This window comes from Microcoleus sp. FACHB-SPT15 (genome assembly GCF_014849525.1).
GTDB classification, from domain to species: Bacteria; Cyanobacteriota; Cyanobacteriia; order Cyanobacteriales; family Coleofasciculaceae; genus Symplocastrum; species Symplocastrum torsivum.
In genome coordinates this window covers 1-57,671 of the sequence record NZ_JACJNU010000014.1, presented here as the reverse complement: position 1 = coordinate 57,671, position 57,671 = coordinate 1, and the positions used below count along the sequence as shown (strand labels likewise).

Annotated in this window: 51 protein-coding genes; 29 read left to right on the top strand and 22 right to left on the bottom strand. The window is 45.6% G+C overall.

Going from position 1 to position 57,671, the window contains the following annotated elements; genetic code table 11:
* Positions 1-206 precede the first annotated feature (206 nt).
* Positions 207-1,943, bottom strand: a complete 1,737-nt coding sequence (locus tag H6F98_RS05415; RefSeq protein ID WP_192217651.1) for a hypothetical protein — start codon at positions 1,941-1,943, stop codon at positions 207-209.
* Positions 1,944-2,236: 293 nt separating this feature from the next.
* Between H6F98_RS05415 and H6F98_RS05410 the strand changes: the two genes are divergently transcribed.
* Together H6F98_RS05410 and H6F98_RS05405 are read left to right on the top strand one after the other, a co-directional pair.
* Positions 2,237-3,889 carry a glycosyltransferase family 39 protein gene (locus H6F98_RS05410; RefSeq protein WP_192217650.1) on the top strand — a complete coding sequence of 551 codons (1,653 nt, stop codon included), beginning with the start codon at positions 2,237-2,239 and terminating at the stop codon, positions 3,887-3,889.
* 159 nt (positions 3,890-4,048) lie between these two features.
* Positions 4,049-5,761, top strand: coding sequence for a glycosyltransferase family 39 protein (locus H6F98_RS05405; RefSeq protein ID WP_206759639.1), 1,713 nt, complete (start codon positions 4,049-4,051; stop codon positions 5,759-5,761).
* 199 nt (positions 5,762-5,960) lie between these two features.
* On the opposite strand, the gene H6F98_RS05400 is transcribed toward H6F98_RS05405, so the two are convergent.
* Positions 5,961-6,785, bottom strand: coding sequence for an SDR family oxidoreductase (locus H6F98_RS05400; RefSeq protein ID WP_192217648.1), 825 nt, complete (start codon positions 6,783-6,785; stop codon positions 5,961-5,963).
* A gap of 898 nt (positions 6,786-7,683) precedes the next feature.
* On the opposite strand from H6F98_RS05400, the gene H6F98_RS05395 reads away from it, so the two are divergent.
* Both H6F98_RS05395 and H6F98_RS05390 read left to right on the top strand, forming a co-directional pair.
* Positions 7,684-9,726, top strand: a complete 2,043-nt coding sequence (locus tag H6F98_RS05395; RefSeq protein WP_192217647.1) for a long-chain fatty acid--CoA ligase — start codon at positions 7,684-7,686, stop codon at positions 9,724-9,726.
* Positions 9,727-9,848: 122 nt separating this feature from the next.
* Entirely contained in the window at positions 9,849-10,298 is a 450-nt protein-coding gene (locus tag H6F98_RS05390; RefSeq protein WP_192217646.1) for a YlqD family protein, read from the top strand.
* Positions 10,299-10,437: 139 nt separating this feature from the next.
* On the opposite strand, the gene H6F98_RS05385 is transcribed toward H6F98_RS05390, so the two are convergent.
* On the bottom strand, positions 10,438-10,938 hold the full coding sequence (locus H6F98_RS05385) for a hypothetical protein (protein WP_206759638.1): 501 nt from the start codon (positions 10,936-10,938) through the stop codon (positions 10,438-10,440).
* A 653-nt stretch (positions 10,939-11,591) separates the two neighbouring features.
* Positions 11,592-12,221 carry a pentapeptide repeat-containing protein gene (locus H6F98_RS05380; RefSeq protein WP_192217644.1) on the bottom strand — a complete coding sequence of 210 codons (630 nt, stop codon included), beginning with the start codon at positions 12,219-12,221 and terminating at the stop codon, positions 11,592-11,594.
* A gap of 506 nt (positions 12,222-12,727) precedes the next feature.
* Between H6F98_RS05380 and H6F98_RS05375 the strand changes: the two genes are divergently transcribed.
* Positions 12,728-12,967, top strand: coding sequence for a hypothetical protein (locus H6F98_RS05375; RefSeq protein ID WP_192217666.1), 240 nt, complete (start codon positions 12,728-12,730; stop codon positions 12,965-12,967).
* A gap of 34 nt (positions 12,968-13,001) precedes the next feature.
* Here the strand turns inward: H6F98_RS05375 and H6F98_RS05370 are convergent, their stop codons facing one another.
* The 4 genes from H6F98_RS05370 to H6F98_RS05355 all read right to left on the bottom strand — a co-directional run bounded on the left by H6F98_RS05370 (position 13,002) and on the right by H6F98_RS05355 (position 16,918).
* On the bottom strand, positions 13,002-13,901 hold the full coding sequence (locus H6F98_RS05370) for an ATP-binding cassette domain-containing protein (RefSeq protein ID WP_192217643.1): 900 nt from the start codon (positions 13,899-13,901) through the stop codon (positions 13,002-13,004).
* Positions 13,902-14,290: 389 nt separating this feature from the next.
* The gene (locus tag H6F98_RS05365) at positions 14,291-15,238 is read right to left on the bottom strand and encodes a glycosyltransferase family 2 protein (RefSeq protein ID WP_192217642.1); all 948 of its coding nucleotides are present in this window, start codon (positions 15,236-15,238) and stop codon (positions 14,291-14,293) included.
* Between the two features lie 615 nt (positions 15,239-15,853).
* Positions 15,854-16,687 carry a 1,4-dihydroxy-2-naphthoyl-CoA synthase gene (gene menB, locus H6F98_RS05360; RefSeq protein WP_192217641.1) on the bottom strand — a complete coding sequence of 278 codons (834 nt, stop codon included), beginning with the start codon at positions 16,685-16,687 and terminating at the stop codon, positions 15,854-15,856.
* Positions 16,688-16,738: 51 nt separating this feature from the next.
* Complete coding sequence (locus H6F98_RS05355; RefSeq protein ID WP_192217640.1) at positions 16,739-16,918, bottom strand: hypothetical protein; 180 nt, start codon at positions 16,916-16,918, stop codon at positions 16,739-16,741.
* 83 nt (positions 16,919-17,001) lie between these two features.
* Here H6F98_RS05355 and H6F98_RS05350 point away from each other — a divergent pair, with 83 nt between their 5' ends.
* The 10 genes from H6F98_RS05350 (at position 17,002) to H6F98_RS05310 (ending at position 26,583) form a co-directional block, all read left to right on the top strand.
* Positions 17,002-17,943, top strand: a complete 942-nt coding sequence (locus H6F98_RS05350) for a glycosyltransferase (protein ID WP_192217639.1) — start codon at positions 17,002-17,004, stop codon at positions 17,941-17,943.
* Positions 17,944-17,970: 27 nt separating this feature from the next.
* Positions 17,971-19,305 carry an AAA family ATPase gene (locus tag H6F98_RS05345; RefSeq protein ID WP_192217638.1) on the top strand — a complete coding sequence of 445 codons (1,335 nt, stop codon included), beginning with the start codon at positions 17,971-17,973 and terminating at the stop codon, positions 19,303-19,305.
* A gap of 1 nt (position 19,306) precedes the next feature.
* Positions 19,307-19,855, top strand: a complete 549-nt coding sequence (locus H6F98_RS05340) for a hypothetical protein (protein WP_192217637.1) — start codon at positions 19,307-19,309, stop codon at positions 19,853-19,855.
* Positions 19,856-20,005: 150 nt separating this feature from the next.
* Complete coding sequence (gene rpsB / locus H6F98_RS05335) at positions 20,006-20,815, top strand: 30S ribosomal protein S2 (RefSeq protein ID WP_192217636.1); 810 nt, start codon at positions 20,006-20,008, stop codon at positions 20,813-20,815.
* Positions 20,816-20,857: 42 nt separating this feature from the next.
* The gene (tsf, locus tag H6F98_RS05330; RefSeq protein WP_192217635.1) at positions 20,858-21,517 is read left to right on the top strand and encodes a translation elongation factor Ts; all 660 of its coding nucleotides are present in this window, start codon (positions 20,858-20,860) and stop codon (positions 21,515-21,517) included.
* 126 nt (positions 21,518-21,643) lie between these two features.
* Entirely contained in the window at positions 21,644-22,288 is a 645-nt protein-coding gene (locus tag H6F98_RS05325) for a translation elongation factor Ts (protein ID WP_192217634.1), read from the top strand.
* Between the two features lie 6 nt (positions 22,289-22,294).
* Positions 22,295-23,185 (top strand): hypothetical protein, encoded by an 891-nt coding sequence (locus H6F98_RS05320; protein WP_192217633.1) that lies wholly within the window; start codon positions 22,295-22,297, stop codon positions 23,183-23,185.
* A 139-nt stretch (positions 23,186-23,324) separates the two neighbouring features.
* Positions 23,325-25,838 carry an ATP-dependent DNA helicase RecG gene (recG, locus tag H6F98_RS05315; protein ID WP_192217632.1) on the top strand — a complete coding sequence of 838 codons (2,514 nt, stop codon included), beginning with the start codon at positions 23,325-23,327 and terminating at the stop codon, positions 25,836-25,838.
* 83 nt (positions 25,839-25,921) lie between these two features.
* Entirely contained in the window at positions 25,922-26,056 is a 135-nt protein-coding gene (locus H6F98_RS33940; protein WP_277927515.1) for a hypothetical protein, read from the top strand.
* 116 nt (positions 26,057-26,172) lie between these two features.
* On the top strand, positions 26,173-26,583 hold the full coding sequence (locus tag H6F98_RS05310; RefSeq protein WP_192217631.1) for a nuclease A inhibitor family protein: 411 nt from the start codon (positions 26,173-26,175) through the stop codon (positions 26,581-26,583).
* 226 nt (positions 26,584-26,809) lie between these two features.
* Here H6F98_RS05310 and H6F98_RS05305 read toward each other — a convergent pair whose 3' ends face one another.
* Positions 26,810-28,381, bottom strand: a complete 1,572-nt coding sequence (locus H6F98_RS05305; protein WP_192217630.1) for an NAD(P)H-quinone oxidoreductase subunit N — start codon at positions 28,379-28,381, stop codon at positions 26,810-26,812.
* 392 nt (positions 28,382-28,773) lie between these two features.
* Complete coding sequence (locus H6F98_RS05300) at positions 28,774-28,926, bottom strand: hypothetical protein (RefSeq protein ID WP_192217629.1); 153 nt, start codon at positions 28,924-28,926, stop codon at positions 28,774-28,776.
* A gap of 569 nt (positions 28,927-29,495) precedes the next feature.
* Between H6F98_RS05300 and topA the strand changes: the two genes are divergently transcribed.
* From topA to thrB, 3 genes are all read left to right on the top strand, one after another.
* The gene (gene topA / locus H6F98_RS05290) at positions 29,496-32,192 is read left to right on the top strand and encodes a type I DNA topoisomerase (protein ID WP_192217628.1); all 2,697 of its coding nucleotides are present in this window, start codon (positions 29,496-29,498) and stop codon (positions 32,190-32,192) included.
* A 100-nt stretch (positions 32,193-32,292) separates the two neighbouring features.
* Positions 32,293-32,931 carry an AAA family ATPase gene (locus H6F98_RS05285; RefSeq protein ID WP_192217627.1) on the top strand — a complete coding sequence of 213 codons (639 nt, stop codon included), beginning with the start codon at positions 32,293-32,295 and terminating at the stop codon, positions 32,929-32,931.
* A 43-nt stretch (positions 32,932-32,974) separates the two neighbouring features.
* Positions 32,975-33,931, top strand: coding sequence for a homoserine kinase (thrB, locus tag H6F98_RS05280; protein ID WP_192217626.1), 957 nt, complete (start codon positions 32,975-32,977; stop codon positions 33,929-33,931).
* 40 nt (positions 33,932-33,971) lie between these two features.
* Here the strand turns inward: thrB and H6F98_RS05275 are convergent, their stop codons facing one another.
* Positions 33,972-34,430, bottom strand: coding sequence for a GatB/YqeY domain-containing protein (locus H6F98_RS05275; RefSeq protein WP_192217625.1), 459 nt, complete (start codon positions 34,428-34,430; stop codon positions 33,972-33,974).
* 285 nt (positions 34,431-34,715) lie between these two features.
* Here H6F98_RS05275 and H6F98_RS05270 point away from each other — a divergent pair, with 285 nt between their 5' ends.
* The 3 genes from H6F98_RS05270 to H6F98_RS05260 all read left to right on the top strand — a co-directional run bounded on the left by H6F98_RS05270 (position 34,716) and on the right by H6F98_RS05260 (position 37,951).
* On the top strand, positions 34,716-36,347 hold the full coding sequence (locus H6F98_RS05270; RefSeq protein WP_192217664.1) for an NAD(P)H-quinone oxidoreductase subunit 4: 1,632 nt from the start codon (positions 34,716-34,718) through the stop codon (positions 36,345-36,347).
* A gap of 181 nt (positions 36,348-36,528) precedes the next feature.
* Complete coding sequence (locus H6F98_RS05265) at positions 36,529-37,032, top strand: hypothetical protein (RefSeq protein WP_192217624.1); 504 nt, start codon at positions 36,529-36,531, stop codon at positions 37,030-37,032.
* Between the two features lie 181 nt (positions 37,033-37,213).
* Positions 37,214-37,951: a 2-phosphosulfolactate phosphatase family protein gene (locus tag H6F98_RS05260; protein ID WP_192217623.1), complete on the top strand. Its 738-nt coding sequence runs from the start codon at positions 37,214-37,216 to the stop codon at positions 37,949-37,951.
* 225 nt (positions 37,952-38,176) lie between these two features.
* On the opposite strand, the gene pheS is transcribed toward H6F98_RS05260, so the two are convergent.
* Positions 38,177-39,181, bottom strand: a complete 1,005-nt coding sequence (gene pheS / locus H6F98_RS05255) for a phenylalanine--tRNA ligase subunit alpha (RefSeq protein ID WP_192217622.1) — start codon at positions 39,179-39,181, stop codon at positions 38,177-38,179.
* Positions 39,182-39,597: 416 nt separating this feature from the next.
* Here pheS and surE point away from each other — a divergent pair, with 416 nt between their 5' ends.
* A complete protein-coding gene (surE, locus tag H6F98_RS05250; RefSeq protein WP_192217621.1) occupies positions 39,598-40,398 on the top strand; it encodes a 5'/3'-nucleotidase SurE in 801 nt (266 codons plus the stop codon).
* Positions 40,399-40,452: 54 nt separating this feature from the next.
* Here surE and H6F98_RS05245 read toward each other — a convergent pair whose 3' ends face one another.
* Positions 40,453-42,270, bottom strand: a complete 1,818-nt coding sequence (locus tag H6F98_RS05245; RefSeq protein ID WP_192217620.1) for an aspartate kinase — start codon at positions 42,268-42,270, stop codon at positions 40,453-40,455.
* 197 nt (positions 42,271-42,467) lie between these two features.
* On the bottom strand, positions 42,468-43,202 hold the full coding sequence (locus H6F98_RS05240) for an LmeA family phospholipid-binding protein (RefSeq protein WP_192217619.1): 735 nt from the start codon (positions 43,200-43,202) through the stop codon (positions 42,468-42,470).
* A 251-nt stretch (positions 43,203-43,453) separates the two neighbouring features.
* On the opposite strand from H6F98_RS05240, the gene H6F98_RS05235 reads away from it, so the two are divergent.
* A complete protein-coding gene (locus H6F98_RS05235; RefSeq protein WP_192217618.1) occupies positions 43,454-44,245 on the top strand; it encodes a pseudouridine synthase in 792 nt (263 codons plus the stop codon).
* Positions 44,242-45,012 carry a RodZ domain-containing protein gene (locus H6F98_RS05230; RefSeq protein ID WP_192217617.1) on the top strand — a complete coding sequence of 257 codons (771 nt, stop codon included), beginning with the start codon at positions 44,242-44,244 and terminating at the stop codon, positions 45,010-45,012. The genes H6F98_RS05235 and H6F98_RS05230 overlap by 4 nt, the downstream gene beginning before the upstream one ends.
* A 65-nt stretch (positions 45,013-45,077) precedes the next feature.
* On the opposite strand, the gene malQ is transcribed toward H6F98_RS05230, so the two are convergent.
* Positions 45,078-46,583, bottom strand: coding sequence for a 4-alpha-glucanotransferase (gene malQ, locus H6F98_RS05225; RefSeq protein ID WP_192217616.1), 1,506 nt, complete (start codon positions 46,581-46,583; stop codon positions 45,078-45,080).
* Positions 46,584-46,946: 363 nt separating this feature from the next.
* Here malQ and H6F98_RS05220 point away from each other — a divergent pair, with 363 nt between their 5' ends.
* Positions 46,947-47,378 (top strand): NUDIX hydrolase, encoded by a 432-nt coding sequence (locus H6F98_RS05220; RefSeq protein WP_192217615.1) that lies wholly within the window; start codon positions 46,947-46,949, stop codon positions 47,376-47,378.
* A gap of 3 nt (positions 47,379-47,381) precedes the next feature.
* On the opposite strand, the gene H6F98_RS05215 is transcribed toward H6F98_RS05220, so the two are convergent.
* Complete coding sequence (locus tag H6F98_RS05215) at positions 47,382-50,030, bottom strand: TIGR03960 family B12-binding radical SAM protein (protein ID WP_192217614.1); 2,649 nt, start codon at positions 50,028-50,030, stop codon at positions 47,382-47,384.
* A gap of 59 nt (positions 50,031-50,089) precedes the next feature.
* Here H6F98_RS05215 and H6F98_RS33935 point away from each other — a divergent pair, with 59 nt between their 5' ends.
* Complete coding sequence (locus H6F98_RS33935; protein WP_277927514.1) at positions 50,090-50,218, top strand: hypothetical protein; 129 nt, start codon at positions 50,090-50,092, stop codon at positions 50,216-50,218.
* Positions 50,219-50,357: 139 nt separating this feature from the next.
* Here H6F98_RS33935 and H6F98_RS05205 read toward each other — a convergent pair whose 3' ends face one another.
* Positions 50,358-50,759, bottom strand: a complete 402-nt coding sequence (locus H6F98_RS05205) for an STAS domain-containing protein (RefSeq protein ID WP_192217612.1) — start codon at positions 50,757-50,759, stop codon at positions 50,358-50,360.
* Between the two features lie 564 nt (positions 50,760-51,323).
* Between H6F98_RS05205 and H6F98_RS05200 the strand changes: the two genes are divergently transcribed.
* Positions 51,324-51,518 (top strand): hypothetical protein, encoded by a 195-nt coding sequence (locus tag H6F98_RS05200; RefSeq protein ID WP_192217611.1) that lies wholly within the window; start codon positions 51,324-51,326, stop codon positions 51,516-51,518.
* A 128-nt stretch (positions 51,519-51,646) separates the two neighbouring features.
* Here H6F98_RS05200 and H6F98_RS05195 read toward each other — a convergent pair whose 3' ends face one another.
* A complete protein-coding gene (locus H6F98_RS05195; protein WP_192217610.1) occupies positions 51,647-52,036 on the bottom strand; it encodes a hypothetical protein in 390 nt (129 codons plus the stop codon).
* A 128-nt stretch (positions 52,037-52,164) separates the two neighbouring features.
* On the opposite strand from H6F98_RS05195, the gene H6F98_RS05190 reads away from it, so the two are divergent.
* The gene (locus H6F98_RS05190) at positions 52,165-52,440 is read left to right on the top strand and encodes a hypothetical protein (RefSeq protein WP_192217609.1); all 276 of its coding nucleotides are present in this window, start codon (positions 52,165-52,167) and stop codon (positions 52,438-52,440) included.
* A 51-nt stretch (positions 52,441-52,491) separates the two neighbouring features.
* Here the strand turns inward: H6F98_RS05190 and H6F98_RS05185 are convergent, their stop codons facing one another.
* The 4 genes from H6F98_RS05185 to H6F98_RS05170 form a co-directional block, all read right to left on the bottom strand.
* Entirely contained in the window at positions 52,492-54,507 is a 2,016-nt protein-coding gene (locus H6F98_RS05185; protein WP_192217663.1) for a ribonuclease catalytic domain-containing protein, read from the bottom strand.
* 199 nt (positions 54,508-54,706) lie between these two features.
* The gene (rpsR, locus tag H6F98_RS05180) at positions 54,707-54,922 is read right to left on the bottom strand and encodes a 30S ribosomal protein S18 (RefSeq protein ID WP_192217608.1); all 216 of its coding nucleotides are present in this window, start codon (positions 54,920-54,922) and stop codon (positions 54,707-54,709) included.
* Between the two features lie 175 nt (positions 54,923-55,097).
* The gene (gene rpmG, locus H6F98_RS05175) at positions 55,098-55,292 is read right to left on the bottom strand and encodes a 50S ribosomal protein L33 (RefSeq protein WP_192217607.1); all 195 of its coding nucleotides are present in this window, start codon (positions 55,290-55,292) and stop codon (positions 55,098-55,100) included.
* 53 nt (positions 55,293-55,345) lie between these two features.
* Positions 55,346-55,873, bottom strand: coding sequence for an RDD family protein (locus H6F98_RS05170; protein ID WP_192217606.1), 528 nt, complete (start codon positions 55,871-55,873; stop codon positions 55,346-55,348).
* 234 nt (positions 55,874-56,107) lie between these two features.
* Here H6F98_RS05170 and glp point away from each other — a divergent pair, with 234 nt between their 5' ends.
* Complete coding sequence (glp, locus tag H6F98_RS05165; protein WP_192217605.1) at positions 56,108-57,388, top strand: gephyrin-like molybdotransferase Glp; 1,281 nt, start codon at positions 56,108-56,110, stop codon at positions 57,386-57,388.
* Positions 57,389-57,671 lie beyond the last annotated feature (283 nt).

Below are 57,671 nucleotides of genomic sequence, written 5' to 3'. Positions count from 1 at the left end.
CACTCGTCAGGACACTTCTACAAGCGTGTAATATTTAACCCAACTCAAGTCAAGTTATTGAAGCTTCCTACTCTAGCAGAGCTTGAGGGCGGGGATTCTTAAGAGGTTACCTCATAAACAAATCAATCAAAAAATCTCTCAAGTTACTCAAGTCTACATTCCGCCCGTTTAAGTGGCACAAGGGGTGATTCCTAGCAACAGATGGCTCATCGTTTTGATTGAAGACAAGCTGTTTCTAAAACAACGAGATTCTGTGTCTTTGTAACCAAGCAGTCATCTATGACGCGACTCACTACAGGGATAGTTCCCTGCTTGACTCTCGCCAGCGCTTCCCCTATCGCTGGCTCAAACGGCTGGAGCCATTCATTGTTGGCTAAATAGTCTGGTGTAAAAGCATTTTGATCCAAGAGCCAAAAATCTATACCGTACTTTTGAATAAACGTTTGGACTTCTGCCCAATCAGGACTATATTGAGCGCGGATGAGGTCGCTTACCCGTTGACGAAATTGACGATAATAGCCCAAATGGTAGGGAATTGCATATTCTCTCCCTACTAAGATTGACCGCTGAGTAAATGTTGGAATGTTATCCACTTCGCTAGCTAGCGAGGCAATCAGGCTATCTTTAGGCTGCTGCTGAAAGAATTCATACAATTCAGGTACCTCTCCGACTTCGTAGGCAGTCATGGGGAAGCTCTTGATGAAGCTAGGATACAGAATCAGGGTTGCGCCGATGAGGGCTGTTGTTGTGAGGGCGATGAACTGCCGTTGGGGAAGAGGGGATTGAGTTGGCGATGATGCCCAACCCAGAACGGCATCAACAATCAAACTCAAGGCGATCGCACTAGCTAAAATTACAATTAGCCGAAAGCTGTAACTGGTATAACGGCTAGGCAGGTGTAGTTTAAACAGTAGTGCATGAGCCGCAAAAAACATCCCGACAGATACCAACAGCAGTTGCGGTAAAACCAGCACACTGGACCTAACTTGTTGCCCTAAAGGAAACTGAGAAGGAAATTTCAACAGCACAGGTAACAATAACCCTGTACAAAGGGTTACAGGTGTAAATAGTGATTTGGGAAACATCCCACTCCGTTCGCCTGAGAACCAAAAATCTGCAAATGATTCCTGAAAAAATTCAGATCGTCCATCTGGAGCAAATTCAGGTAATTGTCTCGCTTGGGCGACTGAGATGACAGGCCCAAACTCAGAAGAAGTCAAGGCAAAGGGTAACATGACAAGAATAATTACTCCCAGTCCAGCAAAGCAGAACCGATAATCTCGTTTGTCTTGAGTAAGACGAAGCTGTCCATTTTCCCATTTCACCAGTTGCAGAATTAAGACACCCGCACTGAGGAAAATACACTGGGGATAAAATAAGCCGATAAGCGCGATCGCAACCAAACAACGCAGCAAGGAACGCCGCAATAAATAGTACAAAAACGCGAGAAATAGTAGATACACAAACGCTCTAGGCGTTGCGGAGGCTAAGTCATCTTCAACCCAGAGATTTTGATTTAACAATAACGCCGCAACAAATCCAGCAGCAGGTATTGGCAACATCTCCAAACAGACACCAAAACAGTATGCCGTTGTCACTAACCCAATTGCCAGCGGCAAAAACTTATTGAACGTTAAGGGATTAATCCCCAAAAATGCTGCTAAATGATAGAGCGTGGAGTAGCCGGCTGGAGCTACGGATTGGAAATAATCTGCAATTAAATCATTGGGAAATAACTCTGGATCAATAAACCGCTGCATCCAGAAAACGTGCTGCCGCGCATCATCCTGCACCACATACTCACTACTAAACGCCTCTCGCAGCGCTAACAGACTGTAAATTGCCGCAAATGTCAAGCTCAAGCTCAACCAAAACCTCACCTGAGCGGTGGACACTTTAGAGGTAGAACCTGTTAGAAATTTGCGTAAGCGTGCAGTCAACATAGCAGCCGTGGGTAGTACGTGATGATCGTAGCCCGATCAGACGAAGCGTCAGCTTTATCCCATACTTATAAAGCTAGGGATCGAAGAAGGATGCCTTGTCTTTTGAAAGCGATTGGCATCACTCTCAGCAATCTTGCTTCTTTTCCCCAATCAATTCAGGGTTTGGCAGCAATAGCTGATAGCTGAACGCTGATAGCTGACAGGTATTTGGTCTGCTGGTACTCTATAACAAAACGATCTTTCCTTCCTACGTGTTTAGGTTCAGGAATGGTTTTGTGGGAAGGTGTGGTGTGATGGACGGTAAATTAGCCCAATCTTGGAAGTTGCGACTGACGGGAGTGCAGTTTTTACTCATCGTCGTGCTGCTTCTGGGTATCGTTTTTCGGTTCGTTAATCTCGATCAAAAAGTTTACTGGGGTGATGAGGCTTACAGTTCCTCCAGAATTGCTGGCTATACAGCCGAGGAAATTGTTCAAGCACTTTACACGGGACGTGAACTGAGTGTCGAGGAGTTGCTGAACTATCAAAACGCCAATCCTGAACGCACCGTAGGTGACACTCTAAGAGTGATAGCGACAGAAGCGCCTCACCATCCGCCGTTGTACTACATCATGGCGAGAGTTTGGGAGGAGTGGTTCGGCATCTCGGTAGGGATAAAACGATGTCTGCCTGCGTTGATTAGCCTTCTTGCTTTCCCTTGCCTGTACTGGCTGTGTTGGGAATTATTTGGTTCGTCTTTGACTGGCTGGATCGCGATCGCATTAGTGGCTGTTTCGCCAATTCATGTACTGTATGCTCAGGAAGTCCGGGAGTATAGCTTATGGACAGTCAGTGTTTTGTTCGCCACGGCTTCCTTATTGTACGCTGTCCGAGTCAAAACCAAGGGGAGTTGGAGCCTCTATGCGCTGAGTATTGCGATCGCACTTTACTCCCATTTATTCTCCGGCATGGTAGTGCTTGGACACGGAATTTATGTCCTAAGCCTCGACGGTTGGCGGTGGAGTAAAAGATTAAGGGATTACCTATTAGCCGCAGCCGTAGGATTAGCACTTTTTATTCCCTGGATTCTCATCTTTATCAAGCAAGAAAGTCGGGTTAGTAAAGGCTGGGCATGGGTTGTTCAAGACATCTCCCAGCTAAACTTTTATCAACGGTGGCTAACAAATTTAGTTCGTGGTTTCTTTGATGTACAAATTGGAAGCCATGACCCTTTTGACTTGCCATTTGGCTATGATCAACCTACAACTTATGTAATTATTCCAATTGTGGTTTTGGTCACTTACGCGATGTACTTTCTCTTTCGCAAAGCACCAAGATCAGTTTGGCTACTCCTCTTAGTGCTGATGGCATCAACAACATTGCCTCTCGTGCTACCTGATTTAATTTCAGGCGGAAGACGCTCAACAATTGCCAGGTATCAACTCCCTAGCTATTTAGGAATTCAACTTACCGTTGCCTATCTTTTATCGACCAAATTAGGTTCTGTTTCTGCTCAGTGGCAGCAGACGGTTTGGCGATTCATCACCGTTGCTCTGATTTCTTGCGGAGTAGTTTCTTGTGCGTTAATTGCCCAATCAGACACTTGGTGGACTAAATACACGGACTACCACAATGCCCAGGTAGCGCGTATTATTAATCAGTCTCCTGCGCCCTTAGTCTGGAGTGATAGCGCCCCTAATCGAATTCTTGCGCTTAGCCATCTACTTAGTCCAAAAGTACGACTACAGTTAGTAGAGATTCCATCCGAAGTTCCAGAAATCTCCAAAGAAAAGCTTCCAGAAATTCCACAAAATTTCACTGATGTATTTTTCCTGGAAAGTACACCTCCTGATTCTCTACTACGTGGCGAATTGGAGAAGTATAAAAATTATAACTTTGAGCTTGTGTATAAAGAGAAAATTAGTTTTAAAGACCGCCAAACTTTGCTATGGAGGCTAAAAGCTTAGCTAACCTTGCGTTAAAAGTTCCATCACACAGAATCACTAATCATCTCGCTTCTGTCTTCAAAATCAACTGCGACAGCCAAGATACTTAAACTACCGTTTTCTGGAAGTTTTCAGTAGAGAGCGAGACTTTGTATGAAGGAGAATTAATTGCTCAAGTCTTTGAAGTTTTCGCTGTCTGGAATACGGTTTTTAGCTATCGTTGCGTTGTTTCTAGGTATCTTTTTTAGATTCATTAACCTAGACCAAAAAGTCTACTGGGGTGATGAAGCTTACAGTTCATTACGAATTGCAGGTTACACAACAGAGGAAGTTGTCGAAGCCACCTACACAGGGGAGGAAATTGGCATTGAGGAGTTACAAAAATATCAACGTCCTAATACCGAAAGAGGTTTAGTTGATACTCTAAAGGTTTTAGCCTCAGAAGACTCGATACATCCACCGTTGTACTACATCAAGGCAAGATTTTGGGAACAGTTATTTGGCTCATCGGTAGCGGTAAAAAGACGTTTACCCGCCTTGATTAGTCTTTTTGCCTTTCCTTGCCTGTATTGGCTATGCCTAGAACTATTTAATTCGTCGTTAACTGGCTGGATAGCAGTTGCTTTAGTTGCCGTTTCACCGATTCATCTCCTGTATGCCCAGGAAGTCCGGGAGTATAGCTTGTGGACAGTAAGTGTTTTGCTTACAAGCGCTTCTTTACTCTATGCCCTACGAGTCCAAACCAAACGGAGTTGGATAATTTATGCGCTTACTTTAGCCTTATCACTGTATTCTCATCTCTTTTCAGGAATGGTTGCGATCGCACAAGGAATTTATGTACTTATCAGGGAGCGCTTTCAATGGAGTCAACGTCTCAAATCTTACATCTTAGCGGCAACATCAGGGTTGTTACTGTTTTCGCCCTGGCTTTTCATCTTTCTCAATAACAAACGTCAAGCTTACGAACAGTGGGAATGGACTACTGAAAGCTTATCTCCCCTGAGCTTTTATCAAAGTTGGGTAGCTAATCTTATTCATGCCTTCCTTGATGTGCAAGTGGCAAGCCAAGACCCTTTCAGTCTGGTATTTAGTTATGATTCTCCCATCACTTACTTGATGCTACTGATTTTTTTATTGGTAGCTTACGCAATTTATTTTCTTTTTCGTCAAGCACCAAAATCAGTTTGGCTATTTGTTTTAATCCTAATGGCAGCAACGACTTTGCCTCTTGTGTTACTAGATTTAAAGTCAGGAGGACAACGCTCAACGATTGCTCGATATCACCTACCTAGCTATCTCGGAATTCAACTCGCTGTTGCCTATCTACTCTCCACAAAACTGAGTAATATAGCTCCTAGTAGATGGCAGTTTATGTTTTGGCGGTTAATTACGATTATCCTGATTTCCTGCGGAATAATCTCTTGTAGCTTAGTTGCTCAATCGGATACCTGGTGGACAAAGTACAGTGATTATTACAATGTACGAGTCGCTAAAATTATTAACCAGTCTCCTGCTCCTCTTTTGTGGAGCGACAGCAACTACAATCGGATTTTGTCAATGAGCTATGCACTTGACCCCAAAGTGCGCTTACAACTAGTAAATAGTCCGGAAGAAACTACAGAGTTTTCTCAATCAAAATCTTATCTTCAGCTACTTCAAACCCTCGCTAACCCTTTCTTCAAGAATAAAAAAAAGGTACAAGATCTGAGCCAAAAAAAGCTATTAGAAACTTCAAAAAACTTTAGTGATGTATTTTTGCTAGAAATCACTCCTCCTACTTCCTTATTGCGTTCGGAACTTCAGAAGTCTAAAAACTACAAATTTGAGCTTGTGTACGAAGAGAAAATAAGTTTTAAAGACCGCAAAACTCTCTTGTGGAGATTGGTCAAGTAGTCAAAATGTAATTTATAGTGTTGCGAACTTTCTCTCGTGAACATGGATTACCCCTAACTTGTGCAGGGGGTCTCTAGGTAGGCACTCCGTCCCCCAGAAGGGGGGTTTGGGGGGGAAGCCCCCCCCAATCCAGGTTTTTCCAGTAAACTACTAAATTTCCTAAAGTCAGTGCGATTGAGACTCCCCTTGGCAAAAGACTTTAACGCAACGTTACCCCAGCCTGTTTAAACCTTAGATAGCGTTTTTGCCTATCCTTTGACAAGGGTGCTGCCATCAGTAAAATCTTCTCCAATAGCCAAGGTGCAATGCGGTTGCACCACACAGCTAAATGACTTTGCCATCCCACCAGAATTTCCGGTGATTCTTTTTGCAAGCCAGTGACAAGTGCTTGAGCAACTTTCTGCGAAGTCGTTGGCATCACCCAGCGAAACCACTGCAAATCTCGAACCATGTCAGTATCAGTTAGGGATGGAAGCAATGCTATCACCCGGATATTGTGGGTAGCTAACTCACCCCGTAAAGCCTGGGTAAACCCCAAAATCGCGTATTTCGTAGCTGAATAAGTCGCCATCGTCGGTGCTGCCACCTTCCCCATTAAGCTAGAAACATTAACAATCGTCCCTTCCCGTTGTGTTGCCATGCGTCGGGCAACTAAACGAGTCATTGTGTACATTCCCATCAAATTAATCGCAATCTCTTCCTGTACATTCGGCAGTCGGGATTGCAAAAAAGGCGCTTGGTGGGCAACGCCAGCACAGTTGATGAGTAGATGAATCGGCCCGTGATTTCGCCATGCTTGCGCGATCGCAATATTCACCTCTACAGGTTGAGCTAAATCCAAAGCCAAGATTACGACTTCTACGCCCAGCGCTTCAACTTCTGTTGCTACTTCCGCTAACCGTTGGCGGTTCCGGGCAACCAACAACAAGCGTTTTACGTTTTGTTTTGCTAATTCCAGAGCGATCGCTCGCCCAATTCCACGGGAAGCCCCAGTAACTAGGGCTGTTTTTCCTTGAACGTTCATAAATTAAAACCTCTACAGTTATGGTCTCACTACGCCGTTAGCGAGTACTTGGCGATCAAATGAGTGCAGATGAAGCATCCCACTCGCACGCAGCGAGACAAACAATGACTCATGATTGGAGTACGAGTTGGACTCAATTTTTGACAGACATTTCCCAGAAGACTTGGTGTTTAAACCTCAGATTTGTAGATAAATCGGAGAAATGTCATTCAGTAAAAATTCAGTAAACGTTGAGTTTGACTGGCAACATGAAGCTCTGCAAGTCAGGAACACGAAGGGAGTAGCCATAAGCCGAGTCAAACGAGCAACAAAGGTATTTCTTAGAGCTTTTGCTCCGAAGCTTGGGATTTCGCCGTTGGAGAAATACCTAATTAGGCAATTCTGGAATCACTGAATCGGTAAAGATTCAGGGGCGATGTAGAGCATAGATGGTACGTCTCCTCAATACGAGCGTCTACCAGAATTAACTATCTATGCACACTTTAGCAATGCACTCAAGAAGCTGCAATATTTTTTTATAAATTCTGCTTAACATTTATTTAAAAAACAACAGTTATCTTTCATAAAAGAGGACAACACCCCTCTAAGGAAGGAAATTATAAAATATCTTCCTCTGCCCTCCAGCAAACAAATGACACACTTGAACGAAAGGTAGGATCAAATCATGCGAGGCGCTCCGGTGAAGTGACAGTGCGATCGCAAGCATTAGCGAAGTGCAAATCGAATCTGCTAATTTATTTACTGTCCCCCGGAAATAATTTATTAGAGTGCCTTGGAGCGTAAGCAACAAGCCTTTCTGAGGACGGAAAGAATTGTGTCCACTACATACTCTTATTCTGAGTTCGTATAAGAGTATGGTAAAAACACAAGCAGTCCGATCCACTTAGGGGATTGAGTCATGTCAGAAAATAGCCCTGCCGACCACCGTTCTTTTCAACGTACTCCGCAAGAGCGTGCTAACCAAAAACGCTTAGTTGACTGTTCTTCAGTGCAGTCTCTGCCAGAAATCTGGCCGATTGCTGCCCAGCAGTTTAAGACTATCGTTGCCCTAAAAGACCCTCATGCAGTTGGAGGACACAAAGGCGCACCTTCAACTTTCACTTATGCCCAGTTGTATCAACAAATTCAGCAATTTGCGGCGGGGTTGCAAGCCTTGGGTTTCCAAGGATCATTGGATGAAACAGGTATCCCTGCACGTATTGCCTTGTTTGCTGACAACAGCCCTCGCTGGCTAATTGCCGATCAGGGCATCATAACATCAGGTGCGGCTGATGTTGTGCGTGGCGCTCAGGCAGAACGTGAGGAATTACTGTTTATTTTGGCAGAGAGTGGCAGCACTGGCTTGGTTGTTGAAGACCTCAACACCTTGACAAAATTGGGCACTCATCTGGATTCTCTTCCGCTTCAGTTAGTGGTTCTCCTCTCTGATGAAGAACCAGCCGACAGTGCCACGTCACATGAAACTCTAAAAATACTTAACTTCTCTCAGTTAATGGCAGTAGGCGCATCCCACCAACTGACACCCGTCTCCCAAAACAAGGAGACATTAGCGACCTTGATGTATACCTCTGGAACCAGTGGCAAACCGAAAGGAGTCATGCTAACGCATGGCAATCTGCTGCACCAAGTCAGAACCTATAGTGATGTATTAACGCCACAACCAGGCGATCGCGTTCTTTCTATTCTCCCCACTTGGCATGTTTACGAGCGATCGGTAGAGTACTATATCCTTTCCCAAGGCTGTACCCAGATGTACACGAACCTGCGGAACGTAAAAAAAGACCTCAGAGACTTCAAGCCTAATCTAATGGTTGGTGTCCCCCGACTGTGGGAATCCATTTATGAGGGCATCCAGAAGCAGTTCCGCGAACAACCTGCGAACAAGCAAAAACTCGTGCAAAACTTCTTAGGTGTTAGTCAACGCTACATTGAAGCACGGCGTTTGTCGCAGGGAATGAGCTTAGATAATTTAAACCCTTCAGCTATCGAACGCTTAAGCGCCAGTGTTCAGGCGGCTGCCCTTTGGCCGGTTCACCAACTAGCCGATAAATTGGTCTATCAAAAAGTCCGCGAAGCAACTGGGGGACAAGTCAAGCAACTGATTAGTGGTGGGGGATCTCTCGCAAGGCACTTAGACAATTTCTTTGAGATTATTGGCATTGAAGTGCTGGTGGGCTATGGTTTGACAGAAACCTCTCCCGTCACGAATGTGCGCCGACCCTGGCGTAATTTACGCTATTCCTCAGGCCCCCCCATGCTGGAGACAGAAATTCGGATTGTTGACCCCGAAACCCGTAAACCTCTACCTGTGGGTGAACGCGGTCTTGTTCTCATCCGAGGTTCACAGGTGATGAAGGGTTATTACAAAAACCCGGAAGCAACAGCTAAGGCAATCAATCCAGAAGGTTGGTTTGATAGCGGTGATTTGGGTTTGCTGACCCCCCAGAACGATTTAGTACTGACTGGACGGGCAAAAGATACGATTGTGTTGACAAATGGCGAAAATATTGAGCCACAGCCGATTGAGGATGCTTGTCTACGCAGTGCTTATATTGACCAAATTATCCTTGTAGGACAAGACCAGCGATCGCTTGGTGCATTAATTGTCCCTAATCTCGAAGCTCTCCAGCAATGGGCAGCTTCAGAGAAGTTGCACCTGCCTCTACCAGACTCAGTTCCCAATCAAGCTGCTACCCCAACAGAGGAGTTCCGGAAAACTATTGATCTTGACAGTAAAGAGGTTCAGAATTTATTCCGCACCGAACTAAATCGGGAAGTCCAAAATCGCCCTGGCTACCGCCCTGATGATCGCATTGGTGCGTTTAAGCTGATTCTTGAACCGTTTTCAATAGAAAATGGCATGATGACTCAAACACTGAAAGTCCGGCGACCCATCGTCACGGAACGCTATCGCGATATTATTAACGGGTTGTTTGCCTGAGGTCGGAAAGTTAGAAGAGTGGAAGGTGGGCAGCCGTAAGCTGAACCCTTCATACCTCAACTTTTGGTTAACCTCTGTTAGTACGAACCTTTATCCCTTCAGCTCTACCTAGCGCAACATATATGGACGAATTGAAATCAAGCCTACTTTTGAAGCGACCTGTCAATATTAAAACCATCGTCACACCACGATGGAAGGATGAGGTTCAGCAACAACTTCAGGAGCAGATTAACCAAATTGACTCACAACTGCAACAATTAGACATGCAAGGGCAACGAGCGATCGCAGAAATTCAAAAGCAAAGTCTGCAACCCTCTGGCACCCAAGTCATGCAGCAAATTGAAAGCATTCAAGTTCAGGTCAATCAAAAGAAAAGTGAACTGCTAGAGCAGAAAAATCAGCAGTTACAGCAACTTCAACAAGTGCAGATGCTGGAGATTGACCAAGAAGTGAGTCAAGGGCAGATGGAAAGCTTTTTCCGCATTGAACCAGGCGATAACCTGGTACGGAAAATGAACGTCGAAATTCTGCTTCGTGATGGCGTTGTTGAAGAAATTCGCGGTGATATCTAAGCAATTCAAAACTCAAAATGGGAAAACCTAGCATTAGCAAGCATTTAGGCTGCTCCCTACAGGCAATTTGAATGCACATTAGCTTAGTCAGGCTTAATTGGGGGGAGCGTCTTTGACACTACCCCTGTTTCAGGGTGATCTATAAGCACAGTTCCTTAGACCAATCTTGATGACCACGCCCTGGTTGACAAGTCACCTGGGAACCCGCCCATACTATCTCCCATTGCTTCTGTGCCTGGGCTGATTTTGTCGTCGGCACAAATTCAGCACGATACCTGATGCCACGAACCGAATCATCGGCGACACCCAGTTGAGTGATGATTACGACCGCTTGATTCGGTTGAGGATAATCCACTGTTACCTGCTGTGAACCTCCTTCTATTCCGCTCTTACCAAAAGCAGAGAGGGCAAGTGCTTTTGGATCGCTACCAATCGCCTCGGTATCAGCAATCTCAGAAAGCGAAATAGGCTTATAATTTTGCCGCTCGGTCTGTGTATTGGTTGTAGTTTTCGCGATCGCAGGATTCTGGTTGAGAGTTTCACTCGCGTGAGGTGCTGGCGAGGGACTGACAGGCGTTGTTGTCTGCCCAGAGCGCTCAGTAACTTCATTACAAGCACTTAGCGTTATTACTATGCCCACAAGCACGAGAAAAGACTTTTTTAACTTCTTAGACATCCCTTAGCGATTAAGCTGATGAAATTGTTGTTTGTTGTTGGTTCTTTGTTATTTGTATCTTTGACAAACAATAAAGGACAATCAACTTGGGCTGCGGATGGGATGACCCTCCCGTCCCCTCTTATAAAGCCCCATCTAAAGAGAGGTAAAAACACTATAAGGGATTCTCTCTATTGAGAGAATAGAATTCCACTACTAATGCAGTAACCTGTCAGGAGTTAAGAAAAAGGCTACCGGATGAGGGTTATACCGCAGTGACTCAGCATCGTACATCGAAGGAGAGCGACGGCAGATGTACGGACGGTGGAATAATTAAGGACTAACGGCGGTGTGGAGTTTTTGTCGCTTCCTCCACTTCGTCACTACCAACGGAGGATTAAACTCCTCATCAGAGCGGTCAGAGGTAGTGAACGTCGAGAGTCGCTTTTAACAACTTGATTAACTTATCCGTACCGTCTTGACTCAAAACAGATTCAAGACGGTTTGTTTAGACTTGTCTGACTCAGTTGAGCAACTCAAGGACTTGCTAGTGCATCAAGGCAAAAGTTTCTGACAACTTCACTGGGTGATGGGGAGATGGGGAAGTTTTACGGGTCAGTTATTTCTGCCGCGCTGGTCTAGGAACAATCACGGTTATACAATTTTCCCTTGGGCGTGGTCGTATTACACAAGACTGCATCTTTCAGGTCTGTATCACTCATATCAGCCTTACTCAAATTAGCACCGCTCAAGTTAGCACCACTTAGATTTGCACCCTTCAGGTCAGCTGCGCTCAAGTCAGCACCACTCAGGTTAGCACCACTCAGGTCGGCTCCCCTAAGTTCAGCCTCAGTTAGATTAGCACCTGTTAGGTTAGTAACACTTAGATTGGCATTATTTAAGTCAGCGTACTCCAGGTTTGCTCCACTGAGATTAGTTCCACTCAGGCTGGCATTCCTCAGGTAGGCTCCCCATAACAGCGCATCACTAAGGTCAGCACCACTCAAATCAGCACCACCTAAATTTGCCCGCTTTAGGGAAGCACTACTTAGAGAGGCATTACTTAAGAAAGAACCAATCAGGTCACTATGGCTGAAGTCGGCATTGTTTAGCTTCGCCTCTCTAAGGTCTACCCCAATGAGATTGCATCGTCTACAGCCCCCAGTTAGTTGCAGTTGTCTAACTTGGTCAGGGTTCTGTGCTTGAGTTGGAGCCATTAACAAAGAGGGAGCAAAGAGTAACACAGTAGCCAGAATTCTCAGTTTCATAAACTATACCCACCACAATTTTTCAACGTTCTGAAGTAATCGCTCAACTAGAATGCTCCCTATATCAGACGTGACTTCCTGGCTAAAGTGCCTCTATTGGCATTGCCTGAAGAGACTTGTACAGGACTATCAAGAGTGAACTCGCTTGTTTAGCTTTCACCAATATGCACCATAATGTTTGATTTTGTGTAAGCTTTATCAACACTACAAACCCCATCCTGTTAAAGAATTACAGCCTCGCCACCTATTTGAGGCTTGGTTCTCATCTACTTATATCTATTGTTTCTGTAATCTTTGATGCAGAAATTATACGCATCACCTTGCTTTTTCTCACTCACTATACGAATACCACCGATTGTAAAATTGGCGTAATATACTGTTCGTGTAGCTCAAGAAACCTTATCTTTAGAAGTAGCTTTACTCAAACAAAGTTTTTTACCATAAACTGCAATTAAGTTGATTTTGTTAATCTTATATTAAGAATTATTAAGTAAGGGAGCTAGGTTATGTGTCTTCTTAACCCTATCAGTCAGCAGGAGCTTGTCTTATTTGTGACAGGGCTTTACGTCTCAACAGCTTTCTACTGTTTTGCTACCTGCTTGAAAGTTTTCAAGCGGGAGAATGACTTGTCTGTAGCTGAACGGTGGTTGTCTTGGGGGGTGTTGGCATTGGCAACAATTCTTTGGCCGATTGTTGTACCACTTTCTTACTTAGAAAGACGAAGCTTTGGCTCCGAGCATTTTTAGAAAATTCGCTCGGTGCTCTCTACACCCATTGGTGCTAAATTTTTTGAGCTTGTGTCAGCTCAACGTAGATGTGTTCTAGGCGCACGGGTTGCCGAGCAATTGAGTCGAGGGGAATCCCATCGAAGTGTGAGATAATTTCTTTTAATTCCAGTGATTGGGGTAGCCAAAACGCTAAATCATTGCCGTAGCGTCGGTGGGTAAAGCCAAGTTGTTGTGCGCGTGCGATCGCTTTTTCCTCTTGGGATGTCTGCACCACCACAATCTCTTGCGCGGGAATGCATTGGCGTAGTTGTTCCATACTTCCCTCTGCAACAATTCGTCCACCTTTCAGAATCCCGATTCTCTGACAAAGACGTTCTGCTTCATCTAGTAAGTGCGTCGTCAGCAGAATTGTAACCCCCTGATTTTTCAGACGCCGAATCAAGTCCCAAATTTCATAACGTGCCTCAATATCTAACCCAGTCGTCGGTTCATCCAAAATCACTAACTTCGGTTGATGCACTAATGCGACTGCAATATTCAACCGCCGTTGCATCCCGCCACTGAGGGTTTCAACGGGGCTTTTTGCTCTGTTTGCTAGGTTAACGGCTTCTAAACAAGTCTGTACTTGTTGCCTACGCTGCTGAGTTTTTAACCCATAGAGCTGAGCATAGAAATTCAGGTTTTCCTCGCAGCTAAGGGTTTTATAAAGTAAGTTTTCTTGTGGAGCAACCCCAATTAGCAACTTCGTTGCTTCTGAAATGAGTTCATTGTTAATAGTAATAACTCCACTATCTGCTTGGAGTAAATTACAGAGGATATTAATTGTTGTAGTTTTACCCGCTCCATTTGGACCAAGCAATCCATAAATCTCTCCAGGCGGGATGTACAGCGTCAAATCTTGAAGAACTTGTCGCTTGCTGTAAGACTTGCTTAGCTTTTCAATGTTTAGCACTATTTCAACAATTATGGATTTGTCTCTTCGAGCTTTATCCCTGTTCGCTACTCCCTAATACTACCCTGGTCTGGAAATCAACCAGTCTTGGATTTCTTGAGCCAACCAAATACTCTCATTTTCACCCAAAGCACTACCAAGCCGATAAGTCTTATACGGTGAGCGAATATTAGACATATAGCCATCAGTGAGGAGTTACCTCGCTCGGTTATGCCTCTAAAAATGCAACCTCCGGTTTGTAGGTTGCAAGTGATCTAGATAATTTGTCACTAGATGAGCCTGAAGTTACCGCATAGCAATAACTTCAGGCTTTTAACATCAAGGTTCTCTAAACGGGCGTGTTCCTTAATAACAGGAAAAATCAATTTCTGCCAGTCCAGTTGAGGCTATTAGCTTACTGCTTCACTAGAATCGCCAACTCTAGATGAAAAGCGTTGTTTAAGCTCCCGCCAGTAAGGGCCTATAGATGATTGTCCAAAAGCAATTTTCAACCTTTTAATGAGTGCAACTGGAGGCTGTCCATAGTAAAGTGCATTAGCTGGAATTGGCTCTGCATCAGAAAAGCCTACATTGATATAGCGTTCAATGCCTTTGCGGGCTAAATATTTCTCACGAATCTTTTTTAAGCGATCTTCATGAGCATTTGTATGAAATACTGTCCAGTTTGGATCTTCAACCTTGCATAAGGTGTAGACATTGTGGCGCTTTATGTACTCTTCAAAAGCAACTTCAAGCACATACCTGCTCTGATTCGTTGCTTCAGCAGGGTTTTCCTCTTTAAATCCTGAAGTAATAAAGGAACCTGCAAATTCATGGATAGCCTTCATATAGGTACTCCGCTTCATCAAAGCAAAGTTCAGGCTGCACTTGTTACTGTAGTACCATCCCAGCCAAGCATCATGATGTTTTGAGGGAAGATTAAACGAGCCACCAACAGAAAAAACATCATCACGATCAAGATAACTAATAGCTTCCTCTAGCCAGTTATCATGCCCTTCTCTGTAAGGTAGAGTGTCAGCATGAAAACATAATATGTAAGGTTTGCTAGCAATTGCAGCAGCTGTGTATTCCTGTATGTATCCTGTCTCACTTCCACCGTAGTTATCTTCATGATTTGACTGGATAACCTGCAATTTATCAATCAAACCTTCTTGATACAACTGCCAGTACATTGCTTGTGTCTCGGCATCACTACCACAATCCACAACTACAACTTCACCAGGTTTTCCGCCTAGAAAACGGAACCAATCGAGAAGAATATCTCTAAAGACAGATTTGTCTCCAAAATTGTTGGTTACTAGTGATATATCCTTGAGACTACCAAGTGGGTTACTCATGATTTCCTACTCTCCAATTTTCTCGAATTTATAGTGCTAGGCTAGGTTTCACTAAATTTCGCCTATTTAGTGACTAACAAGAATTAGTCAGCCATGTATGGGCTGAAAGATCACAAAAGTTGTCTTAGTTTGTCGTAAAGACAAAGGTTTTCCATCAGCTTAAGCCTGAGTTGCGAGGAGTTTAGGGTTCATTCGACAATTAGTTTTGAACGCTGACTAATTTGGGAAACTAGAATTTGTCCACTAATTTACCTTCGTAAAAAAGATGGTTTGGCAGCTAATAAATTGTCTCAAGGAATGTGCGTTTTACTAGCTGCATTCTAGAGTACATAAGAAAGGTTAAGAACTTGAAAAGATTCCTTAGACCTTTTGATTCTTGCCTTTAGACTCTTAGTATTTAGTTTGTGCAGCGACAGTATGAGGTATTGGCAAACTTCAGCAAAGCGATCGCATCTTAATACGTCGTTGAAACTAAGAAAAGATTTCAAAAACTTAGTATTTTATGTCTTAAGATAGATGTTTAAATTGTTCTTTCTAGAAGTATAAGCAAAGATAAATCAATACATAGGTCAGGTTCATATACCTGTACCCATGAGCATGAAAGACTAAAGAACACTAAGGTAGCCAAGGATATTGACGAAAATCTGGTGGACGCTTCTCTAAGAAGGCTTGTTTCCCTTCGGCACCTTCCTCAGTCATGTAGTAGAGCAAAGTAGCATTCCCAGCGAGTTCTTGTAAGCCAGCTTGACCATCACAATCAGCATTGAATGCTGCTTTCAAGCAACGAATTGCGATCGGGCTATGAGCTAAAATTTCATTTGCCCATTGGATACCTTCCGTTTCTAACTGTTCCACTGGTACAACGCAGTTGACTAGACCCATATCTAGTGCTTGAGAAGCCGTGTACTGGCGACAGAGAAACCAAATTTCTCGTGCTTTCTTCTGACCTACGACTCTAGCGAGATAACTAGCGCCAAATCCGCCATCGAAGCTGCCGACTTTAGGGCCTGTTTGACCAAAAATGGCGTTGTCAGCCGCAATGGTTAGGTCACAGATGAGGTGCAGGACATGACCACCTCCGATCGCATATCCAGCCACCAAAGCAATTACCACTTTGGGCATAGAACGAATCAATCGTTGTAGATCGAGGACGTTTAAGCGGGGAACACCATCATCGCCGACATACCCAGCTTTCCCGCGCACACCTTGATCACCACCGGAACAGAAAGCGTATTTCCCATCAGTATGAGGACCTGCACCTGTGAATAGAATGACACCAATCTTCGTGTCTTCACGAGCATCACAGAAGGCATCGTAGAGTTCAAATACCGTTTTTGGACGAAAGGCATTGCGTTTGTGGGGACGATTGATTGTAATCTTGGCGATGCCGTCCGTTTTGTGATAGAGGATATCTTCGTAGGTTTTGGCAGTTTGCCATTCAACTTGCATGAGGATTTAGGTTGCGTTAACTAAATGAAGCCTTTAGGCTTATATCACTATTTAGTCCCAGGTATTCAACCCAATGATTTTAGCGTGAAGAGTCGAACCCAGGTCAATTGGGTATTGGCGATCGGAAATTGGGTCTTTATCATATAGGACTTGAACTCCACTTGATTCGGAAGACGTTTTCTCAGTCCTCGCTGCGGCTTGGTGAAGCAACCGTGTGATGTGACACCGCAACCTCAGTCCACCTGTGCTAACGTTCTTGCTCAGACAGTTGATAGGCTGAATGAATCAATAAGATTCTACGGTACAAAACAAGAGTGTTTATCAGCGTTGTCATTCCCACCTACAATCGCAAACCAATTCTTGAAAAATGCTTGAGGGCAATAGAACAACAGCAACTCAGGGGTGATAGCGTTGTCAGTGGCTATGAAGTTGTCTTGGTCGATGACGGTTCCACAGATGGTACGTTGGAGTGGCTGGATTCACACCCAAGTGAGTTTCCTCATGTGCGATCGCTTTCTCAAGACCATAAGGGGCCTGCTGCTGCACGAAATCTCGGTGTTGAACAAGCGATAGGTGACACGATTATCTTCATTGATAGTGATTTGGTCGTTACCGAGAATTTCCTCCAATCCCATGCTGATGCGTTGGTGCAGGGACAGAAGCAATTAGGAAGCGATCGCTTATTCACTTACGGCTGGGTTATCAACACCAATAACTTCGATAATCCGACATCGGAACCCTACAAGCTTACTGACTTTTCAGCCGCTTACTTTGCAACCGGGAATGTTGCGATCGCACGAAAATGGTTAGAAAAAGCTGGACTCTTCGATACTCGCTTTCAACTCTACGGCTGGGAAGACTTAGAACTCGGCGTTAGACTCAAACAACTGGGACTAAAACTCATTAAATGTCCTGAAGCCGTTGGCTATCACTGGCATCCACCCTTTGCTCTAGACCAAATTCCCCGAATGATTGATCGAGAAATTCAACGGGGACGCATGGGCGTTTTATTCTACCAAAAACACCCAACCTGGGATGTGCGGATGATGATACAGATGACCTGGTTACACCGAATACTGTGGGGTATCCTTTCTCTTGGCGGTCGCCTTAATGAGCGCACAATGGCTTCTTTCTTACAATGGCTAATTAATCAAGGTAAGCCCCAGTTAGCGCTAGAAATTGCCCGAATTTTCCTCAATTGGTACAACGTTCAAGGTCTGTATGCTGCCTATGCTGAAGCCAAACAGAACAAATAAACCTCAAAAAAGAGTGAATGAAGCGTTATGAGCCAATCCACCTCCTCTAGAAGCAAGAGAAAAGCTACCACACGGGGAATTACCGGAATTGCAGTGCGCGGCTATAAATCTCTGTACGAAGAGTGTCGTGTTGAAATTCGCCCATTGACAATTCTAGCTGGTGCAAATAGTTCCGGTAAATCCAGCATTATGCAACCTTTATTGATGCTCAAGCAAACACTAGAAGCTACTTATGACCCTGGTGCTTTACTGCTTAATGGTCCCAATGTTCGGTTTACCTATGCTAAACAACTCCTATCTCAGTTATCGTCTGCAAGCTATACTGACATTTTCACTCTCAAAATTGAAATAGGTAATAATTACATAAAAAATACCTTTAAAAAAATGCCAAGAAAGGGAATTGAACTCATTGAAATGACATACAAAGTAGATAAAGAGGAAACTACCCTTTCACCTAAAATGAATTCTGAAGATATTAAGAATGTACTCCCCGAACATCTTAACAATTTACACAAAAGTATCTCAAAAACAATAGAAGAAGGATGGCAATGGACTATAGAGCGTACCCGTTGCTTTCTCGGTTTTGATTTGCGTCTTCGAGGTCAAAAGTCGTTTGCTAACGTATTTACTCGCACTACTTTATTTGAGACTGATATTCGCCAATTAATCCACGTTCCAGGATTGAGAGGTAATCCAGAGCGTACTTATAAAACTACCGCGATTGGCAGGGAGTTTCCGGGGACTTTTGAAGTTTATGTTGCCAGTGTGGTTCATCATTGGCAAAAAACTAAAGATAATAGGCTTAGAGACTTAGGAAATGTTCTTGAAACTCTGGGGCTAACCTGTAAAGTCGATGCTAAACAACTGGATGATACACAGGTTGAACTGCGTGTAGGTCGTTTACCGACTGCCAGGGGTAGAGCAAAGGATATGGTTAGTATTGCTGATGTGGGTTTTGGGGTTTCACAAACATTACCTGTTTTAGTTGCCCTTCTCGTCGCAGAACCAGGACAATTGGTTTACCTGGAACAGCCAGAAATACATCTCCATCCCCGTGCCCAAGCGGCTTTGGCAGAGATATTAGCGGATGCAGCAAAGCGGGGTGTAAGAGTAGTTGTGGAAACCCATAGCGAATTACTGTTAATAGCGATTCAATCTCTAGTTGCAGAGGGTAAGTTATCACCAGACTTGGTAAAACTTCACTGGTTTACGCGGAGAGAGGATGGTGTTACAGAAATCAGAAGCGCTGAATTAGATGATGCTGGAGCTTTTGGAGATTGGCCAGAAGACTTTAGCAATGTATCTTTGAAACTAGAAAGCCGCTATCTAGATGCAGCAGAGGCTCACCTTTGGCAGCGTTGATATGGCAGCTAAAATTTCCAAACGTCTTGTTATTGATGCCTCTATCGCACGTTCTTCTGGTGGAAAAGAAGCAACATATCCAACATCAGTTAACTGCCGGGATTTTCTCCAAGCTATCTTGGACATCTGCCACCGAGTCGTTATGACGCCAGATATCAGAGAAGAGTGGAATAAACACCAGTCAAATTTTGCTCGTACATGGCTTCGCACAATGGTGGCTAAGAAGAAGGTCGAATATCGAGCTGATATTGCAGCCGATGAAGAGTTATGGAACACAATTAAGTCAATTACTGCTAGTGAAAAAAATTGTAAGGCAATGCTTAAAGATTTCCGGCTTATTGAAGCCGCACTAGCAACTGATAAAACTGTAATTTCGCTTGATGACACCGTAAGGAAACTTTTTGATAATGCAGCAGTTCAGGTAGGTGAACTCCGAAATGTTGTATGGGTAAACCCGGATAAAACAGAAGAAGAGAAACCTATTGATTGGTTAAAAGACGGCGCTCAAGCTGAAAAAAAACGACTTATAGGAAACTTACCCGGAGAGTAAACCAGCGCGTCTAAACTCAGTGGTAGCTTAATTGTGTTACCTTAAGAGGGTTGTCTAAAATTCACACATCTAGGATTTCGGGTGTTTCCTAAGTTTTATAGAGGAAATCCACCTAGATGGAGGATAAACCCGAATTAGGAGTTCAAAATTATGCCAGTCATCTCTTTGGCTGAAATGCTCGAGTCTGGGGTTCACTTTGGTCATCAGACCCGTCGGTGGAACCCTAGAATGTCTCAGTACATCTATACAGCTCGTAATGGTGTCCATATCATTGACTTGGTGCAGACAGCCCAGCTCATGGAAGATGCCTACAGCTATATGCGTACAGCATCTGAGCAGGGTAAGAAGTTTCTCTTTGTCGGCACAAAGCGGCAAGCTGCAGGAATCATTGCCCAAGAAGCTTCTCGTTGTGGAGCCTACTACGTCAATCAACGGTGGTTGGGTGGGATGCTCACCAACTGGGAGACGATTAAGACACGAGTTGAGCGCTTAAAAGACTTGGAACGTCGGGAAGCTAGCGGCGCTCTTGACTTACTACCCAAAAAAGAAGCCTCAGTGCTGCGTCGCGAACTCGGCAAGCTTCAAAAGTACTTGGGTGGCATCAAGCTGATGCGGAAAGTCCCTGATGTGGTTGTGATTGTAGACCAACGCCGCGAGTACAACGCAATTCTTGAATGCGAAAAGCTTGGACTACCCATTGTTTCCATGTTGGATACAAACTGCGATCCCAATGTCGCAGATATTCCAATCCCAGCGAATGACGATGCGATTCGGTCGATTAAGCTGATAGTGGGTAAGTTGGCTGATGCTATTTACGAAGGGCGTCATGGTCAGCTCGAAGCCGAAGAAGACTACGAAGATTTCGACACCTCAGCGTATGACATCGACGAAGAGGAAACTGACGACATTGACTCGTCAAATGTAGAAGATGTAGTAGATGACGAAGAAACAGAAGAATAATTAGCGTGTAATTCTGTTCATAAATTTAGGAACAAGGGGAAGATGGCGGAAATTTCGGCAAAAATCGTCAAAGAGCTACGCGACAAAACTGGCGCTGGCATGATGGATTGCAAGAAGGCTCTTAAGGAGAACGACGGCGACATCAACAAAGCGACAGAATGGCTGCGGCAAAAAGGGATTACCTCCGCAGAGAAAAAATCCGGGCGTGTGGCGGCTGAAGGCATTGTAGACAGCTACATCCACACTGGCGGTAGAGTAGGTGTTCTGGTAGAAGTGAACTGCGAAACGGATTTTGTTGCCCGTCGCGAAGAGTTCCAAAAACTAGCAAGAAACATTGCAATGCAGATTGCAGCTTGTCCTAATGTCGAGTACGTGAAGGTAGCGGACATCCCCGAAGACGTTGCCCAAAAAGAAAAAGACATCGAAATGGGACGGGATGATTTGTCAGGTAAGCCGGAGAACATCAAAGAGAAGATTGTTCAAGGCCGAATTGACAAACGCTTGAAAGAGTTATCGTTGATGGATCAAGCCTATATCCGTGACCAAAGCATTACGGTAGAAGAGTTGGTGAAGCAAACGATTTCTCAGCTGGGCGAAAACATCCAAGTGCGTCGCTTTACCCGGTTTGTTCTGGGTGAAGGCATTGAAAAGGAAGAAACCAACTTTGCTGAGGAAGTCGCCGCACAAATGGGTGGCAAATAACAGAAGGTAAACGGCGATTCTCCCCTTGCCCTACCTAAGTAAAGGGGGAGAAAAAAGGCAAAAGCAAAGCGTTTTTTCGCTGACTTTTGCCTTTTATTGCTAATTCCCGGAATTCGGTAGTGCCACATGAAGGAAATATCAGCAAAGCTTGTCCAAGAACTCCGCGCTAAAACTGGTGTTGGTTTGATGAAGTGCAAAAAGGCACTTCAAGAAAGTGATGGTGACATCGCACAAGCAATTGAACGGCTACGCCAAAAAGGGGAACTCCTTGCCGCTGCTGGTGGTAATTCTGAAAAAGAGCCAGCGGAAGGCTTAATCGCAAGTTATATCCACACAGGTAGTCGGGTGGGTGTGCTGCTAGAAGTCAACTGTGACACAGATTTTGTTGCCCGCAACGAAGTATTCCAAGCTTTGGTGCGGAACATTTCTATGCAAATTGCTGCCTGTCCGAATGTAGAGTATGTCCAGGTTAGCGACATTCCAGCAGAAGTTTCTGACAAAGAAAAAGAAATTGAGATGGGCCGAGATGACTTGGCAGATAAGCCAGAGAGTGTTAAAGAGAAGATTGTTCAAGGACGGATAGAGAAACGGCTGAAAGAACTTTGTTTGATGGAGCAAGCATATATCCGTGACCAAAGTATCTCGGTTGAAGAGTTAGTTAAACAAGCGATCGCACAATTAGGCGAAAATATCCGAGTGCGTCGTTTCGTCCGCTATGTCCTGGGTGAGGGAATCACTCAGCAAGGAGACAACTCTACTGAGCAGTTATAGAACACTATGGCGCGAACAGTTGAACGAATTGAACAGGATTTAGCAACACTGGAGGAAGCGATCGCTCTTTTGAGGGTAGAATTCCACAGTACCTATTCTCAATATCTAAAGTTACTTGGGCAAGCCCTGCGGCAGCAGCTCATTTTAGCAAGTTATCAGGTTTGCACTCAAGGCTATCCTGAGTCGTTTTTGAACTTGTCATTCAATCAGCGGCAAACGTTGCAGCAAGCACTACGGGAACTAGGAGGGAAGGCTCAAGAACAATTGCTTTCTCATCTGGAAGATTCAACCAGTTTGAACGAGCAAGAAACAATAGCTGAACCAGAGGCATCACCTGTCAGTGACGAACAGCCGCAGGAACCCATTCAAGATGAGTTGTCAGAAGCTGTTGAAATGATCGTAAATGATGAGTCTCCAGTTGCGCCTCAAACAGTTAAACTGACTGAGCTGAGCAAACCAGAGCAGCTAGCACGGTGGCAAGAGCAGTTGGAAGAAGCGATCGCAAAAACCCTGCAAACGCTCTCTTTGGATACTAATCGTCTACTACAACAAACAAGCATTCTACCCAACAAGTTACCCGTCGCTGTCTTAGAAGCCGCTGTCCAAGTTGAGGTACCGGGGGATGCAACCACTGGCTCACCCCATCTCTTAAACTTGTTGATGGAAACTGAAAGTGAGGGTGAAAAAGAAGATTCGACCCTAACGCGCATCATCGCAATTCATCTACGATTATCAGAGATTGAGTTTGCTGACCCAACTTTAACCGCTGCACGTAATCAAATTCGTAAGCTTGCCGCCAAAGCAAACACCCTCCGGCGAGAGTATCATAAATATCAACGCGAGCGAGCTGTTGCCCAAGCCGAAGCTGCATGGCGCTCTAGCTGGTTTGATAAGTAGTTGTTGGTTATTAGTTGTTGGTTGTTGGTTGTTTAATAAAGAAAAAATCTACACAGAAGATTTTAGGTAACTTGTCAAACTCTGTCTAACAACTAAAAACAAAAAACTAATAACGAATAACTAACTATAGGGGAAAGTTGTGGGAACAGAATCACCAAATTGGTTGCGATTGCAAAAAGCCCTTGCAGTGGAATCTGAGAAGGGTTTTACTGACTTGTTGGGCAACCAGTATCGTTTTAGTGAGTTCCTCTGTCTCAGCTTCGGCAAAACTCCGGACAACCTAACATTAGCCCAGCGACGGCAGTGGCAAGAAATTGCTGCCGCATTTTCCCGTTATCCTCAAATGACGCCTCAACAGCGGCAACATCTAGTCGCTGAAACTCACCAATTTCTTTCCCAACTACAGCAAGACGAGTTAAGTCGTTTAGCTGAGAATGAACCTGCTGATGTGTCTAACGTTACTTCTTCACCCTCAGAATCTCTTAAAGTCAAGTCTCCTCGCACAACGCCACTTGTCCCAGCCAAAAGCGAAATCAAAGAAAGCCAGACGCTGACGCTTGATCGACCGTTGTCTGAGTTAGAAGATGTGGGTGTTAGACAAAGTGGATATTTAGCACGCCTCGGTCTACATAGAGTTCGTGACCTCCTATACTACTATCCTCGTGACCATATCGACTATGCGCGTCAGGTCAATATTAGTCAGCTAGAAGCTGGTGAAACTGTCACTGTTGTAGGAACAGTAAAAAGCTGTAGCTGCTTCAGCAGTCCTCGCAATAAGAAATTAACCATTTTCGAGGTCGTCTTAAGAGACTCTACGGGTCAAATCAAACTCAATCGTTTTTTTGCAGGTACTCGCTACAGTAATCGCGGTTGGCAGGAGCAACAAAAGCGCCGATATCCCCCTGGTTCAGTCGCTGCAGCCTCTGGTTTAGTGAAGAAGAATAAGTATGGTATTACCCTAGAAGACCCTGAACTAGAAGTCTTAGATAGTCCTGGCGGTAGTATTGACTCGATTAAAATCGGTCGAGTCGTGCCAGTGTATCCTCTAACAGAGGGTGTACCTGCGGACTTGGTGAGACGGGCAGTAATTGCAGCACTTCCCTATACGTCTCAACTCAAAGAGCCACTGCCAGTTGCCATACGAAAACAGTATGGCTTGATTGGAGTGAGTGATGCGATCGCGAATATCCATTTTCCCCAAGATAGTGAACTCCTCGCAAGCGCCCGCCGCCGATTAGTCTTTGACGAGTTTTTCTATTTACAGTTAGGGTTTCTCCAACGCCGTCAGGCTCAAAAGCGACAAGAAACCAGTGCTGTACTTGCTCCCACAGGTGAACTGATTGACCAATTCAATCAACTCCTTCCCTTTGAACTCACGAATGCACAGAAGCAAGTCATTAGTGACATCCTCAAAGACTTGCAATCATCCACTCCGATGAACCGCTTAGTGCAAGGGGATGTCGGTTCTGGTAAAACCGTTGTTGGTGTTGTTGCCATCCTTGCGGCAATTCAATCCGGCTACCAAGCGGCACTAATGGCACCGACTGAAGTTTTAGCAGAACAGCATTACCGCAAGCTAGTTAGTTGGTTTAATCTCCTGCATCTGCCAGTAGAACTCCTCACAGGTTCCACGACTACCAAAAAGCGCCGTCAAATTCATGCTCAGTTAGAAACGGGTGAACTACCACTCCTCGTCGGTACTCATGCTTTAATTCAAGACGCCGTAAATTTTCAGCGATTGGGTTTAGTAGTGATTGACGAGCAACACCGATTTGGTGTACAGCAACGAGCGCGTTTACAGCAAAAAGGTCAATCTCCCCATGTGTTGACGATGACAGCGACACCCATCCCCCGCACCTTAGCGCTGACATTGCATGGAGATTTGGATGTCAGTCAGATTGATGAGTTACCACCAGGGCGTCAGCAGATTCATACCACTGTTTTATCCGGCAAAGAACGTAACCACGCCTACGACCTGATGCGCCGGGAAATTGCCCAAGGGCGTCAAGCTTATATTGTGTTGCCCTTGATTGAGGAATCGGAAAAGTTAGATGTGCGTTCCGCTGTTGAAGAGCATCAGCGATTGTCTGAAACGATATTCCCAGAGTTTCAAGTGGGTCTACTCCATGGTCGGATGAGTTCAGCCGAGAAGGATGAAGCACTAAATGCTTTCCGTGACAATCAGACGCAAATTATTGTTTCTACAACAGTAATTGAAGTTGGCGTTGATGTCCCTAACGCAACAGTGATGATGATTGAGAATGCTGAGCGTTTTGGATTATCTCAATTACATCAGTTACGAGGTCGTGTTGGTAGAGGGTCACATCAGTCTTACTGTCTACTGATGAGTGGTTCCAAAACGGATACAGCACGTCAGCGTCTTGGTGTACTGGAACAGTCGCAAGATGGCTTTTTCATCTCCGAGATGGATATGCGTTTCCGTGGTCCCGGTGAAGTATTAGGCAGACGCCAATCGGGGTTAGCGGATTTTGCTCTAGCTAGTTTGGTAGAAGACCAAGAAGTATTGAACTTGGCGCGAGATGCGGCTGAGAAGATAATTCTCAACAATGAGACACTAAAAGGTGTGCCTTTAATCAGAGCGGAGTTGGAGTATCGCTATTCTAAGTTGATGGGTGGGGCAATTTTGACGTGATTGGCGTTGCTGAACAGTAGTATGAATCATTGCGGTACTGGCACATCCCAAAATTTGAGATAGTGCAGTAGCAATCGAATCGAATGTCTCAGAACTATTCCGGTGTAGCTGCAATAAAGCTAGAGATTGCGTTGGAGTTACCGATAACGAGTGTGACAGTTGAGGGATTGTTGAGAATTACCTCCGGCTTATTGTCAAAAAACCGAATTCAAGACTAGGAGTTTGTAGTTACATGGATAACTTACAGGCTTGGCAGTTACCTTTACGGATAGAGCCTTGTAGACACAGCTACATCTTCAGACTAGCTTCAAAGGAGAGTACCTAGCTGACCTAAATGACTAAGAAAAACTCCGAACTACTTAACCAACTTCAACAAGCTTCTGATGGCTTACTATTCATCAGCGAGTCTGACTATCCCTTTGAAGTTTTCTTGTGGGAATCATCAGACAGCTTGGCTATCACTCCAGAAACAATTCTTCATCATACAGGACACCCTGTAGACACACCTATTGAAGTTGTAGACATTGATTCTTTTTTTGTCGTAGCGACTACTGAACAGGAGTGGCACAACCCAGAGGAACACGAAACACTCAATCGGTTTAAGGCTCTTGTCGAGACGCTCAAGCACAACCTTAATCAGATAAAGGTCTATCGGCTGGGTGAAAGAAGTCTGGATGTCTATATTGTTGGAAAAACCCCAACGGGAGACTATGCAGGGCTTTCTACAAAGGTTGTTGAAACTTAGTATAAAGTTTGAGGATTACTGATTATTAATCTGGATCTCAATGACTTTTTGAATAGTTGTCGGGACATTGGACAAAAAACTATAGTGAGTAGTCGCTTCAACTTTGTCAACGGAGAGTCGATATATTGTAGGCAAAGTGATCGCCTACTTCTTTTCCTCAGCTATCTGCTAAACAAAAAACGCCCAACTCTCTCAAGTCAGGCGTTTGCTAAAAATAATGAGAGTCTTAGCTTTCAGTGTCTTTATCTAAGATTGGCTGAACGCTAACGACAGCAGGCTGATTGTTAAGTCTTGCCTGTTGCAGCATTGGAGTACGGGTAACCGAACTATTCGCTAAGGTAAACAGGGGATTTGATAGAATCCCCGCCAAGGTAGTGGCTATCAGCGATAGTACCAAACCCACTTGCAAGGGACGCATACCAGGAAGATTCCAGCGGATTTCTGGGTAATTCTTTATGGAGTCGGACATCTCTTGCGGTTCTTTGACTACCATCATCTTGACGACGCGGATGTAGTAGTAAATCGACACCACAGTGGCAATCAAACCTAGCAAGACTAAGCCATACAGCCCTGCTTGCCAACCTGCCCAGAATAGGTAGATTTTGCCGAAGAACCCTGCCAATGGTGGAATTCCACCCAAGGAGAGCAAACAAATGCTTAAGCACAGAGTTAAAAGAGGGTCTTTCTGATAAAGACCAGCGTACTCGCTAATCTGGTCAGTGCCTGTGCGGAGGGTGAAGAGAATAACGCAAGTAAAGCCGCCTAGGTTCATGAACAGATAAACCAGGAGGTAAAATACCATGCTGGCATACCCGGCATCAGTCCCAGCAATCAAACCAATCATCACAAAACCAGCTTGAGCAATGGAAGAATAGGCTAACAGCCGTTTCATGCTGGTTTGGGTGAGGGCAACAACGTTCCCCAAAATTAGGCTCAAGACGGTAAGGGCTGTGAAGACAAAATGCCACTGTTCGGTAACTAAAGGGAATGCCGTTGTCATTAGCCGAATTGCTAACGCAAAGCCTGCTGCTTTGGAACCGACGGAGAGGAAGGCAACTACTGGAGTTGGAGAACCTTCGTATACATCAGGTGTCCATTGGTGGAAGGGAACGGCAGAGATTTTGAAGGCAATCCCTGCGATCGCAAATACTAAAGCAATTAAAATCCCTAAAGATTCACCCGACTGGATAGCCGTCATACCCTCTGCGATCGAATTTAGCTGAGTTTCTCCTCCAGACAAGCCGTACAACAAGGAGACACCATAGAGAAAGACGGCTGAACTTGATGCTCCAATCAGCAAGTATTTCAATGCTGCCTCATTGGAACGGGGGTCACGCTTCATGTAACCCGTCATTAGGTACGATGAAATACTGAGAGTTTCCAGTGAGATAAAAATGGTTACCAGCTCATTCGCGCCTGAGAGGAACATTCCCCCCAATGTCGCCGTGAGCAAAATTGCGATAAATTCTGCTAAGGATGTGCCAGACTGCTGCACATAGCGAATCGACATCAAAATCGTTACAACCGACGATAGGGCAATAATGCCACGAAACGCCACACTCAGGGCATCACCGTTGAAGCTCCCCAAAAAGGCGATCGGGTCAGCAACATCCCATTCGTAGTACAGAACGACTAGGGCAGTAAGAAGACCTCCAATTGCAACATAAGGTAGCCCATTAGCGGCACTCCTACCAGCAATCAGATCAATTACTAAAACCAGTATGAGGGTAATAATTACAATTCCCTCTGGCAAAATTATCCCAGCATTAAGCTGAGCAGCAAGATTGGCAAAATCCATAGGTTCTATCAGTATTGTCTATGGCTATGTTGGTATCAAGATTGACCTTATTTATCTTATCGGTGATTTCGCCCCTTGAGCAGCTAAATTTACTCTAAATGCCTAAGTTATGCCTTAGACAGTAAATTTAGAGGAAAATCTCTTTTTATTTTAAGTTTAAATTTAATAGTCAACCTATCAAGAAAACTTTCAGGTTTGTATCAGAATTTTATCTAGCTCAATTTCCTAATTTGCCCATCCTATTGCTTCTCTAGCTGATTTCAACTTAGTTGGGATAAGTAAGATATGAATTTCTCCAGTACTAGGACAAGTCATGTTTAATAATTAAATTGGTTCGATATTAACGTTATAACCGATTCTTATTAATGTATATTCTTGCCAAGAATCTAATTTTAGTAACTTGCAATTATTGGCAAATTCAGGCGTAACCAATTCCTTGAATCAAGTATTGGCTGCCCATATTTACCCTGTAGTTGTCTCTGGAGTCGGTAAACTGGAATCAGCATTTCTTGTGGCGTTAGCTTTTCAATGTTAGTCTGCGACATAGCGCCAGCCTTGAGGCTCATATTCTTGCTGAATCTTTACCATCTAGTTGCCTTGAGGAATTGCGATCGCGTTATGCTCTTCGTGGGTAAGCAAAGCCGTCTCTGAGAGGACTCGCAGATAGAGGGTGCCATCTTTCTCATACAACTGGGCCTATCCCTCACTAAGGCGGTGCTTATGTCCTGTCACTTTAACTTCTTAACTTCTGCCAAAGCTCAGATGAGATGGCTTTTGTCCCTGATTGGGTTCTACAGTAACCAAAATTACATCCCCTTGTCGAATTGGCTGCATCGGTACTTCCCCCAACTTTGCTTGGATGTCTCAGCTATAATCACACCGAACCCGGACGTTGGCATTCATTCTGGCATAATCCGGAGCATTAAGGGTTGCTACTGAGTATCGGCTATAAGTAGATATCAAGCTACATTTAGCAATAAGGCTGGTGGTTGATCTCTTTATGGGTATCTCCTCAGCTTCCGTTTGAATAACTCGCCATCGTCATTTCGCCCTCTCTTCATCACGTTTGTCTGTTTAGCCCGCTGCTATATCCCCGAAGGAAGTTAACATTCCTATGTCAACCCTCGTTATTGTTGAATCTCCGACCAAAGCACGTACCATTCGTAACTACTTGCCCTCTAGCTATCGTGTTGAGGCATCGATGGGACATGTTCGTGACCTCCCTCAGTCCGCTACAGAAATTCCGGCATCCGTAAAAGAGGAACCTTGGGCGCAGTTGGGGGTGAACGTGGAGGCTAACTTTGAACCCCTATATGTTGTTCCCAAAGATAAAAAGAAAATTGTTCAGCAGCTTAAGGATGCCCTTAAAGACGCTGATGAACTTGTTCTTGCTACAGACGAAGACCGTGAAGGAGAAAGCATTAGTTGGCATTTACTGCAACTGCTAAAACCGAAAGTCCCAACCAAGCGGATGGTGTTTCATGAAATCACCCAAGAAGCGATTAAAAAAGCTCTGAAAAACTGCCGTGATATCGACGAACAGCTTGTACACGCTCAAGAAACTCGACGGATTTTAGACCGATTGGTAGGTTATACCCTCTCCCCTTTGCTGTGGAAGAAAATCGCTTGGGGCTTGTCGGCAGGTCGTGTTCAGTCGGTCGCTGTACGCCTATTGGTGACCAAAGAACGACTGCGTCGGGCTTTCCGTCAGGGAAGCTACTGGGATTTGAAAGCTGTTCTAGAACAGGAGAAAACACCGTTTGATTCACGGCTTGTTTCTCTAGCTGGCGTTAAGGTAGCAACAGGTAGCGACTTCGATCCCAACACGGGTCAAATTATTGCTGGGCGGCAGGTGAGACTGCTTTCGGAAGCGGAAGCTAGAGAATTGCAAGAACGCCTAACCGATAAAACGTGGACAGTTAGTGACATCGAAGAACGTCCCGTTGTCCGTAAGCCTGCTCCACCATTTACAACTTCGACGCTACAACAGGAGGCAAACCGGAAACTACGCTTGTCTGCCCGTGACACGATGCGGACGGCTCAAAGTCTGTATGAGCAAGGGTATATTACCTATATGCGGACAGACTCAGTACATTTATCTGAACAAGCGATTGCAGCAGCACGGAGTTGTGTTGAGCAGATGTATGGCAAGCCGTACCTCAGCCCGAAACCTCGACAGTACACCACCAAAAGTAAAGGCGCACAAGAAGCCCACGAAGCGATTCGTCCAGCAGGCAGTACTTACCGTACTCCGAAAGAAACAGGACTTGGGGGTCGGGAACTCGCCGTCTACGATCTGATTTGGAAGCGCACGGTTGCTTGCCAAATGGCGGACTCACGGCAAACTCAAATAACTGTTCAGTTGCAAGTTGAAGACGCGGGTTTTCGTTCCAGTGGCAAGCGGATTGATTTTGCGGGTTACTTACGCGCCTATGTCGAAGGTTCCGATGACCCAGAAGCCGCTTTAGAAGACCAGGAGGTAATCCTACCGCCCCTGAAGGTAGGCGACCATCCTAACTGCCTGGAACTCGAAGCAGACGGTCATGAAACCCAACCTCCAGCCCGTTACACCGAAGCCTCTTTGGTGAAAATGCTTGAAAGTGAGGGGATTGGGCGTCCTAGTACCTACGCCAGCATTATTGGCACCATTATTGACCGAGGCTACGCCCAACTTAACGGCAATGCCTTAATTCCTACCTTCACTGCTTTTGCCGTGACTGGCTTATTGGAAAAATACTTCCCCAACCTTGTGGATACCAGCTTCACCTCGCAGATGGAGCATACCCTAGACGAAATTTCAACCGGTGAAGCGGATTGGCTTCCCTACCTACAGAAATTTTATCTAGGAGAGAAAGGACTAGAAACTCAGGTTAAAGAACAAGAAAGCCAGATTGACCCCAATGAAGCCCGCACAGTGGAACTGGAAAACCTAGATGCCAAAGTGCGTATCGGTCGGTTTGGGGCTTACCTCGAAGCAGAGAATGGTGATGGCATAGTCAAAGCTTCGATTCCCAAAGACTTAACCCCGTCTGAACTCGACCCAGAACAGGTGGAGGTATTGCTTCGCCAGAAAACGGAAGGACCCGATAAACTCGGGTTTCATCCAGAAACGGGAGAACCAATTTACATCTTGATTGGTCCCTATGGCCCTTATGTCCGGCTGGGTGATGTATCTGAGGACAACAAAAAGCCGAAACAGGCTTCTCTGCCTAAGGGAGTCACGATGGATACTGTGACCTTGGAAATGGCAGTGGGTCTACTGGCTTTACCCCGCACCTTAGGTACTCATCCAGCTACTGGTGGCAGAATTCAGGCAAGCCTAGGACGGTTCGGGCCTTATGTGGTTCATGACCAAGGTAAAGGAGAGAAAGAATATCGATCGCTCAAAGCAGGTGATGATGTATTGACAATTAGCCTGGAACGTGCGTTAGAGCTACTATCCGAACCGAAGAAAGGACGTGGTGCTGGAAAATCGAAGAAAGCCCTACGAGAGCTAGGTGCCCATCCCAAAGATAATGAACCCGTGAATATCTACGATGGCCCCTATGGTCCTTATGTAAAGCATGGAAAAACTAATGCTTCTCTCCCTGAAGGACAATCAGTGGAAGACATAACGATGGAAACGGCGGTAGAGCTTTTAGCGGCTAAAGCATCTACAAAGAAATCAACGAGTAAGTCGAGTAAGTCAACGAGTTCGACGGCTAAGAAGTCAAAAAGTACAACATCTAGTAGCCGCAAAACAATGGCGAAAAAGACAACGTCCTCGACTGGTACTAAGAAGAAATCTTCAACTCGTAGTAGTTCAAGTTGAGAAATTAGCGCTTAGTCAGATTACGTGAGACAAAGGTGGTGGGGTGATAATGCGATCGCTCCACCACTTTTTGTTCACAAAGGATAATAATGGTCAATCTATGACGTTAATTTGCCTCGAAGGACCAAGTGCTGTTGGTAAAAGTACGACAAGCAAGGCACTAGTAGAGCAGTATGCTGCCTATGTCGTTCCTGAAGTGAATCAGTTGTTCAAGCGTCCAACTCCTGAACCAACCCATTGGTATTTTGAACGTCAAGTCGAACGCTGGGCTATTGCCCAAGCTAAACGAAAAACTCACGAGCTAGTAGTATTGGATGGCGATCCATTTCAACCGCTATGGTACAACTGGTCGTTTGATTTTGTTGATTGGCAACCCTTATCGGTTCTGCGGGATTTTTACCGACAGCAGATTATTGAGCAGAAACTTTGCTTTCCTGATGGTTATATCGTCCTGAGCATAAACGAAGACGAGTTACGGCAGCAAAAAGAAAGTGATTCAACTCGAAAACGCAGCGCATTCGCCAAACACTTACGAATCATCGAGCCACAACAGCGCTACTTTCAAGCGATGAACAGTCAGGTTCCGGGTTTGGTTCACCTGATTGAAGCAACGAATGTTGAAAACAATATCAAACACATCATCGAGACGGTACCATCTTTTACTCAGCTACCTGAGAGTCCTAATCCACTCACATTGTTTGACTTCTTAATCAATTGGTTGGGCAGAAATGAACCATAATAAGTAGCGATCGCAACCTGCTGATTAATTTTGAGTATTGCTAATGTCTATTGTTTCCACTACCACTGTCACTGTTCCTGCCACAACAGCTAACTTGGGGCCAGGGTTTGACTGTATTGGCGCAGCGTTGACGCTGTACAATCAGTTCCGCTTCACTCGCCTTGAGGCAACCCCTGATGTTCTTACACTTTCAGATGAGGCTGAGGTTGTCAGGATAAGTGTTACAGGGACAGAGGCGAAACTGGTGGACACTAGCGCCAATAATCTTGCCTACCAAGCCTTTTTACAGTTGTACCAACACCTTGGTCAGACACCACCGCCAGTACACATTGAGATTGAGCTAGGCGTACCACTGGCTAGAGGATTAGGTAGTTCTGCTACAGCAATTGTGGGTGGATTAGTTGGGGCTAATCAGTTGGCAGGGGAACCTCTCGATCAGATCGAGGTGATGAAATTAGCGATCGCAATAGAAGGACACCCAGATAATGTTGTTCCCGCACTCTTGGGAGGCTGTCGCCTTGCGGCTAGTGGTGAGGCGGTTCTCAAGGAATGGGAAATCTGCGACATTCCCTGGCATAGCGAGATTGTGCCAGTAATCGCCATTCCAGATTTTGAACTCTCCACCAAAGAAGCGCGGCGCGTTCTCCCGACTGAGATTAGTCGTGCTGATGCGATTTTTAACATCGCCCATTTCGGTTTACTCATCAGAGGCTTGGAAACGGGACGAGGAGACTGGTTACGAACGGCTTTGCAAGATAAGTTGCATCAGCCTTACCGACAAGCCTTGATTCCTGGCTACGATGCTGTCAATTCAGCCGCTTTGAAAGCTGGGGCTTACGGATTGGTAATTAGTGGTGCTGGACCGACTCTGATTGCCTTGGTAGATACAGTACAGGCGGCTGATGTTGCGATGGCAATGGCAGAAGCTTGGAAGACTCAAGGGATTTTAGCTCAAGCGCGATCGCTTTCTATCGACCCTCTAGGAGCAAGAACCGTCTAAATTGGTTATTGGTTGTTGGCTATTTCTAGGTCTTTAACAATCAACCACCTAGCTTCGCTTTTACGATTGCTTGAATCTTCTGCCCATCTGCTTTCCCTTTGAGTTGTTGCATCACTGGCCCCATTACCTTGCCCATATCTTTAATTGAGCTAGCCCCAACTGAAGCCATAACCTCATCCACCACTTCACCCACCTCTTCATCTGAGAGTTGCTTTGGCAGGTACTCTTCGATAATGGCTAACTCTTGAACTTGTTGTTCCACTAAGTCATCCCGTCTAGCTTGGCGAAACATCTCGATTGCCTCGCGACGTTGTTTGGCTTGTTGTACCAAGACTTCAGTTTCCTGACTTTCTGTGAGGGTGTCTTGTCCCTGAGGGCGCACGCTCACTTCTTTTTCCAGGATGACCTTTTTGATACTGCGGACTGCTTCCAATCGAACTTTGTCTTTCGCCTTCATGGCGGTTTTGATGTCTTCCGAAATGCGGTCTTTCAGGCTCATCAACATTTACCGTGTTTACATCTAGGGAAAGTCTAGCGCGATCGCTTTGTCTCCTCAGCTTTTGCAAGAAGTCTATTCAAAATCTATGGCTCAAGGCTACCTCCCATAGCACGAGGATGACACTTGGAGCAACTTACAGATTCTCCTGAACTTCTGTATTCTTTGTTAAGTATTTATCCTTATCTATGATGAAGATTTGATTTACCTCGTTAACCACTCTTCTCAAAGCTTCACTAAACTTAATACAATAGAAAAGTTGGCAACGATAGGTATTTATTCCCAGTGATGATTACTACTCAAGTTCCCTGGTTAACCACTATCATTCTGTTGCCCCTACTGGCTTCCCTGGCGATTCCTCTACTCCCCGATAAGGAGGGCCGAACCGTCCGCTTGTATGCCCTTGGGGTTGGGTTAGTGGATTTTGCTTTGACAATTTACGCCTTTTGGAGTCAGTACGATTTACAAAACTCAAAATTCCAGCTTGTCGAAACGTATCCTTGGATACCCCAGCTAGGACTGAATTGGTCTTTGGCTGTTGATGGCTTATCGATGCCACTGATTGTCTTGACTGGCTTGGTGACAACCTTGGCAATCTTAGCGGGTTGGAAAGTTAAGCAGAAGCCGCGTCTGTTTTACGCCCTGATGCTGGTAATGTTCAGCGCCCAGATCGGCGTGTTTGCTGCTCAGGACTTACTTTTATTCTTCTTAATGTGGGAACTGGAGTTAGTCCCGGTTTACCTGCTGATTTCTATATGGGGAGGTCAAAAGCGCCTCTACGCAGCAACCAAGTTTATTCTTTATACAGCGGCAGGCTCAGTATTTATCCTGGTAGCAGCACTAGCCATGGCATTCTTTGGCGATACTGTTACCTTCGATATGCAACAGCTTGCAGACAAGCACTACCCGATCGCCTTTGAACTTTTGGTATATTCAGGTTTCCTGATTGCCTTCGGTGTGAAACTGCCGATCTTTCCCCTCCACACTTGGCTACCGGATGCACACAGCGAAGCTTCTGCACCTGTATCAATGATTTTGGCGGGTGTATTGCTCAAAATGGGTGGCTATGGGTTGATTCGCATGAACATGGAAATGCTACCCAATGCCCACATTCACTTCGCACCAGTTCTCGTAGTTTTGGGTGTAGTCAACATCGTTTATGGTGCAATGACTGCCTTTGCTCAGGAAAACCTCAAGCGGCGACTGGCTTACTCTTCGATTTCTCATATGGGCTTTGTGCTAGTTGGTATTGCCTCATTCACCGAGTTGGGGCTGAATGGTGCAGTGCTTCAGATGTTGTCTCATGGGTTGATTGCCGCCGCGCTGTTCTTCCTCTCTGGTGTTACTTACGAGCGCACCCATACTCTAGTCATGGAAAAAATGGGTGGCATGGCGCAGACGATGCCCAAGGTTTTTGCACTCTTCACAGCAGGTTCAATGGCATCTCTCGCTTTACCAGGAATGAGTGGGTTTGTCGGTGAGTTATCGATATTCATCGGTGTAACAACCAGTGAGGCTTATAGTTCAATCTTCAAGGTAGTCGTCGTTCTCTTGTCAGCCGTGGGATTAATCCTGACACCGATTTATCTCCTCTCAATGCTGCGTCGGGTGTTCTACGGAAACATGAATTCGGAACTGGCGATTGATAACTATCTGGGTGATGCTAATCCTCGTGAAATCTTCATCACGGCTTGCTTGTTGGTTCCAATCATCGGTATTGGCTTGTATCCTAAGATTGCCACAGAGACTTATGATGTGAAGACTGTAGCTGTCACGGCTCAGATTCGCAATGTGTTACCGCTGATTGCACAGCAGCAAGATTCTGCGAGAACAGCTTCGTTACCCCAATTGGATGGTGCGTTAACTGCACCGAAGCTACCTACCCCTAAAGCTCACCCCTTACTTGGTGTTATGAAATAAATTCCTTGCTCACGAGTGAAGCTTGTCGAAGTATTCTGAAGTTGTGGTTAAAAACAAAGCCTGCGTCAGCAGGCTTTTGTTCATAGGAAACCTCCGAGAAACCCTGCCTTCTAGGGCAGGGAAAGTCAAGGGTAAAGGAGCTAAAAGCTTCACGAAACCAACAGCCTAAGCAGGATAAGTGATGGATCAGATACAGGCAGAAATTGAAGCAATTCGCTCTCAGATCGAAGTGTTACGGACTGAACGAGATACCCTAACAGCGAAGCTGATACTGCCAGAAAATCAGTCACCTGAAGCCATTGCCGAAGCTTACCGTCGTCAAGCTAGGGAAGCCGCACAAGTATCAACGGAAATTGAAGGTATTGATCAGGCGATCGCAGCTTTAGAAGCTCAACTCCAGCAAAAAGAGCGTGAGTTACAGCCATTACCCCCTCAACAACCCCTTACTCTACAAGAGCAGGTTGAACAGGCAACGCAACGCGCTTATGAGCATGCTGATCGCATTAATGAGTTAGCCGCCGAACTAGCCGAAGAACTTCGGGCACTCAAAGCGATCGCGTATGACCTGAGTCCAAGTTATTGGCAACTGTATGGCAGACCCTTCATTACTGGGTTTAAAAATACCTCAGTTCCCTACCTGCGTTCTGATGGAGAGGTATTAATGATTGCCAGTTTTTTAATTTAATTGCTGATCTCAAGTAGCAGTCAGCGCTCAGCCATTCGCTTTGAGCTGATAGATCTTACCTAGGAGAGGTGTTTGAATGCAACTTGGTGTGAAACAAAGTTCAATCCAAAATCTCAAATCGGGTAGCACTGACCCATAAAATTAGGAAGTCAGCAATTTAATAAGGAGGTACAGCCAACCAGTGAAGCTATTCATCTACCACACGCCCGAACTAACTCCAACAGACCACTTACCCGACTGTGCGATCGCAATCGATGTCCTGCGAGCCACAACAACAATTTCCACAGCCTTAGACGCAGGTGCCGAAGCGATTCAAGTGTTCAGCGATATGGAAAAGCTGATGCAAGTCAGCGAACAGTGGTTACCTGAAAAACGTCTGCGAGCTGGGGAACGTGGCGGTGCAATGGTAGCTGGCTGCGACTTGGGGAACTCTCCTCTGGATTGCACACCTGAACGAGTTCGGGGACGCCGCTTGTTTATCAGTACTACTAATGGAACTCGTGCCTTACAACGGGTGCAGGATGCGCCAGTTGTACTAGCGGCTGCATTGGTGAACCGCAAAGCCGTCGTCGAGTACATTTTGGCGCAACAACCTGAGACGATTTGGCTTGTGGGTTCAGGCTGGGAAGGTAGTTACTCACTTGAGGATACCGTTTGTGCTGGTGCGATCGCGCATAGTCTACACACCCACCTCAACTGCCCGTTAGAAGAACTAGTTGGGAATGATGAAGTTGTGGGTGCAATCTCACTCTACGCTCAATGGAAAGACCAATTACTCGCGATGTTCCACCAGGCAAGTCACGGCAAACGTTTACTACGTCTAGGGGTTGTCGAAGACTTAAAGTACTGCGCCCAAACCGATACCTTGGATGTCCTGCCTATCCAGAAAGAACCAGGAGTTCTCATCAAAAACTACTAATTGATTAGATTTGTAGGCTGTATTACTTACCATTGGTGTGAATTTAAGATGGACTTGGCGGTTGAAACCGCAGCTACACAAACAAAAGCTACCGCCTACGCAGGTTTCAAAAACCTTATTTTTTCGTCAGTCCGCGCAGGCGGACTTCGGTTGTGTAGCGGCGAATTCCATTCGCTCTCGTCTTATATTGACACCAATGATTACCTGCATCCCTAGATCGTGTGCTTAGAACTGCCGTAAGAAACGCAAATCGCTGCTGTACAACCGACGGATGTCATCAATCTCATGCAACACCAAGGCAAAGCGTTCAGCACCCATACCAGCAGCAAAACCTGTATAAATCTCCGGGTCGTATCCAACTGCCTTAAGTACATTGGGATCGACCATACCACAGCCCATCACCTCTAGCCATTTACCTTTCCACTTCACGTCCACTTCTGCGGAAGGTTCTGTAAACGGGAAGTAACTGGCTCGGAAACGAATCGGTAAATCCTCCCCGAACATGGCTTGTAAAAATACCTGAATTGTGCCTTTGAGGTGAGTAAACGTTAACCCTTCATCCACTGCCAATAGTTCTATCTGATGGAACACAGCCGAGTGAGTAGCATCTACCGTATCCCGACGATACACGCGACCTGGCGAGACAATCCGGATGGGTGGGTCGTTAGCTTCCATGTAGCGAATCTGCACCGAAGATGTTTGAGTCCGCAGCAAGTTACCATCCGGTAGGTAAAACGTATCTTGCATATCCCGCGCTGGGTGGTCAGGTGGAGTATTGAGCGCCTCAAAGTTGTAATAATCCGTCTCCATTTCGGGTCCAGTGGCGACGGTATAACCTAATCCAACGAAGATATCTAGGGCTTGGTCAATAGTGCTGTTGAGGGGATGCAGCCGACCTTGAGGACGATAAACCCCTGGCATCGTCACATCAATAGTTTCAGCTTCTAGTTGTGCCTGAATTTGTGCCGCTTGTAGGGATGAGCGCTTTTGCTCTAAGTTCTCTTGCAGCGCTTCTTTGACTTCATTTGCTGAAGCCCCAATGCGGGGTCGGTCTTCTGGCGATAACTGACCCATACCCCGCAAAACCAAAGACAACTGTCCTTTTTTGCCCAGGTAGTTGATACGCAACTGTTCTAGTTGCTCTAGGGTATCAGCGTGTGCGATCGCTTTTGTTGCGTCTTCTTTCAGTGTGGCTAGTTGGGCTTCAAGCTCGTTGAGCGGAGTGGTCATGCTAGGTAGTGAGATTTTAAGTTTTGGTTTTTGAATATTATTGTGGCACCTACCCTATAAGCAGACCTATGAGCGAAGTAGGTTGACACGAAAAACCACAAACTGCTGTGGCTGAATTCAGCGATCGGCTCTTAAACTAAGCAGTTAGAAATAGCTAAATTATTGAAGCCGATTACCTTTACCAGTTTACAGGTAAGGCTTACCTATGCTCTTAGGAGTTCGATGGATTTAGTACCTTGTTGAATGATCAATGCTCTTCTCTAGACCAGTTCGGCAAAAATAACCCACCCTAAAAACTCTTCCCCTGCTTCCAGACTGATGCGCCTGGAAGGTTTGGTCTGCCCCTTGTTCTATGTCACCCCAACTGTCAAGCTAAAATCGAACAACTACTTTCATGATTGCCGCATCACTATTTAATGAAATTGTTAATCAGCAACGACGATGGTATCTTCGCACTCGGTATTCGCGCTCTTGCCGATACGCTTGCCGAAGCGGGTCATGAGATTACTGTCGTTTGTCCAGACCGGGAGCGCTCAGCCACAGGTCACGGTTTAACGCTCCACGACCCCATCCGTGCGGAAAAAATTGAGACAATTTTTCATCCTACCGTTAGAGCTTGGTCGTGTTCAGGAACCCCCTCAGACTGTGTGAAGCTTGCCCTTGGAGCATTAATGGACAGCTTTCCGGATTTGGTTCTTTCTGGCATCAACCACGGCTCTAACCTTGGTACAGATATCCTCTACTCCGGCACGGTTTCAGCCGCAATGGAAGGAGTGATTGAAGGGATTCCTAGCGTTGCCTTTAGTTTGGCGAGCTATACTTCAAGGGAGTTTGAGGCGGCTGCGAGGTTTGCCAAAACCCTGGTTACTCAGTTCTCTAAGCAACCGCTACCAGAATTGATGTTACTCAATGTGAATGTACCGCCCGTGAAACCAGAAGAAATTGCTGGTGTCAAAATCACTCGTCAAGGGCTTCGTCGCTATATCGATACCTTTGAGAAACGGGTTGATCCACGGGGCAAAATTTATTACTGGTTAGCTGGAGAAGCCCTCGAAGATGTCGAACAACCCGACCATCTCCACCTTCCCAAAGATATCCCCACAGATGTTCAGGCAATTCGCGATCGCTACATCACCGTAACCCCTCTGCAATATAATCTCACCGATGCTGCTGGTGTAAACAGTTTGCAGGGCTTAGGACTAAATACACTTTGGTGAGATATAGCAGAAAGCCGTCAGCTATCTTGAACCTTTTTTGACTTTCCCTGACAGCTACGCAGAAACTTGGACTTTCTTGCTTCCGGCAAGACCAAAGGCATTATGAATCGCTTGTAAGGCAATAACACCCTGCTCTTGGGCGACAACACAGCTAATTTTGATTTCCGAGGTGGTAATCATTTGAATGTTGATTTGATGTTGAGCTAGTGCTTCAAACATCCGTGCGGCAACTCCGGGCTGTCTGACCATTCCTGCCCCAACAATACTGACTTTAGCAATGTCTGTATCGAGAAGAATCTCTCCACACCCTAGATCAGGAGAAGCTTGTTTTAATGCCAACCGGGCGGCTTCCGCGTCTGCTTGTGACACCGTGAAGGCAAGGTCGCGGGTAGGAACACCGTCAATTACACGGCAGCGTTGGGACTGGATGATCATATCTACACTGATGTTTTGCTCGGCTAGGTGTCCGAACAAACGGGCTGCCCTGCCAGGACGGTCAGGTACATAGCGAATTGCTAAACGGGCTTGATTGAGGTCGAGCGCAACACCGCGTACAGGGGAGGGGTGAGTAGGGAGAGGTGATTCAGTTGCTTTTGGGAGTTGGAGTGGGGAACTATTGATGTTGAAGGTTTGGCAGAGTGCTGTGATTGCGCGATCGCAATCTTTGATATCAATTACACAGCTAACTTTGACCTCTGAGGTAGAAATCATCTGAATATTAACGCCCGCACTTGCCAAAGTGACGAACATCTGCGCTGCAATGCCAGGACGTCCAATCATCCCAGCACCTGCGATCGACACTTTTGCGATCCCACGAGCAACCATTACCTCAGCTTCTTCGGGATCGGCAGATTGGGTGCGTAGGGCAGGTGCGATCGCTTGTGCTACGGCTTCGGCTCGATTGAGAATGCCGTTGCTCACTGTAAAGGCAATATCGTTCGTATTGCTCTCATGGATTGACTGAATAATCAAATCTATATCCAAATCTTGACGGGCAATCTCACCAAACAACCTTGCCGCCACACCCGGACAATCAGGCACTCGCAAAAGCGCCACTTTCGCCTGATCTGTATCAAATTCCACCGCATCGACAGGTCGAGCAATCTCCAACCCTTCCAGTGGACGCGGTTGAGGCATTGGGGAAATTACCTTTGTACCAGGGTCATCTGTCCAACTCGATAACACGACCAAAGGAACACCATAATTCCGCGCAATTTCCACAGCACGGGGATGTAGCACCTTCGCCCCCAAGCTAGCTAGCTCCAGCATCTCATCGGCTGTAATCTCGTCCATCAACTGAGCATCCGGTACAATTCGAGGGTCAGCGGTCAAAATCCCCGGAACATCGGTATAAATTTCACATCGACTCGCCTTTAATGATGCTGCCAAGGCTACGGCTGAAGTATCTGAACCCCCACGACCGAGTGTGGTAATTTCCAAAGCATCGGTGCTACTGATGCCCTGAAACCCCGCGACAACAACCACCTTACCCTCGTTCAGATGCTGTTCAATCCGCTCCGTTTTAATTTTGAGAATCCGAGCGCGGCTATGGTGTGCTTCTGTGACAATTCCTACTTGAGCGCCCGTTAAGGAAATCGCTGGCTGCCCCAACTCCTGTAAAGCCATGCACAACAAAGCAATAGAGACTTGCTCCCCTGTAGAAAGCAGCATATCCATTTCTCGGCGGCTGGGATTCGTCGAGATCGCATTCGCTAGTTTCACCAAACTATCGGTAGTCTTACCCATTGCGGAAACGACAACAACTAGGGAATTCCCCAAAGTTGCTGTTTTCATAACACGTTGAGCAACAGATTGAATGCGTTCTACTGACCCAACAGAGGTACCACCGTATTTCTGGACAACTAACGACATAATGTTTATCCCACCCACTTTTCTCGTGACATCGTGAATTGTTGAGGAGTCAAATCCGAGACTCGATGCCAAGACGTATTGAATATCTACTATTTAATCAACTTATCAGACCCAGTGAGTCAAAACCATTGACATTAGCAAGTCTCCTGAAAGTTTCAGGGCTTGTAATCAGCTTCTAGAGGTAGGTACACCTAGCATTAAGGGATAACGTTCAAGCGTCCGCTACAGATTAGCTGTTCAGACGATAGAGTAAGTTCTTGGAGTTCAACGTCTCGACCTAAATCTATCTCAAAGGCAGCGAAGTTTTTTGCTGGCAACACAGGTTCGATTTGAATTTGGAGGGGATTCAGTTGTAGTACACTGGGCGTGACTAGCTGAAGACCAGCACGAATGACGACTTGTGCTGTCCGAAGATCTGCATCTGCTAAATTACCTCTTAGGGTGAGTTGCTCAGCATCAATATCAACCTGTTGCCAGGTGACTTTTTTAGATCTTATGTAGTCAACTAAATTAGTTGTTTCATCGGATTTGAGCAGTGTATCTAGTAATTCAGTCAATGCCTTCGATAATAATGGTGCCTGTAGCGATGCTTGGAGATCGGCTTGCTGGAGTAGTAGCTGACCAACGACTGGCACAGGGGCTAAAAGTTGTAGCGGCTTTCCCTTAATAACTTGACCGAGGTTGACGCGAATATCAGTACCTTCTAGCTGAATTTTGCTAAGATGCAGTCCTTGATAGACGGCATGGTTTGCGGTAACGGTGACTGTCGGGATATGACCGCTCAGGATTTGGCGATCGCCCCCTATCAGCTTGAACTGCAAGGTTTCAATCTGCTCAACTTGCGATCGCAACCATAGCTGTAGTGCTGGTGACAATACGGTACTGATGACTCGGCTTTTTTTGGACTTCGAGGCTTTTGGAGTTTCACTCACAAATTAACCTCAGAAAACTATATGTAATCATGCTTAGATCCCTAGGTATAATGCCTCCGAGGTCAATTGTTTTCTTACCCATAAGCGAAACACTTGCAATTATCCACATTCTTGTAATATTTGTACATAGTCAATCCAGGTCAGTGTTAGGCGCAAGCGCTCCGCTTCCTGGAAGGGTGCCCCAGAGGATAAAGTAGTTTATTGCTAACTCACCTGTCTCTAGATGAAAACGCTCACACAGTAGTCGAATCATGGAAGAAAGAGTACAAAAAGTTCTTTCACAGTGGGGTATTGCCTCACGGCGTGAAGCTGAGAAGATGATCTTGGCGGGACGAGTTCGGCTGAATCATACTGTGGCGCATCTGGGACAAAAAGCTAATCCAGAAATAGATCTGATCGAAGTTGATGGCAAACCTGTAGCACCAAGCGATCGCCCTCAACCCCTCTATCTTTTACTAAATAAACCCCTTGGAATTGTGTCCACTTGTCGTGATTCTGCTCATCGTGCTACTGTTCTTGATTTACTGCCGCCTACCCTCTCCAGAGGACAGGGTATTCATCCTGTAGGACGCTTGGATGCAGATTCTACAGGTGCTCTACTACTAACCAATGACGGAGCCTTAACGTTTCATCTCACCCATCCTCGTCATCACGTTCCTAAGACTTATTATGTTTGGGTGCAGGGTCATCCGCCTGAATCAGTACTAAAACTTTGGCGTGAGGGTGTCGATCTGTCGGGAAAAAAAACCTTGCCTGCTCAAGTCCGGCTACTTAAGCGTGGGAGAGAGGAAACACTTTTGGAGATTGTTTTAACAGAAGGGAGAAATCGTCAGATTCGTCGTGTCGCCGAACTGCTAAGCTATCCAGTGATTCATCTGCACCGCACTGCGATTGGTCCGATTCAATTACAACCTAAGGGGGAATCGGTACTACCCAGCGGTCACTACCGTCCCCTGAAAGAGTTTGAAATTCGTTTCCTCCACAACCGAGTCCACCTAACATCAGTAAACGTGCCAGCAGATATCAAGGAGTACAGTCTATGAAGGAGAATAAACTCCATTTTCAGCAAGAACAAATCGAGAAGCTCAAAGAACTGGGATCGCGTCTGCGCCAGTTCCGGACTGAACAGTCCCTCCCCTTAGAGGAAGTTGCGGCTCGAACTCGGATTCAGGCACGGTTATTGAATGCAATTGAAGAAGGTCGGCTCGATCAGTTGCCAGAACCTGTATATATCAAAGGCTTTATCAAACGCTTTGCGGATGCGTTAGGTCTAAATGGGGCAGAGTTTGCTAGCACTTTTCCAATAGGGTCGGCTATACAATTTATTAAGCCTACTTGGCGGCATTTGCCGGCAGCGCAACTGCGACCGATTCACCTTTACTTGCTCTATATCTGTTTGGTGATTGGAGCAGTGAGTAGCTTATCGCTATTGGTTAATCGTTCTGCACAGCAAGCTCAACAGTTACCTATACCCAGCAACTCGCAACCAACAAAGCCACAACAGAATACAGACACAGAAACTCTCAAACTGGCTAAAGTAACGCAGTCAATTGAAGAAGGAAAGTCAGTACAAGTGGGTATTACCCTCAAGGCTCAATCCTGGATTCGAGTCGTGGCAGATGGGAAGACGGAGTTTGAAGGTGTCTTACCTGAAGGAACACAACGCACTTGGGTTGCTAATCAAAAACTGATTGTTCGAGCGGGTAACGCCGGAGGCGTTCTGGTTGAGTTTAATAACGAATCGGTTAAACAATTGGGCGCACCTGGCGAAGTTCAGGAAGTAACATTCGCTGCAAACTCCAGCCTATAAGAAGGTTGTTAGCTTTTAGTTGTTGGTAATTTCAAGAACAACTAGAAACTAACAACTCCCTCCTGTTACCTACGTGGGGCACGACCGAAAGTATGGGTCATAGTCTTAAGGCGATCGCGTATTTCCTCGGTGATTGCACCGGAAGGGTAGCGCCACCCCCAGTTCCCTTCCGCTTGGCTAGGGAAATTCATTCGAGCCTCAGCATCTAATCCCAACACATCCTGAAGTGGGATAATTGCCTGATTCGCTACAGAACCCAAGGCTAGCCGAATGAGATCCCAGTGGATGCCATCTGAACTAGTACAACCTAAATACCGCAGCAAGCTGTCTTTTTCCCCACCTGAAAGCTGATTAAACCAGCCTACAGTAGTGTTATTGTCATGGGTACCCGTATAAGCCACACAGTTGCGCGGGTAGATAAAGGGCAAATACGGATTACTGGAATCCCCACCAAAGGCAAAGTGTAAAATTTTCATACCAGGAAAGTCGAAGCGATCGCGTAGTGCTTCCACCTCTGGTGTGATAATTCCCAAGTCTTCCGCCATAATTGGCAGTTCACCCAACTCATCCTTAAGGTTCTGAAAAAAGGCAACACCTGGTGCCTCTATCCAGCGCCCATTTATGGCAGTGGTTTCACCCCGATCAACGGCCCAGTAAGCTTCAAATGCCCGGAAGTGGTCAATCCGAATAATATCTACATAATCTAGCAGGGACTCAAAGCGCTGCACCCACCAGCCAAAATTATCATGCTGCAAGCGTTCCCAGTTATAGAGCGGATTACCCCACAGTTGACCTGTTTCGCTAAAGTAATCAGGGGGAACACCCGCCATCAGTATGGCTTCACCCGTTTCTTGATCCAGGGTAAATATTTCGGGATGTGCCCAGACATCAGCACTGTCATGAGCAACATAAATGGGAATATCGCCAATGATCTCAATGCCTTGGGAATTGGCATACTGCTTTAACTTTGACCACTGGCGGAAAAACTCAAATTGCAAGAACTTGTGGAAGTAAATCTCACCGTCTAGCTGCTTTTTCCAATGCTCTAACGCCTCAGGTTGCCTCTTGACAAGCTCCCGCTCCCAGGTGAACCAACTTGCCCCTCCATGCGCTTCCCGGAGCGCCATAAATGAGGCATAGTCATCCAACCAATACGCCTTGAGTTCACAAAACGCCGTAAATTCCTTTTGCTGCACCAGAGTTGCTTTGGTTTTAAAGGTTTCGTAGGCTTTCCGAAGCAGAGATGTTTTGGTTTTGATCACTTGGTCAAAATCCACATGGTCAACCGGAAACTCTGGTAATGCGGCAAAGTCTTCTTCCGTGAGTATTCCTTGCTCTTGCAACTGTTCCAGGCTAACCAGTAGCGGGTTTCCTGCCATAGCTGAAAAGGAGGCATAAGGAGAATTGCCATAGCCAGTTGGTCCTAGTGGTAATACCTGCCAAAGCTGTTGAGAACTTTCAACCAAGAAATCAATGAAGCGGTAGGCTTCCGATCCCAACTCACCAATACCAAAACGACTGGGAAGAGAAGTAGGATGCAGTAAAATGCCACTCGATCTGGGAAACGCCATAGACAATATGTATAGGGAGCAAATCTTACGACATTATCACGGTACAGACGGCGGAACATCAATCTCAAGCGAGGTAGTTGCAGAAATCGTAAACCCTAGCTAGCACTAAATTTGGTCGTAGCAACAGCCCTATGCTAAGACCAGCATTGTGATAAATTACACTAACTTGTGATTGGGAAAAGCTGTCAGCTATCAGCTATCAGCCTCAGATACAAGTCTTCAAGTTTATTTGTCCAGAAGAAAGGATAAAACTAATTGGAGTAGGGTGGAAGCGATTTAAGCCTTCAATCAGTACATCATTTATTTCATCAATTTCTTGGATAGATCTAGAAACTACAAACTGACTGCTGATTGCTAAATGTTATGGACTACCGAAATCCTGTTCCTACCGTCGATATCATCATTGAATTAATTGATCGACCCCATCGTCCAATCATTTTGATTGAACGCAAAAATGAACCGTTTGGCTGGGCAATTCCTGGTGGTTTTGTGGATTATGGCGAGTCAGTAGAAACAGCGGCTATACGGGAGGCGGCAGAGGAAGTCAGCTTACAGGTTGAGCTAATAGAACAGTTTCAGGTGTATTCAGACCCTAACCGCGACCCTCGCAAACATACTCTTAGTGTTGTATTTCTAGCAACAGCAAAAGGTGAACCCCAAGCCGCTGATGATGCTAAAACAATAGGAGTTTTTCAGGCTTGGGATGTCCCCGCTAACTTGTGCTTTGACCATGACAAAATCTTGCAGGATTATTGGCAGTATCGGCATTACGGATTGCGTCCGCGTTTGTCTTAAAAACTAAACGTTAGCTAAAATCAACTGTTGCCGATGACTGTGTAGTAGCTCCCACTCTTGTTGGCTGACTTGCTCCAGCATATAGACTAAATGCTCTGGTCGTAGGAGCGTTCCATCATTGCGACAGCTACCGACATAGCGGACAACGGCTGACTCGGTTGGGTATGCTTCGGGTTTGTCTGATTCAACTAGTTCTAACTCAAAAAGGCGATCGCGTAAATTTACTTGCTGTTTCTTCCTAGATTTCGTTGTTTTCTCCCACCAAATTGCCTCTTGACGCTTAATCGCTTCTATCCAATCTTGCAATTGTTGAAGAGACGTGCCTTGAGTTGCCGCAACTGTAATACAATACTCCGCCCGTTCTAACACTTGCGTCGCAGCAGGAGCCGTTAGACTAACCTCCTCAACCCGATACACGGGAACATCTTTGGGTAGTTGGGAAGCTAGGCGTTCTTTGAACTGCTCAACATCCATAGCTTGGGTAAGTTCAAAATCCACAATCTCACCGTCGCTGGTGGCACCCAACGGTAAAGCATTAGCAATCATAATCCGGGGATTGGGATGAAAACCTCCAGTATAAGCAATTGGCAGTGACGCTCGTCTTACAGTCCTGTCATACAGTCGGACTAAATCTAAATGACTCACCAAAGCCATTTCGCCGTGTTTGCCAAACCAAACCCGCAACCGCTGAACTTTTTCTTGATTTGGCTTAAAGTGCCCTGCAAATTCAGGGATCGGTGGTGGTGCAATGACGACATTGTGACCAAAGTCAGTGCCACAAATGCCACAGTGAGAACAGCCTTCAAAAGAACAATCGGGTACTGTAGCCGCTTCTAAGGCGCGTTGTAAGTCAGCTATCAGCCAGTTCTTATCTATCCCGGTATCAATGTGATCCCAAGGCAGGGAAGCATCAAGGGAATTAGAGTCTGAGGGTTGGGGAGTAGAGTTTGTGGATTCTGACGGCTGATGGCTGTCAGCTAACGGCTGAAATACATTCCATTCGCCATTTTCGACTTGCCGATATTTCCAGGTAAGTCCAGATTCTGCGATCGCTTTTTCCCAAGCCGCAAACGCACGCTCTAAACTATCAAACCAAGAATCCATTCCTGCACCCAGTTCCCAAGCCCGACGCAGCACAGAAGACAAGCGCCTATCACCTCGCCCAATAAAGTCTTCCATTGCCGAAATTCGGACATCAGTGAAATTCACTTTGACACCCTTTATCCGACGAAACTCATTACGGAGCAAAGCTTGCTTACGCTGAAACTCAGTCGTTGAAACCGAGTGCCATTGAAACGGGGTATGGGGCTTGGGCGTAAAGTTGGAAATCGTCAGATTAAAGTTAAGGTGCCGTCTCCCCTGCGTGTAGCATTCCTGCTTTAACCAACGCACTGTCTCCGCAATCCCTAGGACATCGACATCCGTCTCTCCAGGCAAGCCAATCATGAAGTAGAGCTTAATTTTATCCCAGCCCTGCTCAACGGCAGTTTTCACTCCTCTGAGTAGTTCTTCATTGGTTAAGCCTTTATTCACAATGTCCCGCATTCGCTGCGTTCCTGCTTCCGGGGCAAATGTCAATCCTCCCTGCCGTGTACCACCAAGGATATTCGCAATATTTTCATCAAATCGATCTACCCGTTGACTGGGTAGGGAAAGGGAAATATTTTCATCTTTGAGCCGATTCTTGATTTCCATCCCAACGGCTGGCAGGGCAAGGTAGTCAGAGCAGCTAAGAGACAATAAGGAGAATTCGTTATATCCCGTTGCTCTCATGCCCTGCTCAATCGCCTCTACCACTTTCTCCGGTTCCACATCTCGTGCAGGACGAGTTAGCATCCCTGGCTGACAGAAGCGACAACCACGAGTACAGCCACGGCGGATTTCAATGGTTAATCGGTTGTGTACGGTTTCGACATAGGGAACCAGCCCAATCGAGTACGCTGGCATCGGTGTAGCAACTCGTCGCAAAATCCGCTTCGGAACATCCGGACGGTTGGGATGAACTGAGCCGTCGGGTGCCATATCGTAGAACTGCGGAACATACACGCCCGGAATTTGTGCTAAATCTAGCAGTAGTTCTTCTTTAGTTAAATTGGCTGCCTTTCCGTCCTCTAGTACTAAGCCAATTTCTGGCAGCAGTTCCTCTCCATCCCCTAAGGCAATAAAGTCAAAAAAGTCAGCGTAGGGTTCAGGGTTTGAGGTGGCTGTTTGTCCACCCGCAAAAATTAAGGGGTAAGAACCCGTCGCACGTTCTTGGGAGGTGAGTGGGATTCCTGCCAAGTCCAACATTTCCAGGATGTTGGTTGCTCCTAATTCGTAGCTGAGGCTGAAACCTAAGATATCGAAGTCGGTTAATGAGCGCCGATTTTCGACGGCAAATAGGGGTGTCTGAGTTTCTCGCAGTTTCGCGGCTAAGTCTGGTGCAGGTAAATAGGCGCGATCGCACAACTGCCTAGGCTGAGCATTCAAAATGTTGTAAAGGATGATATGCCCCAGATTAGAAGCGCCAACTTCATAAATTTCTGGGTAGGTTAACACCCAGCGCACCTGCGCGGATTCCCAGGATTTATGTACTGCGCCTAACTCGTTACCCAAGTAACGCGCTGGAGTAATAATCTCTTTACTAAGTAGTTCCTCAACGGTGAACACCATGGCAATCTTCCCTGCTGCCTTTGTGTAGTTATCCCGCAGCACTCATTCATCTTAACCGGATGTTTCCAAGGGCGATCACCGTCCCTGAGGAGTTTTGTGTTGCCTTTGCGACGCTTGCGATCGCTCTGATTCAAGGCAGTAGCGAATCCCGATACTGCCCCAATGCTGGTACTCTCTCCAGCGATTGAGAGACAGTATTGCTAATATTGCCGGGGAAAAGCATTGGCAAAGGTTTTCGCTTATATCACAGTAGCAAGCATTCGTGTGAGGAGCATTGCGTTGCTCGTGGATGTGTAAGGACAAGCGACATTGTCTTTTGGGAGGTGTTTAGGCGATAAGCATCCCGGATCTCAAGCTTGATGCAGCTAAATCCTCTAAAGCCTTGTCTATAATCTTTTGCTCAAGCGTGGCAGTAAAGGCATCACGGCTCTCAAAAATCTCAAATGCCTCATCTAGCTGAGTTAGCTCGAAGATAATCCTAATCGAGGGCGCAAGACAGCATAGACCAAAGCGCTGCTTTCGACTTTGAGCTAACCGAAAAGCAGAAACTAGCGCCATTAGACCTGCACTATCGATAGACTCAACACGGTGCATATCAACCAATACTGGACGTTCTCCTGACGACACAGCCGTTGTTAGCTGCTGCTGAAACTCTACTGCGTTGGCTGCATTGACATGACCAGAAGGCTGAATAACTGTCAATTGTGAGTTCATAAAAGTGAGCGCCATAGTGAAATCCTCAAGGTTACTAGTAAAAAAACTTGATAGAGAATGTTTTGACAATAAACTGTAAAGCTTCGTAACGACTACTCCGTTTGGCAGATTTCTCTATATCTTTATCAAGTTGCTCTACTTCCTTAAAGTTTTCACCAAGAGTTTGTAAAAAAATGTGTAGTAGTATACTGAATTACATGTATTACTTCAATTAATTGTTGAATAGAGTTCTTGTATCAAGCAACAAAATTATCTACAAGTCAGTCATTCAATCGTTTTCAAGCATTAAGAATTTCGCTTCAGAGCGAGTACTGCACTCAAGAGAATTCATGTAAATTCCTTGATTAATGGGTAGGAAACGCGAACTTAGTGAAACGAGAAATATTTTAAAGTAATGTATTACACTCTCAATCTCAAGTAGGGATTTCCCTATCGTGATTGAGATAGGAATCAAGAAATCCGACATAATCTCCTCTTAAAAAAAGTGATTTAGATCACATAGCTATTTAGATTTAGATCACGTTTAAGGCTTGAGATTCCGCGCAAAATGGCTTGGTATGGAGTTCTACGCAATGAATAGTGAAAACTACATACGTTATTCGTCAATTGGTAGAAAAAGCCCTTTATATTAGGCAACTAACTCCTGATATAGAGAACGCAATAAATTCTGAACTGACTCGTGTGGGTCATATCTCAGATGTGGATTACGAGGCACTTGAACTGCTAATGTCTGAAATGGACGCTGGTCGAATCCAGTTAGTTCCCAATCTCTAGTCGAAGTTTAACAACTCAAAACCGTATTACAAGTTGAGAACCCTGAAGGCGTTGTCAGCAAATATTAGAGAATGCAACTTTTATCGGGCGTTCCACCCCTTATTGTTCTCAGCATTGCTCATGGAAGTCTAAAAGGTTTCTTTATAGGCTAACCAAACCTTGCGAACAAATAAGCTCAGTTGCTTGTGAACATCTGGACTACTGACTCCGTTGGCATCTAGGTTATCCAGCTTCGCTAAAAGTGGAATTACCTCGGTATCTAGAGCAGCGCGGAATAATATTGTTGGCCAGACTAAGTCTGCACCCTGACGCAAGTCGTACAAAGTTAGTAGTTCTGCTGAAGTGAGCGCGTCACGATTAGCTTCAGAGATAACTAGCATCAAAGGACGTACCCAGCAGACCTGCCGTGATGTTACAACTTCAATGACTTCGGTGTATAAACAAGTATCCTCATGCTCTAAACAAACAATCTGGCGAGGCTGGAACTTGTATGCCGAACCGATTGGTGCTGGCTTCACTATTAATATATATCCAGATCAGCTTATTTTTCTATTCTAAGGATTCGATAACAATATTACACATTTATCGAACCGCTTAAGAAAGCCCTACAGCCATATAATTTATAAAATTTGCTAGCTAGAACAGTATGAACGTAAAAGTTCCAGTCCTTTTTGAGAAACCGCAGGATTTTGTTGCATTTTATAATCAGGGACTGCCGAGGTTTTATCTCGCTCTTCCCTTTTCTGAGATTCCCTCACTACCAGATACTGAATCCTTACGTTTTGATGAATCTGAGGCTGAGGCAAAGATGGTAACTGTGATCGATATACCCGAAGAAGACCTGACGGCATTCCAGGCAGTCATCCAGTCTTTTCGGGGACGGGTTGTCTCGTCTGATGAACTGGATGCAATGGGGATTTAAAGGAGCCTAAGTCTGGGATTAGCGTCTTCTAATTCCAAACTTATCGCTTTTTTAGCTAGCAGCCGCTTGCGCTTCTTGGTCAACGAGTTCTCGAAACTGAATCACATCTTGGCGAGGGTCAGCGTGACTCACCTGGACTTCTAAGCGATCGCCTAGTGAGACCGAACGCTTGAAACGCATAACCAACTCTAAGCCTAAATCCTCTAAAAGAATCAGCCCCAAGTTATCGTGTTCTCGCAACCAACGCAGCACTAAGACCTGCCAGACTTGGTCAGCGTTACGCCGTAAGTATTCTAATCCCCAGTAACGATTAGTCTGACGTTCCACTAATGTCGCTTCATAAGCCGTTGTGGTGACACTCAGTAGCGTTTCTTGCAGTTGTTCAGCGCTAAAGGGCAGGGGGTCGCCACGTAGATGAGCTTTGATCTGAAAATGAGTTAGTAAGTCTGTGTAGCGACGGATTGGCGAAGTGGCTTGAGTATAAGTTTCTAATGCCAAACCCGCGTGCCGTATGGGTGTAATGCTCATTTCACTACGAGGCATACACCGACGCACGGCACAAAAGCGCACAGGTCCTGCGGGCAGTTGTACTAGTTCTTCTTCAGAGGGAAGTTCTGGTTGGGGCTGTCCTCGGAAGGGGAGAGGAATTTGGTGTTCTTGTCCATAGCGCCCTGCCACTTCTCCAGCAAGAATCATCATTTCTGCTACTAGCTGACGCGATCGCGCATCGTCTAAAACATCAATAATGATTTCGTCGTCACTGTGAACCTTGATTACCGCCTCTGGCATATGGATACTAATTGAGCCTTGTGACCGACGCCACTCCTCTCGACGCACCGCCCAAGACGCGATCGCTTCGATTTCTGGTTCTGCCCGTACCCCTAGCTGCAACATCTCATCGACATCTTCGTAGGTCAGGCGATAGGTCGGTTTAATTAGACTGGCACGAATTTCATAATCTTGGATATTGCCGGTTTCATCCAAGACAACACCGAAACTTAGTGCAGCACAGACTCTTCCCTGAACGAGACTCATCGGGCCTGTTGCCAGTTCCGGTGGGAACATCGGGATCATCCCCGTGGGGAGATATAGTGTCGTACTGCGCCGTCGGGCTTCCAGGTCAAGTTCATCCCCTGGTTGCACTAAGCGGGTTGGGTCGGCAATGTGAATCCAAAGGCGTTGACGACCGTCTTCCAAGGTTTCTAGACTTAAACCGTCGTCAATTTCTTGGGTACTTTCATCATCAATGGTATAGACCTTCAGGTGTGTTAAATCCAAGCGATCCACATCCGGATCGGGAGGTGGAGACTCCAGGCATTGCTGCGCCACTTCAAGCACCTCTCGACGAAATTGGATAGGGATTTGACTACGCCGCAAAAATAAGTTCTCGTGGGGACTCCACCAACCCAAATCCACCAATAAATCAAAGGCGGCTTGGGCGGTTTGGGAGCGTCCTAATCCTACCAGAATATCCTGGGCAGCACGAGAGGCGTTTTCTGGATGAAGGACAAAACGTTCTAAGACATCGAAGCGAGAGCGATCGCTATCTTGCCACTCCACTAGAATACCCGTCAGCCGTTGCTGTACACGGGTTGAAAATTCTTGTTGCTCCCGCAGCTTCGCTTCTTCCGCTGAGCGTTGGTGTTTAATTTCAGCCACCATCGTAGCGGAACGGGGTTCGTAGCTTTCTGCCTTTTGTTTGAAGTAGATTTTGTCTTCAGACAATAAACAGTGTGCCGCATAGCGGAGTGGTGGACTTTGGTCAGAAAATAAAAGCTGAGCCATTTGGGCATCGGTTACAGCTTCTCCGTCTTCGACCAATAATTCCCACGCCACTTCCAAGCTAGAAGGGTCGAGATAAGACTCGACTTCTTCTAAGAAATTATGAATTTCCGATGGTTTAAAAGTGCAACCTGCGACTTCGTAGGTAACTTGCCGAGGATGAAGTGTATGAGATTGCCCACGTTCATCTATGACAATCCAGTGCTTTTTGCCCTCTGGACGATCAGCAACAGCAAGACGGCGCTCTCCTTGCAGACGAAATTCAATCAGTGTTCCCTTTTCCACCAGTTTCGCTAACCCCGGTAGCGTTTTTTTTATCAACCACACCCAGTCTATCGGGTGTCAATACCATAACAAAGCCAGGGGGCGGAGTATCAAAACACGAATGACGTTCATCTAAGATGAATTGAATTGACTCGCAATTTGTTATTCCTTTGACACCACCGCTCTTGCTTTGATCAAGCCTTACTCTACAAACTTTGGCTTACCCTTCTATATTCACGAAAGGTAACAAAGCCATGAAACGCGCTCGCTTGATAGATTTAGTCAAATCTCGTTGTTGTTTTGCCGTTAGCCCTGTAATTCGGCGTGGCAGAATCTTCCCTCGCTCTGTAATAAACTTGCGTAGCAGTTCGACATCTTTGTAGTCAATGGGGTCTTCAGGTTTGATGGGGGATAAACGTTTACGAAAGTAAGCCATGAGTCGTTGTTGGTTTTTGGTTTTTGGTTTTTGGTTGGTCTAGTGCAGCACGGCGGAAATAACTATCCAGTTAAAAAAGGTTAAAAAGCATACTGTGCAAGCTTTTTTTCCTTCTGCCTTCTTGCACTAGTGAGTGCTTAGTTGTTGGTCATTGCAAACAACTAATGATTAGGCACTACTTGATTTCTTTATGAGCGGTGTGCTTGTTGCAGTGAGTGCAGAACTTCTTCAGTTCTAGGCGTGCTGTCGTGTTGCGACGGTTCTTCATGGTTGTATAACGAGAGACACCAGGCGATCGCTTATCGGGATTGCTGCGACACTCAGTACACTCCAAGGTGATAATAATGCGGACACCTTTCTTGCTTGCCATAGTGCTATTTCTAGAAAATCAAATGGTTGGTCGTAATTAAACACAAATTTCTATTATTTCATACGACGGCTCATCTGTGTAAATAGTTTTTTGAGCCGGAGATCGAGGGAAAACCCTCGACGAGTCTGTATGACAATCGTGTTGCCAATACGGTCATGGAATGCTTGCCGAGCTTCAGCATCTCCAAGGGCAAGACCACAGTCTACAGCTAAGGGAGTAATCAGCAGCAGAAGCGAGATGCCATTAGCTAGACCAACACTCAGACCAATCATGGCAAGTAGAGCACAAAATCCCAGTATTCCTTCCCGTTTGGCTAACGTCAACAGTCCAGGAATCTTGCCTTTGGTATCCAGAACTTTTATATCTAATGCCCAGCGCCCCAAACTCTGTCCTTGATTGCTTGATACTAAAATCACCCGCATCCCCAGCCAGAGTAGGATGAAAACCATCGCCTGAAACACGACGTTTAATCCCAGCAGTGCGCTAACGAACCAAACCCCAACAAAATCAATCCCAAAGGCAGCAACTCGCCGCTCAATTGGCACCTTAGGAAAGCGGTAGTAGATGGGTTCGAGACTCATGGGAATTCACCAAGGGCGGACTGGCTTTTTTACATATTAGCCTGACCTTACAACTACCATTAGTGTCAAGGTGTTAGGTCGTAGGTTGTAGGGCGCAACTCAGACTAAAACGTAGGAAAATTAGGGTTTTGGGTTCCTTGTGCAAAGCCTTTAAACCTACCCCCTTAAAACTCTTAAGCTAACAAGCCCTATAAACTAAGTAAGTGAGTAAAACAAAAGTCTGGATTGATGGCAATGCTGCCAGTTGAAGAAGCTTCGTCAATTATTCTTGGTTTGGTACAACCTTTTGACAAACAGTTAGATGCAGAGGTTGTAGACTTGTCAGGCGCGATAGGTCGTGTTCTTGCCTCTTCAGTGACGAGTCAGCTTGATTTTCCTCACTGGGATAACTCGGCAATGGATGGCTACGCCGTGCGTTATACAGATGTCCAAGCCTGTAGTACCGAAGAGCCAGTTGTTTTAGAAATAGTTGAAGAAATACCAGCTGGGTATCAACCCCAAGTGTCGATTCAACCGGGTCAGGCATCCCGCATTTTAACGGGTGCTTGTATGCCGATGGGAGCGGATACCGTAGTAATCCAGGAGCGCACCCGACGGGAAGAAAACAGTGTCTTTATCTTAGAAGCTCCCGAACCCCAGGCTTTTGTGCGTCATCGGGGAGCCTTCTACGAAGCGGGAGGGCAGCTACTGAAGCCGGGAATTCGCTTAGGTGCTACGGAAATCGCTGTATTAGCAGCCGTTCAATCTACAAAATTAACTGTTTATCGACGTCCGCGTGTAGCGATTTTATCGACAGGCGACGAATTGGTAACACCTGACCAACCTCTGCAACCGGGTCAGATTGTAGACTCAAATCAATACGCCCTAGCTGCTTTAGTCACGCAAATGGGAGGCACTCCTCAACGGTTGGGAATTGTGCCTGATGAACCAGAAGCTCTTAAAGAGGCAATTTCACAAGCAATCTTTTCAGCGGACATCGTTCTCTCGACTGGAGGTGTTTCTGTTGGTGATTACGACTATGTTGATCAAATCCTGGCTCAACTTGGTGCTGAACTTCATATCCGTTCCGTTGCTGTTAAACCAGGTAAACCTCTAACTGTTGCTACTTTTCCTTCTCCTTTACATAGAGAAGAGCCAGGGCGTAGTGTCTTGTATTTTGGTTTACCAGGAAACCCTGTTTCAGCAATGGTGAGTTGTTGGCGATTTGTGCAGCCAGCGCTTGCGAAACTTTCGGGTTTGCCTGAAGAAGACTGGAGTCCTATGTTTGTACAAGCGCGATCGCTTCATGATTTACGATCAGATGGAAAGCGTGAGACTTACCTGTGGGGGCAGCTAGGTGTTAACACGGCTGGGACTTACGAATTTCAGCTTGCTGGTGGTAGCCACAGCTCTGGTAATTTAATTAGCCTCGCTCAAACTAATGGTCTTGCCGTTGTTCCAGTTGGTAAAACTCACATTCCCCAAGGGGAATTGATTCAAGTTTTATTGACTGGTTTACCCTTGAAGATAGGGTAATTTTATCAAGTTTTGTAATACGATTCTATTTATTAACAATTGAATTCTTTGATAAGGAAGATTTTTATTTAAGATATCCCTCTTCTGTCACTCTCCGAAAACTTTTGCCATTGCTGAAGTCTAGAACTAACCTATGGTAGGCGATCGCAGACTTTTTCCTTCATAGAAATTGATCAGAGTAGGGAAATTGCCAAAATTAGATGGGCAAACGCTGTATTCCCTAATATAACTCCTTTGTAGAAAATATTAATAATAGGAAAAACCGGAGAGTGACAGAAGAGGG

What these genes read in the sequence shown, in the direction of transcription:
- H6F98_RS05415 (WP_192217651.1), bottom strand. Translation starts at nt 1,943, where the DNA reads ATGTTGACTGCACGCTTACGCAAATTTCTAACAGGTTCTACCTCTAAA.
- H6F98_RS05410 (WP_192217650.1), top strand. Translation starts at nt 2,237, where the DNA reads ATGGACGGTAAATTAGCCCAATCTTGGAAGTTGCGACTGACGGGAGTG.
- H6F98_RS05400 (WP_192217648.1), bottom strand. Translation starts at nt 6,785, where the DNA reads ATGAACGTTCAAGGAAAAACAGCCCTAGTTACTGGGGCTTCCCGTGGA.
- H6F98_RS05395 (WP_192217647.1), top strand. Translation starts at nt 7,684, where the DNA reads ATGTCAGAAAATAGCCCTGCCGACCACCGTTCTTTTCAACGTACTCCG.
- H6F98_RS05390 (WP_192217646.1), top strand. Translation starts at nt 9,849, where the DNA reads ATGGACGAATTGAAATCAAGCCTACTTTTGAAGCGACCTGTCAATATT.
- H6F98_RS05380 (WP_192217644.1), bottom strand. Translation starts at nt 12,221, where the DNA reads ATGAAACTGAGAATTCTGGCTACTGTGTTACTCTTTGCTCCCTCTTTG.
- H6F98_RS05375 (WP_192217666.1), top strand. Translation starts at nt 12,728, where the DNA reads ATGTGTCTTCTTAACCCTATCAGTCAGCAGGAGCTTGTCTTATTTGTG.
- H6F98_RS05365 (WP_192217642.1), bottom strand. Translation starts at nt 15,238, where the DNA reads ATGAGTAACCCACTTGGTAGTCTCAAGGATATATCACTAGTAACCAAC.
- menB (WP_192217641.1), bottom strand. Translation starts at nt 16,687, where the DNA reads ATGCAAGTTGAATGGCAAACTGCCAAAACCTACGAAGATATCCTCTAT.
- H6F98_RS05345 (WP_192217638.1), top strand. Translation starts at nt 17,971, where the DNA reads ATGAGCCAATCCACCTCCTCTAGAAGCAAGAGAAAAGCTACCACACGG.
- H6F98_RS05340 (WP_192217637.1), top strand. Translation starts at nt 19,307, where the DNA reads ATGGCAGCTAAAATTTCCAAACGTCTTGTTATTGATGCCTCTATCGCA.
- rpsB (WP_192217636.1), top strand. Translation starts at nt 20,006, where the DNA reads ATGCCAGTCATCTCTTTGGCTGAAATGCTCGAGTCTGGGGTTCACTTT.
- tsf (WP_192217635.1), top strand. Translation starts at nt 20,858, where the DNA reads ATGGCGGAAATTTCGGCAAAAATCGTCAAAGAGCTACGCGACAAAACT.
- H6F98_RS05325 (WP_192217634.1), top strand. Translation starts at nt 21,644, where the DNA reads ATGAAGGAAATATCAGCAAAGCTTGTCCAAGAACTCCGCGCTAAAACT.
- H6F98_RS05320 (WP_192217633.1), top strand. Translation starts at nt 22,295, where the DNA reads ATGGCGCGAACAGTTGAACGAATTGAACAGGATTTAGCAACACTGGAG.
- H6F98_RS33940 (WP_277927515.1), top strand. Translation starts at nt 25,922, where the DNA reads ATGTCTCAGAACTATTCCGGTGTAGCTGCAATAAAGCTAGAGATTGCG.
- H6F98_RS05310 (WP_192217631.1), top strand. Translation starts at nt 26,173, where the DNA reads ATGACTAAGAAAAACTCCGAACTACTTAACCAACTTCAACAAGCTTCT.
- H6F98_RS05305 (WP_192217630.1), bottom strand. Translation starts at nt 28,381, where the DNA reads ATGGATTTTGCCAATCTTGCTGCTCAGCTTAATGCTGGGATAATTTTG.
- H6F98_RS05300 (WP_192217629.1), bottom strand. Translation starts at nt 28,926, where the DNA reads ATGTCGCAGACTAACATTGAAAAGCTAACGCCACAAGAAATGCTGATT.
- topA (WP_192217628.1), top strand. Translation starts at nt 29,496, where the DNA reads ATGTCAACCCTCGTTATTGTTGAATCTCCGACCAAAGCACGTACCATT.
- H6F98_RS05285 (WP_192217627.1), top strand. Translation starts at nt 32,293, where the DNA reads ATGACGTTAATTTGCCTCGAAGGACCAAGTGCTGTTGGTAAAAGTACG.
- thrB (WP_192217626.1), top strand. Translation starts at nt 32,975, where the DNA reads ATGTCTATTGTTTCCACTACCACTGTCACTGTTCCTGCCACAACAGCT.
- H6F98_RS05275 (WP_192217625.1), bottom strand. Translation starts at nt 34,430, where the DNA reads ATGAGCCTGAAAGACCGCATTTCGGAAGACATCAAAACCGCCATGAAG.
- H6F98_RS05270 (WP_192217664.1), top strand. Translation starts at nt 34,716, where the DNA reads ATGATTACTACTCAAGTTCCCTGGTTAACCACTATCATTCTGTTGCCC.
- H6F98_RS05265 (WP_192217624.1), top strand. Translation starts at nt 36,529, where the DNA reads ATGGATCAGATACAGGCAGAAATTGAAGCAATTCGCTCTCAGATCGAA.
- pheS (WP_192217622.1), bottom strand. Translation starts at nt 39,181, where the DNA reads ATGACCACTCCGCTCAACGAGCTTGAAGCCCAACTAGCCACACTGAAA.
- surE (WP_192217621.1), top strand. Translation starts at nt 39,598, where the DNA reads ATGAAATTGTTAATCAGCAACGACGATGGTATCTTCGCACTCGGTATT.
- H6F98_RS05245 (WP_192217620.1), bottom strand. Translation starts at nt 42,270, where the DNA reads ATGTCGTTAGTTGTCCAGAAATACGGTGGTACCTCTGTTGGGTCAGTA.
- H6F98_RS05235 (WP_192217618.1), top strand. Translation starts at nt 43,454, where the DNA reads ATGGAAGAAAGAGTACAAAAAGTTCTTTCACAGTGGGGTATTGCCTCA.
- H6F98_RS05230 (WP_192217617.1), top strand. Translation starts at nt 44,242, where the DNA reads ATGAAGGAGAATAAACTCCATTTTCAGCAAGAACAAATCGAGAAGCTC.
- malQ (WP_192217616.1), bottom strand. Translation starts at nt 46,583, where the DNA reads ATGGCGTTTCCCAGATCGAGTGGCATTTTACTGCATCCTACTTCTCTT.
- H6F98_RS05220 (WP_192217615.1), top strand. Translation starts at nt 46,947, where the DNA reads ATGGACTACCGAAATCCTGTTCCTACCGTCGATATCATCATTGAATTA.
- H6F98_RS05215 (WP_192217614.1), bottom strand. Translation starts at nt 50,030, where the DNA reads ATGGTGTTCACCGTTGAGGAACTACTTAGTAAAGAGATTATTACTCCA.
- H6F98_RS33935 (WP_277927514.1), top strand. Translation starts at nt 50,090, where the DNA reads ATGTTTCCAAGGGCGATCACCGTCCCTGAGGAGTTTTGTGTTGCCTTT.
- H6F98_RS05205 (WP_192217612.1), bottom strand. Translation starts at nt 50,759, where the DNA reads ATGGCGCTCACTTTTATGAACTCACAATTGACAGTTATTCAGCCTTCT.
- H6F98_RS05190 (WP_192217609.1), top strand. Translation starts at nt 52,165, where the DNA reads ATGAACGTAAAAGTTCCAGTCCTTTTTGAGAAACCGCAGGATTTTGTT.
- rpsR (WP_192217608.1), bottom strand. Translation starts at nt 54,922, where the DNA reads ATGGCTTACTTTCGTAAACGTTTATCCCCCATCAAACCTGAAGACCCC.
- rpmG (WP_192217607.1), bottom strand. Translation starts at nt 55,292, where the DNA reads ATGGCAAGCAAGAAAGGTGTCCGCATTATTATCACCTTGGAGTGTACT.
- H6F98_RS05170 (WP_192217606.1), bottom strand. Translation starts at nt 55,873, where the DNA reads ATGAGTCTCGAACCCATCTACTACCGCTTTCCTAAGGTGCCAATTGAG.
- glp (WP_192217605.1), top strand. Translation starts at nt 56,108, where the DNA reads ATGCTGCCAGTTGAAGAAGCTTCGTCAATTATTCTTGGTTTGGTACAA.